The organism is Ruminococcus champanellensis 18P13 = JCM 17042, assembly GCF_000210095.1.
GTDB classification, from domain to species: domain Bacteria; phylum Bacillota; class Clostridia; order Oscillospirales; family Ruminococcaceae; genus Ruminococcus_F; species Ruminococcus_F champanellensis.
The window spans coordinates 1,902,025-1,952,657 of sequence record NC_021039.1 but is presented as its reverse complement, the minus strand read 5'-3'; the positions used below and the strand labels follow the sequence as shown (position 1 = coordinate 1,952,657).

The following is a 50,633-nucleotide window of genomic DNA, read 5'->3' as shown; positions in this document are numbered from 1 at the left end:
TATAATCTGCACGCCATCTGCTTTCGGAGTCGTTCCCGGATCAGTTCTGCAAAGCTGTCCGGCTCCGTGACCCTGACAAAAGGTCCAAAGGACAGTACCCGGATCACCAGTTCGGTTTCATCCTCTTTCTGGTACCGGATCCGGATCCGATACTGTCTGCCCTCTATGTGCTCCGCTTCCTTTTCAAAGTGGGAAAAATGCAGCATCACCCGTTCCAGCGCATTTCTGCCGTCCTGCACCTCCAGCACCACCGTCCGGTCTGCACGGGACTGGCAACCAGGCTTCCGGCGTATGCTTTTGTGCAGCAACTCACACTGGATGATGCGGGCAAGATTCACAATGGTCACATACCGGCAGCCACTGGTCATCAGCCGGAACTTATCGTCTTTTTCCGAATATTCCAGATACTCCGGCATCACATTGCACTGCATACTGTTCCCGCGTCTGTCCAGCATACAAATAGACAGGGGCTGCCGATCTCGCACTGCGGCAAGGATCATACGGAACCGCTGTATGTAGCCTGCATCCTCATAGGGATCCCCGTCCCCATACCGGTCAAAGATCCGGTAATCCGCCGGGGTGAACAGGGGCTGCACATCCTCAAGACCGGGGATCTCCAGTTCAAACAGCCTGGCTCTCGGATCCAGCAGCAGGGACTTCAGCCATCGCTTTTCCAGGCATGTCAGCGGCAGCTCCGGTGCATGCTGCAACGGGGTGCTACCGTCCGGGTGCAGCAGCTGCCACCGTTCCTCCCGGATGGCTGATTCTATGGCAAGCGCACTTTCTCCAAATGCATGGGTTCGGATGATCCGGCGGATCTCCTCCTGTGTAACGGGATGACTGACCGCAGCGGACAGAATCCGACCCATGGTCCGATAATACGCCCCGTAGATCTCATGAAACAGCATCTGCATCCTCCAATCCGTACATCCGGTACATTCGGGCAAGATCACTCCGGAATTGATGCTCTAGCTGTTGATTGGAGCATTCCAGCCGGATGATCCGGCACAGGAACGTGCGGATCCAGGGCACCAGCTCGTAAGCGTCATACACATCAGCAGAAAACCGGCAGGTGTGATCGTCCAACCGTTCCACAGTACCGCATCGCTTTTCCCGTTCCAGTCGCTGTAAAATAAACGCCTCCCCGTCCCCATACCGCAGGGTGAAGGAAATATGCTCCGTCTGGGCGCTGGCACCCTGCATACTGACCCCCCACATATGCTGCTGCATGGTCTCTAGCTGTACCCGCCGCTGTGCAAAATCCGCCGCCGGTTCCAAGGGACAAACTGACAGGATATAATCCAGCCGATAGCTTTGCATCCGCCTGATGCCGGGGCAATAGGCAGCCAGGTACTGCCTGCCGCTTTGCACACTGATAAGGATCCGCAGTGGCAGTACCCGCAGCCGGGATGCCTGTCCCCGGTGCCGATTCAGATTTTCAATTCTCACTTCCCGATGCTCCTGCATGGCGCAGAACAGCTGATACAGGATCTCGCTGTCCAGTGCCTGGGTGATGTAGTGATGCTTGAAGGCAAACAGATCCCGGTGGGACGTCTGTTCCTCCAGCAGGTAGGAGCCGATGACCCCACAGGGCAAAACCTCTGAGAAATAATCCAGTGCCTCGCTGCATGCAGGAACCGGATCCGGAGTCCGGAAGTACAATACGACCCTGCCCTGCTTTTGGGTATGCAAAATTCCTGCCTCCGTGTATTCCTTCAGCTTCTTGCGGACAGTGGATTCATCAAACACCCGGGGCATTTCAAAGCCGGAAAGATAGTCCTGATCGATCCGCCGGGTGATCTCCCCCAGGGACAGGCCCTGTTCCGGGTCGTGGAGCAAATCCAACAGGATAAAATGCAGGGTCATATCCCCATCCGTAAAGCTCCGTGCCTTCCACGCCTTATACAGAGGATTGTGCCGGGACAGACGACTGTCAATGGATAAAAACACATTCTTCCCCTCCGGTGTCTGCCGAAAACCCATATAGTCCCCCAGCCAGCTTTCCACCCGGCGGCGCTCATCGTCATAGGAACGGGCGCTTTTTCGCTTGTACTCCTCCCGGCTTTTAAAGCCGTATACATAGAACTCCCGCATATAGTCCCGGATTCGGTTAAAGTTTTTGATCAACTCATTGTAAGCCATGCCTTCCTCCTGTCTAATGGGTCTTGTAACAAAAATACCGCCCGAGGATGGGCGGTATTTGCATGCATCAAACAGCTATGCTGCCTTCAAAAAATCATGCGGATTTTGCGGATCGCTGTCTGAATATTTTCCTGAAAAGGGGAATCGTGACCTCCAGCAGAGCGCAGTACTTGTCTGTCAGCACGATCACCATGGACTCCTTATAGCGAGGCACCCGTGTAGGGGTCATCGGCCACATATGCTTGAGAATGATGTCCTTTTCTCTGGTAGATAGTGTAAACAACTGAGACGCCTCACTGCACGCCATCTGGGGGTGGCGCTTGTTATGAAACGCCTCGCCGCTTTTGCGGATGTATTCCTTTCGGTTATAAAAGAACAGGTCGTGAAGCATACCTGCTCTGGCAGCCGACCGTGCATCCCACCCAAACCGCTTGCAGAAAATATAGTTATAGTATGCCACATTCAAGCTGTGCTGAAACCTGGTTGTCTGTACATGATGCCGGAATTGCTTCAGATTCTGTACCGTTTCATTTTCCAGAAGATCAGAGATCATGTCGTAAAACGGCAGCAGCTCCAGATCCTTTTTGGAACCGATCGCTTGAAGCATAGCCTCGCATCCTTTCTTTGTATATCAACTATACACAGTATACCGCAGCAAAACGGAAAAATCAATCCCCAATTCACGGAAATCGTGTTGTCTTACTTTTTCAGCATCTGCTTGAGCCGTTCCATAGCCTCGATGGTCTTGTCCTTGTCGCCAAAGGAGGTGAGCCGGAACCAGCCTGCGCCGTTCTTGCCGAAGCCCTCGCCGGGAGTACCCACTACCTCGATCTCGTGGAGCAGGCAGTCAAAGAATTCCCAGCTGCCCATGCCGTTGGGGCACTGGAGCCAGATATAGGGGGAATTGATGCCGCCGGTGTAGGGAATCCGCAGTTCGTCCAGAGTCTGTGCGATCACACGGGCATTTTCCTGATAGTAGCTCAGATTCTCCTTAATCTGCTGCAAACCAAGCTCCGAGAATACAGCAGCCGCTGCGCACTGTACCGGATAGGACACGCCGTTGAACTTGGTTGCCTCCCGTCGATACCACAGCTGATAGATATTCTTTCCGTCCCGCTCCAGCTCCTTGGGAATCACCGTGTAGCCGCAGCGTGTACCGGTAAATCCGGCAGTCTTGGAAAGGCTGCACATTTCGATGGCACAGGTGCGTGCCCCCTCAATGGCAAAAATACTCCGGGGCACATCGTCCTGGGTAATGAAAGCCTCATAGGCTGCATCGTAGAAGATAACAGCGTCATTTTCGTTGGCATAGTCCACCCAAGCCTTCAGCTGCTCCGTGGTGTATGCCGCACCGGTGGGATTATTGGGGGAGCAAAGGTAGATCATATCTGCATGCACAGAAGGATCCGGCAGGGCGCAGAATCCGTTTTCCGGAGTAGCGTCTGCGTAGATGATCTTTCTGCCGCTCATGATATTGGCGTCCACATAAACAGGGTAAACCGGATCTGTCACCAGAACAATGTTGTCCTTGGAGAAGATATCCCCCATATTGCCTGCATCGCTCTTGGCGCCATCGTTGACCATGATCTCATCCGGATCCACCGTCACGCCAAACCGCTTGTAATAGCCGGAAATTGCCTCTCGCAGGAATCCATAGCCCTCATAATCCGGATAGCCCTTGAAGGTCTCCTTGCAGCCCAGCTCATCGCAGCCTTTTTTCATAGCCTCAACCACAACCGGTGCCAGAGGCAGGGTCACATCCCCGATGCCAAGCCGGATCAGATGATTGTCCGGATGCTCTGCTACATACCGATTGACCCGTTTTGCGATTTCCGCAAACAGATAGTTGGGAACAAGATTGTCAAAATTCTGATTTACCTTTGCCATATTGGTACTCCTTTATTATAAATTGATTTCACCTTGAAATACTTCCTCCGCAGGCCCGGTCATCATAACTGTACCGTCTGCCTGATAGGTGATGGTCAGGTCGCCGCCCCGGAGCTTCACAAGAATGGGCTCTCCCTGGGGGCAATAGCCGTTCAGCACTGCTGCCACTGTAGTCGCACATGCTCCTGTTCCGCAGGCAAGCGTCTCGCCGCTGCCCCGCTCCCACACCCGCATTTGCAGCGTATGGTCGTCTATGACCCTTACAAATTCTGTATTGACCCGGTCTGGGAAAATAGCGTGATGCTCAAACAGTGGCCCCAGCTTCTCCAGATCCAGATCCTCCACCCGGTCACAGAACACAACGGCATGAGGATTCCCCACGGACACACAGGTCAGCCGCTCCAACCGATCTCCCACCTGCACCGGCTTTGCCACAAACGGCTCCTGGGAATCGCTCTCCACCGGAATCTCCCGGGGCGTCAGGATCGCCTTACCCATATCCACCGTCACAGAGGTCACTTGATCCCCTGTACAGTGCAGTTCCAGGTACTTGATACCGGAATTGGTTTCCAGGGTAATGTGGGTCTTGTTGGTCAGCCCGTGTTCATACACATACTTGCCGATGCAGCGTGTACCGTTGCCGCACATCATGGCTTCGGAGCCGTCCGCATTGAAAATGCGCATTTTAAAGTCTGCGATTTGGGAGGGCATAATGAGAATCAAGCCGTCTCCGCCAATGCCGAAGCGCCTGTCGCTGAGCCGGACAGAAAGCTGCTCCGGATTCACAACCTGCTCCTCAAAGCAGTTGACATATATATAGTCGTTGCCGATCCCCTGCATTTTCGTAAACTTCATAGCAGCCTCCTTGAAACAGGCAATACCCCGGTGTTGCCTTTATTATATAATAGATATGCGAAAAAAGCAAGCCATTTGCATCTTTCTTCAGACAATGCCGTTGTTCCAGCGCTTGATGGATGTGCCGCTGAAGGTGTAGCCGTCCACCTGGATGCTGTCTCCCTCCAGATCACTCCGGTAAAACCAGGGATCCTTCGGGCGCTTGGGGTTCCCCACAATGTGAAAATCCTGAGCAGGCATTGCGCCCCCTGCCAGCAGATAGCAGCACTCCCCCTCCGAATTCTCCGCCACGTCCACCACCATGACCACATGACCGGGAGTGCCGCCATTCAAAAGCAGATCCCCCGGTTGGAGCTTATCCAGCTGGATCGCACTGCATTCTCCGTCCAATGACTTGGTGCCTGCGTAGCGCATGACTGCATGCAGATAGGCACGGAAGCTGTCATAATTGTTGGTATCCGCTGACAGCTTCCACATAGAGGCATAGTTTCCGAACGCCACAAGCCGGTTCCCTGCCCGCCAGTCCGTATATTTTACCTCCAGCCCGTTGGTCAGATGAAAACTGATCTTCTGCTCCTGACCGGTCTGGTAGTAGTACTCGCTGATGACCCGGATCACGCTGTCTGCACATTGCTGCAGGTCTCCGCCGCCCAGATCAAAATCATATACAGTCTCATTCCCATCCGTGATGGTTTCCCCGTTGTACGCTTTCACCGGTGTGCCAGCAGGCTTCAACCGGATCCTGCGCAGAAAATCCAGAAATCCATCCTCCTTGGCATCCAACCGGTTAAATCCATCCGGAGGCAGAATCCGGGTGCGAACGCAGTTGCCGCTGCTGTCAATGAAGGGGTCCGGATTCGTGTCCGTGCCGGTGTATGCTTCCTGGCACAGGGCAATGGGCTGATACACCCCCTTGGGATACGTTACGCCGGTACGCTTCAAGAACCAGCGTGTGCCGACAAATAAACTGACAAGAATGGCTGTGGCAATCACTGCCGCCCGGATGCGTTTGTGTATCTTTCTTTTGTTCTCTTTGATCTCCATATTGTTCTCCTTCCGGAATCAGTTCCCGGAACCGCCTATGGTCGCCTGTACCGTTACCACAAAGCCGCCGATATTATCCCCGGAAACGGTGTAGGAGTCGCTTTTCGGCACAGGCACCTCTGTGGTATTGCCCTGCACCGCCGGTACATAATAAACCTCATAATAGGTTCCGTTCACTGTAATCGCCGCCGGATTGCCGGAGGGGGTATAATCCCGGATCCATTCCAGGTATTCCTCCAGGCAAAGGTTATTCTGCTTCATCAAGGCAGCATGCGGAGCACCCACAAAGCGGTAATGCCAGGTATTCTCCTCCACTCCGGTTTTGGATTTCTTGTCAGCAGGATAACGCTGTACAAAGCCATACTGGGCACAGTTGGAAACGATCCAGCTATACTTGTCCGTGCCGGTGAACCTGCCGATGCCGTCATCCTTCAGCAGGGACATATCCACGCAATAGCCGGTCTTTCGCTCCGGAATATCCGTATCATACATGCCGCCGGCATAGTTTTCATGGGTCGAATACAGCATGACATTTTTCAGTCCGGTGGCCTGGCTGAATGCGGCAAACATATCGTTCAGCGGTGTCAACAGATCGCTGTTTACCATCAAACCAAAGTTTTTCAGCCGGAAGCTGTCGTTCTTCGTGCCGCTGAAGGAGGACAGATCACTGCCGGAGCCGGTGTAGGGATGCTCCTGATTCACCAGGATCAGCGGTCCGGCACCCACTTCTGTATAGGGCTTGCTGACCGTGGTGTATCGTTCTGTATCATAGCTGCCTGCGGAGGAGCTGTCGTCCGTACCGGCAGGCTCTGTGGCATCTCCTGTCTGAACCGGATCCGTCACCGAATCCACCGTATCCAAAAAGGAACTGTTGTTTCCTTCCAGTTGGATATCCGGCTGCTTGTGAAACAGCTGCAACAGGGAGCGTCTTATAAAATCCACGCCAAAAATCAATAAAATAATCAGAGCCAGTGCGACTGCCAGTCGTCCGAAATCAAAATGTCTGTTCATAGCTTTTTCTCATCCACTCATTCATCATGATATGCTTTGTTCCTGGTTCCTTCTGTTCCGTGTCCCGGGGATCCGATTCTCTCTGTCCGGTCTGCTTGTCCGGGTCAATCCTGCTCCGGGTTTTGCTCCGAAGTGCCGCACAGCAGATCATAAAGCTTCTGGGTATCCTGTGTGGGTGCATTCTTTTCCTCGCCTCCGGCCACCACCACAATGTATGTGTCGCTTCCCTGCTCTGCAAAGGATGCCAGACAGTAGCCTGCCTGATCGGTGAACCCGGTTTTGCCGCCCTGGAATTTCACTTGCTCCGGTTGATAATCCTGCATCCGCAGCTCCACCACGCTTCGGATCTCCATACCGTTGGGATGCACAGAATTCCGGGAAGTTGTATATACAGAGGTGGACAGGATCTCCCGGCAGGTTGCATTCTCCAGCGTTTTCTCCAGCAACAGAGCAATGTCCCGGGCAGTGCTGTAATGCTCGTCATCATGCAGACCGCTGGCATTTACAAAATGGGTATCAAACATACCCAGATCCTGTGCCCTGCGGTTCATATGCTTTGCAAAGGATGCTTCGTCCCCGTCCACCACTTCTGCCAGTGCCGCTGTTGCATCTCCACCGGAGGACAGGATCGAGCCATACAGCAGATCCGCAAAGGTCACCGTTTCCTCCGGTTCAAAGCCCACCCGGGATGCTCCCTGCGCAATCAGGGGATCCAGCATGTCCTTATCAAACACATAGGGGGTATCCATCGCTATTCCGGACTCGCATGCCAGCAGCAGGGTCATCAGCTTGGTCATGGATGCGGGATACATTCTTTCCTGCCCGTTCTTTTCCGCCAGAACCCGATCCTCTGTCACATTCCACACATAAGCAAACCGGCTGTCGATTTCGTCCGTCAATTCCAATGGAACCGATTCCTCCGGCTCTGTGGAAGCAGCCTCAGTCTCTGCCATCCAAGTCTCCGTTGTCGCCGCAGCCGTACTGCTGAGGGATACCCCGGCAGGTATATCCTGCTGCCGCATGACGATCATATAGGCCGCTGCGCCGATCAGCAGCACATCCGCCAGCAAAAATGCCGCCAGACCGACCTTCCCACGCTTGTTCTTTTGTTCTTCCATACTGCACCTCATATATGTTCTATTTTATTATACTTCTGCCGAAATGTCAAGATTTCCGGCAGGATTCCTGCTATAAACAGTATACCGGAAGAAGGAGAAATTATTGCATGCAGTATGAAAAAACGTCCGGATCCTCCGCATTTTTCGACGGTCAGGCTACCAGGGTTCAAAACTGGTTATGATGCACCGGGAGCCAAGCACACAGACCGTACATTTCCTTGTCAAGATCCGCTGCGTATAGGCTGTGCTCCGGTACAGCGATCCATCCTCGATCCGCACGGTGTATTGCCAGTATAGACCCCGTTTCGTATATCTCTTTTCTGTTTCTGCGGCAAGGATCCCCCTGTGCATCGTGCCTTTGGAAAGCACGATCCTTCTGATACAGGCATACCACAGCCAATCAAGAAAAAACAGCATGGCAATAATCAATACAAACAGGAGCAGCACGATCCCAAAGCCGGACAGCCAGGATCGTTTGAAGCCGTCGGCAAGGGTGTCCCCCATAAACACGCCCCTGACGGTGTAGAACAGGAAGATCAGCAATGCAGCAGCACCCTGGAGCTTTGCAGCCAACAGGTTTTCATCATGAACCGTTTCGTACTGCTGCTTTTTCCGCTTTGTCATGCACCCAATCCCTCATTTCCGGCATTCCCATGCTCCACCCGAATCACAGACTGCTGAGAAAAGTCCGATACCGGAAGAATCTGCTCCCGAAGCAATGCCTGCATAGCAGCCGGCAGCTCGGAAACATGGATCGGATCGGTTGGTGCTGATCGCAAGGTATAATAGCTTTGCAGGACGCAGATGTTTTCCATTGACCGGGATCCGTCATCCGCATCGTAATAGAAAAAGCCCTTTCCGGAAAAGCCCTGTGCCACTCTGACCGGCAGCGGGTTCTTTTTTGACGGAACAAAATGCAACACCGTCTCCGAATTGGCAGGCAGTTCATCGGACAGCTCCACCAATCGCTCCTGCTTTTCCTGATCTGCACACACAAAATCCGGCACGATTCCCGTACCGCCGCTGCAGAACACAGCCACCTGACCCAGGGCGTCCAGCCCGTACCATTCTACATCCAGTGCACACAGAGCCTCCGGAGAAATTCCAGCCATGTCTCTACTTCCCTTTCATACAGCAAAAGCCGCCTTTGACACAGAACATCAAAAGCGGCTGAAGCCATTTTATTGTTGATTAGAATGCGAAACTGCCGGCAGAATCATTGATCACATAGTAAACCATGCTCTCCTCCGGCTTCAGGTATACAGCCACGCTCTTGATCTCGCTCTTCTTGCCGCCTGCGGCGATCCAGGCTTCCTTGGCGCGCTCAATGAGCAGAGCCGGGGTTGCTTCCTTCTGGTTGAACTGGATGAATACCTTTTCTTCGATCTTCTTTGCAGCCGGCTTCTTCGCAGCTGCCTTCTTTACGGTTTCCTTTACAGCAGCCTTTGCAGTTTCAGCAGCCTCTACTGCAACTGCCTTTGTATCTGCTGCCAGAACCTTTGCATCCTTCTTCAGTGTTTCCTTCTTGATAGTCATAACGATACCTCCAATTACTTATTTACAGCGTCTTTCAACGCTTTTCCCGCCTTAAACACAGGTGCCTTGCAAGCGGGTGCAGTCAGCTTCTCCTTGGTTCGGGGATTGATACAGGTTTTCTCCTTGCGTTCACGCACCTCAAAGGTACCAAAACCAATCAGAGAAATCTTCTCACCCGCAGCGAGCTTCTCGGTGATCGTGCTGAGGACAACCTGCAGCGCACGCTCCGCATCCTTCTTGCTGGAACCGGCTGATGCCGCAATGGCGTCAATCAAATCTGCCTTGGTCATGTGCAATTCCTCCTTGTGATGATTTTATACTGTCATTATAATACGAAAAACCTCAACTGTCAAATTATTTACAGCGATTTTGGGGCTTTCATCAAAAATTCCAGTTTCCAGGCTCCGGAATTGTCTGTTTTACCGATTCTGAGCCCAATTTTTTGGGCATTTTCACGCTTCCCACCCCTGCTGTCTTGACAGCAGAACCGGGAATCTGTATAATAGCAGTAACAGAAAGAGAAGGAGGATGCAGCATGCATCATAAGCAAATCCGAGCCCTCCTCATTGCCCTGACGGTACTCACCGCCGGGCTGACTGCCGTAAACGGTCTTACAGATCCTTTCCGATTGGCAGAACGCAAACACGCTTCTGTACAGCTGAATCAGACTGACGAGCTGCGGGCGCCCTTGTTCAGTATCCAGAGCGGATGCTACCCAACTGAGCAGAAGCTGATGATCCAGACAGAGACCAAAGGCGCCACGGTGCATTATACCCTGGATGGCAGCACTCCCACTCCCCAGTCTCCGGAATTCACCCAGGCGCTCACTCTGAAGGATCGATCCCAGGAACCCAATACCCTCTCAAAGATCGGCGACATTTCTCCAAACGGCAACTTTGTCCCGGAGGAGCTGGTGGACAAGGGTACCGTTGTCAAGGCGATTACGGTGGATCAGAACGGCAGCTGCAGCGACGTGATCACCCATTCCTATTTTATCGGTCTGGATTACGGCAGTCTGCCGGTGATCTCCCTGTCCACGGATCAGGCAAATCTGTTCGATGACGCCACCGGCATTTACCGTCTGGGAGACAGCTATAAAGCTTGGCGGCAGGATCCGGAAAACGCATCCGCAGAGATCTGGGAGGCGGAGGGAAACTACTCCCAGAAGGGCAGAGAGTGGGAGCGTCCCGTATGCTTTGAGCTGATTGAGCCGGACGGCGGCACCTTTACCCAGCAGCTGGGCATGCGGATCATGGGTGCCGCCTCCCGTTCCTATACCCAGAAAAGCTTCCGGCTGTATGCCCGGGAGGAATACGGGGAGAAGAAGCTGCATTATCAGTTAATCCCCGGAAACAACAAGGAAACGGACCCGACCGCACCGGTGGATACCTACAAGACCTTTTTGCTGCGCAACGGCGGCAATGACCTGGACTATGCGAAATTCCGGGACAATCTGATCCAGCAGCTGTTTGCAGACCGGGATATCGCCACACAAAGCGCCCGTCCTGCCATTGTATTCATCAACGGCGAATACTGGGGCATCTATGCCATCCAGGAGGACTACTCCGAGCATTATCTGGCAGAACATTTTGATGTGGACAAGGATCAGGTGATCCTGATCAAGCGTGGGGAGCTGGAGGAAGGAACAGAGGACGATCAGCAGATTTATGCATCCTTTGCCACCTGGATCCGGGATACGGACTTCTCTGATGCGGGCAATTATGAAAAGCTGTGTCAGCAGATGGATGTGCAAAGCTTTATTGATGAATACTGCGTTACCATTCTCACTGCCGGGGAGGATAGTCTGACGGAGGACAACAACTGGCGGATCTGGCGCACCCGGGATACGGATCCCTCCAACCCCTATGCAGACGGCAAGTGGCGCTGGATGCTGTATGACACCGAATATTCCCTGGGACTGTATGCCGGGGACAAGGGCGGAAACTTTGCGTTAGATACCCTGGCGGCAGCACTAAAGGCGGACAGCTTCAATGCCGGCCTGCTGCAAAAGCTGCTGGAGAACGAAGCCTTCCGGCAGCAGTTTGTGCTGACCCTACAAGACCTGGTCAATGAATCGTTCAATTCCGCCCGCACCACTGCCCTGCTGGCAGAGTATGAAACCCTGTATGCCCCCTACATGCCTGCGCAATTCAATCGGTTCGGTCCGGACTGGGTGGTACAGTGGATGAAGCCCTATGACAAATACTTTGGGGATCAGGTAAACCAGATCCGACAGTTTTTCAAGCTGCGCCCCTCTCAGATCCCCGATTTTCTGCAAAAGGATCTGAATCTGTCCCAGGAACGGGAGACGCTGACCCTGACTGTCAATGATGCAGCCCTGGGTACGGTACAGGTCAACGCACTGAAGCAGCTGGATCTTTCCGGAACCTGGTGCGGTACATACTTTGCAGACTACCCCATTACTCTGACCGCTGTACCGGCACCAGGCGCCTCCTTTACCGGCTGGAGCGGAGATGCATCCGAAACAGCGCCTACCATTACCCTCACCATGAACCAGGCAATGAACATTCAGGCGAATTTTGATTTAGGGTAGCACCAGCCAGTTGGCAAGCATCTGATACCCGTCCCGTATGCTCCATTCCCAGACAAACCGGGGGATGTACGCCTCCGCATAGGCAAGCAGCGGCGGAGACATGATCGATTCGTACCGGCGGTGAAAAGCTGCCTGCAAGGATGGGACATCCGGCTTTGGCATGCCAAGCAACTGATTTCGCTCCGTAAACAACACCTGCAAAGGAGCAGCCTCCAGCAGAATTCCCGTCAGCAGTTGATTGACCAGCAGTTCTGCTGCGCTGATGTGCAGATCCTCCGGCTCACAGTGATAGCTCCGGGCATATCCTGCAAACAATGCCGCCAACGCAGAAGCAGGAACCATCCGGCACAGCTGATTCTCCAGCAGCAGACAGGAATAATAGGTACCCACGAACCACACCCCCTCCTCCGGCAGTGCATACGCCTGCCGCCCAAGGAGGGGGTAATCGATACCCATGCAATCGTTTCGTGGATCAAACCGGGCGGAATATCCCTTGCAAAAACGATCAAAAGCATGCTCCATGGCATACTGATAGGCACCGATGGGCAGGCGGCACCGGATGGCATAGGCTTGCCGGAAAATCGCCTTGCAACGGGTAAAGGCATCCAGTATGCATTCCATGCCCCGATGACTGATTTCTTCCATGTTCCCCTGCTGCAGCAAATGGATCCCCTCCGAAAGGGGCAGTCGGCTCAGGTATGCATCACACCGGAACAAAACCGCATCGTACAATTGCCGGGCAGCGGTACGGGGTATGGTACTGCTTGCCCGCTTTGTGTATTCCGCCGCCGTTTCCGCAAATATCCGATCCAGCCCCAACCGGATTCTTCCGCACTGGGTATCATCCAGCAAGCCCTTTTCCCGGCATGCCTCCAGCAGGGAAAGCGTATAGTTCCTGGGATCCAGAGCATCCGGCTCCACCGGAACAGCACATTGCGGTTCAAGCATCCCGATCCGCCCCCATTCCCCCTGCTGCACGGTCATGCACCTGTCGGTAAAAATACTCCAGTTCCCGACTTTGCAGCAGCTCCAGACTGCCGCCGCAGCGATGCTCAAACCAGGCAAACAGCAGCTGCACCAGTTCCTCATCCCCGATCAGCTCCAGGCTTCCCTCCTTGGCAGTGTAGAAAATATCCAACAATTGGAGCAGCGTAGACGCATACTCCTGCTGAGACAGATAGCTGCTCTGGCAAAAAGCTTCCGCCAATAGTGCGGCTGCACTGCCCCCCAACCGGATCCGCTCCCCATCCCGGCACAGAACAGACTCCGCATGCACCAATTCCCCGGCCTGCTGTTCTGACAGCTGTAATCCGTACTGACGGGCTGTCTGGTTCGTATCCAGCAGCAGTTGCTTGTCAACATCGTCAGGATAAGCCTTTGGTAAAAATGCCTCTAAATTCATAAAACGTCTCCAAATCTTTATCTGTTTTTTCTATTGACAAAATTAAATAATTGTGGTATGATAATAATATATTACATAATTATCATACCACATAGGTTCAGATACGTCAATCGGCTCCGGCAAATTTCTGCCGGAGCCGATTTATTGTTATGATGCTTTAGGGAATTTAAGCATCCTTTTCATCATAGCATGCAAACACTGCATCCACCGCCTTCTGGTCACAGGGCTTTGTAAACATGCTGACGATGGGTACGAGCACGATGGACAGAACCATCAGAATCGCACCTACGTTAATGGGAGATGCCAGGTTGAACGGGCAGGATGCCGCCGCCTTGACAAGACCCGGGAAGGATTTTGAAAAGAAAGAGAACACACACATATGGAACACGGTACCGCCGATGCCCACCACAAAACTGGTCCAGACTGCCGCTTTGGTCACCTTCTTGGAGAACAAGCCCCACATGAACGGGCCAAGGAATGCACCTGCCAGAGCACCCCAGGAGTAGGACATGAGGGTGGAGATGGAAGTGGTCTTGTTAAATGCGATCAGCACAGAAATCAGCAGGAATCCGCCGATCAGCACACGCATGATGGTCACTTCCTTCTTATCGGTCATGGATTTCTTCATTGCCGGCTTGATCATGTCGATCGTCAAGGTAGAACTGGAGGTCAACACCAGGGAGGACAGGGTGGACATGGATGCGGAAAGCACCAGAACCACCACCAGACCGATCAGCAAATCCGGCAGTGCAGTTTGCAGCACCGCAGGGATCATTGCGTCAAACTCCGGCTTACCGTTGGAAAGGGTTGCGATCAACGTCTTGCCGCTGGTATCCGCTGCATCCGTGGTGCAGAACAAGCGATCAAAGCCCCCCAGCAGGTAGGATCCCCCTGCTACGATCAAAGCAAAGACAGTGGAGATCACGGTACCCTTTTTCACAGCGTCCTGATCCTTGATTGCGTAGAACTTATGTACCATCTGGGGCAGTCCCCAGGTACCCAGAGAAGTCAGAATCACCACGCCCAGCAGATTGATGGGATCCGGACCGAACAGAGTGTTCAGCGTACCAGCCTTGGCACCGTTGGTGTCGATCTGCTTCAATCCATCCAGTGCAGCAGAAAAACCACCCTGGTTGTGAATCACACAGTATACCACGACTGCAATGCCCACCAGCATGACAATGCCCTGTACAAAGTCATTGATGGCAGTTGCAGCATAGCCCCCCAGGATCACATAGATTGCTGTCAGCACAGCCATTGCCACGATAATCAGCATATAGGAAGCATCGGAGGTCATGTTGAACGCCATGGCGAACAAACGGGACAAACCATTGTAGACGGATGCCGTATAGGGAATCAGGAACACGAACACGATGGCTGCTGATGCCAGCTTCAGGCTTTTGGACTGAAACCGGTTTTCAAAGAATTCCGGCATGGTCTTGGAGCCAAGGTGCTTGGTCATGATCCGGGTACGCTTCCCCAGGACGATCCAGGCAAGCAGACTGCCAATGACAGCATTGCCCACTCCGATCCAGGCAGCGGACACACCGTAATTCCAGCCAAACTGACCGGCATAGCCGATGAATACCACTGCGGAAAAATAGGAAGTACCGTATGCAAAAGCGGTGAGCCAGGAGCCGGCTGTTCTGCCGCCCAAAACAAAGTCGCTGACGGATTTGGTTTTTCGGCTGGTGTAAAAACCGATTCCGAGCATGATAATGATGTAAACAACAATCATCCCGATTGTACAAGCGAGTGTCATGAAAAGAACCTCCTTTTTTGCTTTAAACAGTTGCGCTTTAAATTACGAAAGTTATTATAGCAGAATCCATCGAATTTGTCAATAACTTTTTCAAGGGCGAAATTATTTTTATTTTTTGCATTTTTCCCATAGAAAAGCCGTGCAAAGCATACTCTGCACGGTTGAAATTTCTTATCCATTGTCCGGCGCACTGATCATGCAGGTGGGCACATAAGAAAACCTCTCTTTCAGACGGTTGATCGTATCCCGGGTAAAATTCTTCCCCTCCAGGATCAAATTCTGCAAATGATTCAGCTGCGTCAGAGATTCCGCATGATACAACTCCCCCTCTGAGCATACATACAGATTCCGCAGCTGGGTCAGAGGTGCCAGCAGGGACAGATCCGTCAGCCCCATGCCGTCCAGATCCAATGCATGAAGCTGCTTGAGGGCTGCCAGATCCCGAAAATCAAAGGGGGCAGGATCCTCCGTTGCGCAAATGGACAGCATCCGCAGCTGTTCACAATCCCGGAGCAGATACAAATCAAATGCCGCTGTGTCGATCAAGGATAATGTATCCAGATGATCCATCCCTCCCAGTACGGAAAGATCCCCGAACTGCCGGATATCACACAAACTCAGCATGGTCACGTTGGGAAAAGCATACAAGAAGGACGGATCCGGCAGGGTTTCGCCGGCAATAGTCAGATCCGCAAGCTGGACATAAGAACCGGTATCCTGTACCTGAGTCAGATCGCATCGTCCCAATTCCAATTCCTTCAGATTTGGGCAGAGCCGTAAAAATGCAAAGGACTTGATCTGTAAACCCGTCAGAGACAATTCCGTCAGCCCCTTCAGCCATGCCGGATCCAGCTCCCGCTTTCCAAACAGGCGGCGGAGTACCCCTTGCTCCTGTGCCTGTATTTTGTAAAGCTGTCGAAACAACTCTTTGTCCTGTATATCCGGGTGCTCCCAAGTGATCATAGTCCGCTCCTTAATCCCGCCAGCGTTTCCGGAACGCCAGACAGGTCATATTCTCTGCCTTTTTGAATTGCTTTGTGAAATAGCTTTGATCATGGAAACCGCAAAGCTCCGCAATCTCGTCAATGGACTTATCCGTAAACCGCAGCAGCCGCTTGGCATAGTTGATGCGCATCGCAATAATATGCTGAAAGATGGTTTCCCCGTAAGCCTTTTTAAATTCCCGGGTCAGGTAATACTTACTGATGTAGAATTTCTGAGACAGCTCATCCAGGGTGATATCCGTGCAGAATCGTTCATTGAGATATGTAAGAATGGTATGCAGCTTGGCGCGCAGAGCATTGTCCTCTGACCGGATGCTCCGGAAGGTCAGCAGCTGGGTCAGCAGATTCACCAGCAGTTCGGAAGTCAGAATCTCCGTTTCCGCCGTTTTTTCCTCATTGATGCGCATCAACTCCTGTAACACATCAATGAATTTGGCTGTGGAGGCGGGGCAGAATACCACATCGTTCTGGGCGGAAAACAGCTCAAAATAAGGCTCTGAGGAGCAGCCATTAAAGTGAACCCACATGACCTCCCAGGGGGTGTCGCCGCTACTATGATAGGAATGGGACTGGCGGCAGTCGATAAAAAAACATTCGCCCTTTGTCAGCGTGTAATTGGCTTCCCCATAATGCAGCACACCCTTGCCGCCCAGCACGATTACAAACAAAAAGGACTGGAGGTTCGTCCGTTTTGTATTATGCTTCTGACAGGTTTTCAGATAACCGGTCTCCTGCAGATAGAAAAAGCATTTCTTTGCCATAGTACTTGGAGTGCTGATGATCCGCACATCCTCCTCGGCAAATCCATGCGCCTCGGTGTTTTCCTGTAGCATGCTGTTTCACCCCGTCCATCAATCCCGGCGAATCCGGGTACCCTTTTTGCGCTTGTCCCGTACCAGTCCCCGGATTGGCTTTGTCCGCTTGGGATAGATCCGGATAAAGTAAACGCAAACGCCCAGATACAGCACCGTCAGCACAATGGAAAGAATCAGCGCAGTTTTCATCCATTTGGAATGCCTGAATTCCCGGGCAGCAGACAAATTGAACCGGACAAAGGATTGCTCCACATCACTGGTGGCGATCAGATCCACCTTTTTCAGAGTTTCTCCCCCGAACCGAAGCTCAATACTGCCCAGTACCTGTCCCTTCTGTACCGGAGCCTTTACGCTGTCCTCCTTGACCACGATCCGCTGCACCACGCTGCGATCCACCGTATCCGGCCAGAGCATCACCAGTTCCTCCCGGGGCTTGAGAATCACATAGTTGTTTTCGTTCTTGGCATTTTCCACTGGGATCTCGGCAATCTCCTCGTTAAGGCTCAGAATCTCCTCATAATTAAAATGACCGAACGCCCAATCCAGCACCGCTGCTGCATCCTGCAGGTGATAATAGGTATTCTCCTTGTTCTCATTATAGATCGGGGACTGCATCAGAATCACCAGATAGTGATGTCCATCCCGTGCAGCATCCACCATAATATTCCTGCCGTATTCCTGTAAGGTGGCAGTTTTCAACCCAGCGGCACCCTTATAGTAAAACCGGCTTTCCTCATCCATCATAATATTGGCATGGCTCCAGGTCAGCGTGCCGTTCTGGTGATTTTCCTGGGTGCGGATCTGGGGCGAATAGCTTGCCGTCCGGGCGATCTCCAGCACCTTGGAGGCATGCTCCTGGATATACTGCATCATCAGCAGCATGTCTCCGGCTGTGGTTACCTGGTATTCATTATATCTGCCGTCCGGGTTGGTAAAATGAGTATTTTTCATGCCGATCTCTTCTGCCTTCAGATTCATCATCGCTACAAAACCCGGCACGCTGCCGTGCCCGATTTCATCTGCGATCACGACGGACGCCTCGCAGGAGGAGGTCAGCAGCATGGCATATAGCAATTCCTCCAGGGTAAACACATCCCCCCGGTAGATCTCCCCATACCGCAGGTCGCTTGGATAGCTGTAATCCACAAAGGCATCAAACAGGGAGCCCTTGACCGTCACCTGGGTACCTGCAAGATCCTGGTTATTCTCCACGCAGATCAGCGCAGTCATCAGATTCACAAGAGCGCCGGGCATCATTTTCTCGTCTTGATTTTTGGCGTACAGTACCTCCCTGGTATCCGTACTGTACAAAATCGCCGCCTTGCTCTGCAGATCGAAGGTGGGTGTAAACATAGCGGATGCACGCAGACCCGGCAGGCATATATGCAATGCTGTCACACAGCAGATCAACAAGATGGCTGTCTTTTTTATTGGATTGATCCAACGCATATTGGTTCCCTCACTCTATTTCAAATCCGGTTTCAGGTGTTGTCTTTTTATTATACCAAATTTTTAAGCGTTCGACTAGTGTTTTTCGAGAAAATTTCAAAAAATATATTTACCCCGGACAAAAAATATGCTATACTGTCCAATGAAACAAAAACTGATCGAATCAGCAGGTAGGAGGCACATATCCGTGATCTATGTAACCGGTGATATGCACGGCGATTTTTCCCGTTTTAAGGATTCCCCGCTAAAAAAGCTGAAAGCAGGCGACACGCTGCTGGTATGCGGAGACTTTGGCTTTATCTGGGACGGCTCCCGGCAGGAGCAGAAGCTTTTAAAGAAAATCGGCAATCTGAAATACAATGTAGCATTTGTGGACGGCTGTCATGAAAATTTCGATCTGCTGGAGGAATACGACGTTACCGAATGGAACGGAGGGCAGGTGCATCACATCTGCGGCAATCTGTATCATCTGATGCGGGGCGAAATCTACGAGATCGAAGGCGAACGGATCTTTGCCTTTGGCGGCGGACACAGCGGCGATTTCGACATCCGCCGGGATACGGACAACTGGTGGGAACGGGAACAGCCCAGCTATGATGAAATCATGCATGCGGTGGAAACACTGGGCAATGCGGACAATGCGGTGGATTTTATCATCACCCATGAGCCTCCCGCATCCTTAAAGGACTGCTTGAACGTGGACACCTCCCAAAGACTGGAAGTACATGCATTTTTCGAGGACATTATCAAGGTCTGCACCTTCCGCAAATGGTATTTCGGCAAATGCCACATGAACAAGCGGATTCCCTTGAAGTTTTATGCCATCTTTGATGAGGTACACTGTCTGAACGAACCGGATTAGTCTGGTAAAATCCACAGCATGGCTTGACGAACAGCCAAATTTATGGTATAATGAAAAGAGGCGGGGAATGCACTCCCCGCCTGTTCATTTTTCAGGCGATACCGTGCAGAGCTTGTACGGTACTGTCAGCAGCAATCCCCAAAACGAAAGGACACAACATGCAATTTAACGAACTCGCACTTTCCCAGCCCCTATTGGACGCAGTCGCACAAATGGGTTTTACAGAAATGACAGAGATCCAGGAAAAAAGCATTCCGCTGATGATGCAGGGAATAGATCTGATCGGCAGATCCAACACCGGCACCGGCAAGACCGCCGCATTCGGCATTCCGGCAGTGGAATCCATCTCCCAGGAGGATCCCCGCTCGGTTCAGGTTCTGATCCTCTGCCCCACCCGCGAGCTTGCCATGCAGGCCTGTGAGGAACTGAAAAAGCTCTCCCGGTTCATGCCCTGGGTACGACCCTGTGCCGTATACGGAGGTGCCAGCATGGATCGGCAGATCGGCGATCTGAAACGGGGCGCAAACATTGTAGTGGGCACACCGGGACGGGTTATGGATCACATGAACCGGCGCACCCTCAAGCTGCAGAATCTGAAAACCGTGATCCTGGACGAGGCAGATGAAATGCTCAACATGGGCTTCCGGGAAGACATTGAGACCATCCTGTCCGGAGTGCCGGAGGAACGGCAGACCGTACTGTTTTCCGCTACCATGCCCCCGGAGATCATGGCAATTACAAAACAGTTCCAGAAGGATCCGACGGTCATCAAAATCGCTGCAAAGCACCGGACTGTGGATACCATTGAGCAATACTACTATGAGACTGCCATGGGCAGAAAGACGGATGCACTCCGGCTGCTGCTGCTGGCATATGAACCAAAGTCCGCTATGGTGTTCTGCAACACCAAGCGCACGGTGGATGAGCTGACAGAGGCACTTTGCGACAAGGGCATCCAGGCGGCAGGACTTCACGGAGATATGAAGCAGATGCAGCGCACCCAGGTGATGAACGCATTCAAAAGCGGCAGGATCGGCGTTCTGGTGGCAACGGATGTGGCTGCCCGGGGCATTGACGTAAACGGCATCGACCTGGTGTTCAACTACGATCTGCCCCAGGACAACGAGTACTATATCCACCGCATCGGCAGAACCGGCAGAGCAGGCAAATCCGGCACCGCCCTGACCCTGGTCAGCGGCAGGCGGCAGGTGTTCGCCCTGCGGGATATTGCAAAGTATACCAAAGCGGAAATCATCCAGAAGGCACTGCCCACCCGGGCGGATCTTGCAGCAAAGAAAACACAGCAGCTGCATGACGCAGTGGCACAGGCATGCGCCGAACAACCGTCTTCCAGAGCAGAGGAACTGCTGAACCGGCTGACGGAGGAGGGATATACCGCACAGCAGATCGCCCAGGTACTGCTGGAGGAAAAGCTGTCCGCATCCTTACAGAGCATTCCCGAATTTGACGCACCCCAGCCCATCCGCCGGGAAGGCAAGCGTGGCAGAAGCGCCGTTACCACTGCAAAGGTGGATATCAACATTGGCAGACAGCAGCGCATTGCGCCCAATTTCATCCTGGGCGCTCTGGTAGATGCCACCGGTCTTTCCGGCAAGGACTTCGGCAAAATTGATATCTTCGACCAGCACACTACTGTGGAAGTGCCGGAAGCGGAAATGGATTTTGTCATTGATTCTCTGAACGCCGGCAAGATCAACGGGCACAAGGTCACCGTCAAGCGCTACGAGGGCAAGGAAACCGGCAGCCGCAGCGACTTCCGGGGCAAGTCCCGGAATGACGGCTTCAACCGCCGTCCCCGGGGCAGGAATACAGACCGGCGAAACGAGCATAAAAAGCAATCCAGACGATTCTACGGATAATGCGAAAGGAAGAGCGTATGAAAGCCAAGAAAAATCAGCAGCCGCCCAAGAAGTCCATGGGAATGCGCATTTTTATTCTTGTACTGGCAGGGATTCTCCTGCTGTCTTTTGTGATTTTCCCGTTGATCAATATGTTCTGATCCGCAAAGCAAATACCCCACAAAGCGTTTCCGCATGCTCCGTGGGGTATCTTATTTTTCACTACGGTTCAAAGTAATACCGCACAAAGGCACGCTCCAGATCATCCCGGAACCCCAGAGAACGGTAAAAGCCCTGTGCGGACGCATTTTCCTGCAGGCAGGTGAACACGATTTCCAGGCACTGCTCTGCTTCACAGATCCGGCATAGCTCTGCAAAAAGCGCTTTTCCAATACCCCGGCTCCGGTATGCCGGATCCACGCACACATACCAGATGGTCGCCATGGGCCGCATGCCGTCAAACACCGTGTGAAAGAAATGCAGGGTGGCATAGGTCACGACCCTGCCGTCCACCTTTCCCACTACCAGTCGGTAACTGGGATCCCGGCTGCACAGAGCGAAGGTCTGCTCCACCTCCTCCAGTGGCACGGACTCGAAAAAGCTCTGCATGCACAGCGCATAGCAGGCGGCAAGATCCTCTCGCTGCAAAGGTTCAAAGGTCAGTTCCATTCAAAAAGCTCCTCTCCTTTAGCAGTGTAGCATGCGGGCATCCATTTGTCAAGAATCTGTAAAAAGTTTGCCCTAGCAGGCTTTCCCACTTGAAAAGCCAGGCGACGTATGTTATACTACATATGTATTGGTCTCAGAAACAGGAGGTTATCACTATGAGCCGAATCAAACAGATTTTATGTGTATCCGCTGTCCTGGGTGCCGCATGCTTTGCGGTGGCAGCAGGCAGTCTTTCCGCTTCCGCCGCAACAAAAGAAGACGTAATCGCCGCCGCACGGGCTGCCGGCTTTCCGGAAGTCTATGTGCAGGCAGGCATCAACAAGCTGAACGAGGAGGAGTATACCTCAGAGGATTATGACTCCTTCATCGCCGCACTGCACACCTATGAGGATGAGATCTGGGAAAAGATCAACCAGCAGTTCGGCACTGTCACCACTACCCCAGAAAACGGAGGACCTTCCACCACCGTCACCACCACTGCTCCCGTGCAAACCGAGGAATCCGGCAGTGTCGTCACCACCACAAAGCAAAAGCCCTTTATCAATATGACGCTGGAGGAAAAGGTGGCATACGTCCAGTCCCTGCCGGAGGAAGAACGGGCAAAGTTCATGGCATCCCTGTCCAACACCGAAAAGAACAGCATCATCAAGCAGCTGAGCCTGAACGATAAAACCGACATCATCAACAAGCTGATTGAAACCGGCAAGACCATGGGCTTTTACTTTACTGTGGATGATCTGGAGGATGACAAGCTGACCATTTCCGCCCGGGATGAGGAGGGCAAGCTGATCGATGTCTCCTCCATGGGCGTTGTGGTGGACGATACCGGCATCTCCCATACAGGGCTGATCTCCGGCTTGCTGACCGGAGTTGCCGCAGCCGGTGCCGGACTCTATCTGATCGGCAGAAAGCTTGGAAAGGAACAGCATGAATAAGACAGAACAACCGGAGCATCCGGCAAGGAAATCCAGAACAGGACTGATCGCTGATCTCTGCACCCCCCTGCTGCTTCTGGTGCTGTGCGGTGCCATTACGGCAGTAGCAGCCATCAAGCCCTACGAAAAGCTCCAGACCTATCTGAACATTGCCTTTATGGACAATTTCAAAAATTCCGATCCCCAGGCAGGGCTGCTCATCAAGAATAATCAGATCAATACGGAGCATCAGGGGCAGACCTATACTGAGGGCAAAATTCTGGTGCCTGCATTCGGCGAACAGTACGCCACTCTGAGCTGCGACTCCATTTCCCTGAATGTGCCCGTATACTGGGGTACCACCGCCGCTCTGCTGGAGCGGGGCGCCTGCCAGGCAACCAGCTCCGTTGTCCTGGGCAATCCCGGCAATGTGGTTATTGATGCACACGTCAACACCTTTTTTGCACACCTGGATCAGATGTCTGTCGGGGATACGGTGGTGCTGTATACCCAGTACGGCAGATTCACCTATGAGGTTTCCGAAACCGTCACCTTTCAAAAGACGGACAAGCGGTATGTAATCCCCACAGAGGATGACAGGCTGACCCTGTATACCTGTATCAACAACGTATTCGGCTCCTCGGACGACCGGTATGCGGTGATCTGCAAGCTGACGGAACGTGCATTCTATCAGGAAACGGAGGGGCAGAATCCATGAAGGCATCCGGCAAATACTTCGCAAACATTGTTATAACCATTCTGCTGGTGTTCAGCCTGCTGGCAGCGGAGGGCACTTTGTTTGTCCGGCTGTATGCAAGTAAGGCGGACACCTGCCTGTCGGTCATGGAGGAACAGAGCCTCAGCGACCGGATCTACACGTCCCTGGAGGCACGGTTTACGGAACAGGTTTCCACCAGCGGCATCCCCGCTCAGGTATACATGGATGCCCTCACCCGGGAGCAGCTGGACTCCGGCGTCCGGGCAAGCGTCACCTCCGCATATGCTTATCTGCACGGCACCTCCGACAGCTACGCCTTTGAAATGGATCTATCCTCCCTGGAAGCAAGTATCCGTCAGTTTTTCAGCGATTATGCTGACCAGATCCAGTACCCCAAGGATGAGACCTATGAAAAAAAAGTCAATGCGGCTGTGGACAACGCCAAAAAGCAGGTGCTCCAGACCGTGGATGTGTTCCGGTTTTCCACGCTGGAATCCGCCGGTCTGCTGTCCAAAATCCGACGGGTCATGCCCTGGCTGAATCCGGCTATGGCTGCATCTGCTGCCGTGGTATGCGTTCTGTTGGGGCTGCTGGCATGGATCAACCGGAAACGCCCCCTCCGGATCCTGTACTGGAGTGGATGCAGTCTGACGGTTGCCAGCTGCATTGCGCTGATCCCCTTGATCTACGTCAAGGCAACGGATTATTTTGCTGCATTCACCATTAAGACCACTCAGATTTATGCGGCAGTGACCGGCATGCTGAACCGAATGACCGATGCCTGCCTGCTGCTGGAGGGCATCATGCTGGGCTGCGGCATCCTCTGTCTGGCGGCATATACGATTGGAGCCTGCCGCACATCCAGGCAATAAGATAACCCAGAAGATCCTGTGGAAGCAGGATCTTCTTTTTTTGCCGCAAATCACTTGTTATTCCAGCCGGATTATGCTATAATAATATGTATATAGGTAACACCGCACAATGATTGCGTGGTGCAGCCTATAAGATCTGCCCGTGTGAATCGGGGGAACGGAGCGTATTATGAGAGAGTTCATTATTTCCGCAGAAGCCTTCTGCGATATGGATCCGGCATACATGCAGCAGCAGCATGTGAATCTGATGGGAGCGGTATACGCTCTGTCCGATGACGAGTATCAGGAAAATACCCCCAACTGTCTGGATCCCAAAACCTTTTATGACCGGCTGCGCAAGGGAGAAATGCCCCGCACTTCCCAGGTCAGCGTGGAACAAGCCAGAGCCTCCTTCGAGGAGATCGTCCGCAGCGGCAAGGATGTGCTGCACATTTCCTTTTCCTCTGCGTTGAGCGGCACCTGCCAGTCCTGCACCATTGCAGCCAACGACGTGATGGAACGCTACCCGGACAGCAAGGTGCTGGTGGTGGATTCCCTGTCCGCTTCCATGGGGCATGGTCTGCTGGTGGAGTATGCTCTGCGGCTCAAGGCGGCTGGAAAAACCATCGAAGAGACTGCCGCCCTCGTCACCCAGAATCGACTAAAATTCTGTCACTACTTTACAGTAGATGATCTGAACCATCTGCACAGGGGCGGTAGAGTGTCCAAGGTTTCCGCAGTGGTGGGCGGCATGCTGGGCATCAAGCCCATTCTGAATGTCAATGAAGAAGGCAAGCTGATCCCCTTCGCAAAGGTGCGTGGCAGAAAGCAATCCCTGCTTGCACTTGTGGAAAACATGAAAAAGAAATATCACAACGATCTGGATCTGCCTGTATTCATCAGTCACGGAGATGCCCCGGAGGATGCAAACTTTGTTGCCGACCAGGTTCGGGAACACTTCGGCATCCAGGATATCCGCATCGGCACCATCGGCCCGGTCATCGGCGCCCACGCAGGGCCCGGAACCGTTGCCCTGTTCTTTATCGGCAAGGACAGAAGCATCTGACCGAAAACAGAAAGGATGTACCCCAATGTCAAAGCTTTTTCCGCTGCTTACCTGCGGCGCACTGTTGCTGGCGCTGACCGGCTGCAATCAGTCCGGCTCATCCCAGAGCAATTCCGCAGCCACTTCTACGGTGGATTCCAATGCCGTATCCCCGGATCGGCAAGCCACCGATTACGACAGCCTGGTCAAGGCATTCTCCCCCCTGCTGGATCAATACTACGAGGGTCTGCGCACCCAGAGCTTCGATACTGCATTCAATGTGTTTCCCAGCTTTTATGTAGATCAGATCAAAAAAGAATGCCAAAAGGAAGGCATCACCACCGACCAGTACGTACAACAGGCGCACACTTATTTTTCGGATAAATACGGTGCGGATTACACTGTCACCTACACCATCAACCAGATTTTCCAGCTGACGGACGATTCCCTTGCCAGCTACAACGACATCATTCACGAAAAGTTTGATGACGGCGTTCAGATCACTGACGCCTATTCCGTGAAAATCACGGAAACAGACGATGGCAGTGCCGGCAGTGAGACCTGCGACCTGGAATGGTATGTATTCGTCATTGGCGGTCAGAATTACCTATATGAATCCTATTACGAAACCACATAAAACAGCGCCTGAGCAGCAGCATCGCTACTCGGGCGCTTTCTGTTTTCCAGGCTATTTTGTTTTATCAATGTGTATGGAGGATATCACGGCATAGAGCAATGTGACTCCGGCTGTCAGCAATACAAACCAGATCATCCATCGAATCTGCCCGAACACAGCGATACAATTGAGCAGGAAGATCACACCCACCAACAGCAGGACAACACCCGACTGACGGTAGTAGGGGGACTTGTTCATCTCCGCCCGTTCCTTTTCGGATGCATAGAAATACGAGTTGTTCAGCAAAGGTCCTTTTTCCGCCAATTGCAAGCCACCCACTACAAATGCCGTTGTCGCAATTGCACCCAACAGGATGCCTAGAATGATTGTTCCCATCATACCACCGCCTTTCTGCTATCATAATAGCACATTGTGAATAGATTGTCAACGCTTATCAGCCGGTCATCCGCCGCATCAGCAATACCCCCTGCTCCTTGAGCCAGCGGCTGCACCGATCATAGTCTGGAAACAACTTGTATAACTCCGCATAGAACGCCTTGGAATGATCCATATGCTTTCTGTGGCAAAGCTCATGGGCAACCACCGAGTCCAGCACCTCCGCCGGAGCAGCCATCAACAGGCAGTTGAAATTCAGATTTCCCTTGCTGGAGCAGCTACCCCAGCGGCTTTTCTGGTTCCGGATGGTAATGCGCCCATAGGTCACACCCAGCAGTCGGGCATAGTATGCCACACGCTGGGGGATCACCTGCACTGCCTGCTGTGCCATATGCTCCAACTCCGCCGCAGCAAACCGTCCTGCATCCTCCGACTGCCTGGCAGCCATTCTGCTTCGCTGCACATACTGTTCGATCCGATCGGCATGCTGACTGAGAAACGCCAGAATATCCGCTTCCTTTGCCAGGTAAGGTGCCTGTGCAGTGACAACGCCCTTCTGATCCACCTTCACCCCGATGGTTTTCCTGCCGCTGCGGATCAGCTGTACCGGCACAGAAATACTCTCCACCCGAAACGTGCCTGCAAACACCACCTTACCCTTGGTCATACCTGCTCCCCTTTCTCCCGTTCCCGGATCTGCAATCCATCCTCCTGCACCTGGCAGGGCAGATACAGCACCCGGACGCCTGCCCGCCTTGCTTCCTCTAAAGCAGTTCCAAATTCCGGATGCATTTCCAAATTGGGATGCACCATGTTCACTCCCGGAATGGCGATCACAAACGCCAGGTAACACTCAAATCCTGCCTCGCATGCTGCTGCCAGCTCGTGAAGATGCTTGACCCCACGCTCCGTGGGCGCATCCGGAAAGTAGCCCTCTCCGCCCACCTCCAGGGTACAACCCTTCACCTCGATCAAAATCCGCCGACTGCCGCATTCCAGATAAAAATCCACTCTGGATGCGCCGTACCGATACTCCGGTCTGCACAGAGTCATGTCCGCAAAGATCCCCGGCTTTGTGCGCAGCCACTCCTGTACAACCGCATTCGGTGCCTGGCTGTCGATATTGATCCAGCCCACCCCCGGCTTGTACACACTAATCAGATCATATCGTGTCTTTCTGCCAGGGCGATCCGACTCCGCCAGGATCACCTCCCTGCCCGGCAGCAGCAGTTCCCTGCACCGTCCCGTATTCTTTACATGCACCGTTTCTTCTCTGCCGTTCCGTGCCGTCACCGCCACAAACCGGTTGGGACGCCGGAGAAAGACTGCATGCGCTGTGCGCTCATAATGCATCCGGAAATACCTCCCCCTGCATGTCATAAACCGTGTCCAGTGAGATCACGGTACCGTCCCGGAACAGCAGTTGCCTTGCTACTTCATCAATACGGCGCAGCACACCGGTATAGGGCAGATACACGCCCCCCTGCTTTTGCGGATCCGGATGGAATGCAAGCACCCGGATCTGTACATCGCACCCTGCATCCCGAAGGATCTGTAAACAGGCATCCAGCCTGTTCCGGCGATCCTCTGTCAGTTCCAGCTTGTGTTCCACATACCGTGCCGCCTCATCAATGCCGTCCTCGTACCCGGTCAGCGCCTTGAAGGAAGCAAACTGAGCCGCCCGTTCGTGCATGGACATGGGCTGTCGCCGGGTGGAAACGTGATGAGGATGGTACAGAATATCCGCATATTCATTCATGCCCGATGCCCTCCTACCTGCCCATTCCGGGCAATGGCAGTTGCGCCCTCCTGCAAATTCATGCCCTTGAGGACAGCGTTTTTGCCGTAACGCTGCTGCATCGCCAGGATGGTTTTTTGCAGGGACTTTTCCTGCTGCTCTGCTTGCTGCTGTGCTGCATGCCGCTCCGCCTGTTCCGCAGGATCCGTAAACAAATCCAGCTGCATGCAGGTATCCCGGGGCAAATCCTGTTCCCGGATCACATGATTTGCCACCACATACATCCGCCGCACCAGCAGCCGCTTGTCCACGATCTCCTCATACAGCCGCACTACCGCCGGCACCATCGTCCGGGCAGAAGCAGTAAACCGCCCCAGATTCGTGGAGCCATGTGCCATTTTGGGCACTGTCTTGCCATAATGGTTCCGCTCCAGAGTGCCGGCATAATCCTCCGGGATACCCGTGTAATCATATCCCACTGTCAGCACCATCTGATCCGCTACCACGCCCTTTCGCACCAGATCCAGCACCAACTGCTCCGCCATTTCCCGGACAATCAGCCTGCCCTTTGCAAAGGAATAAGGCTCCGGCAGCACCTGCCCCTGACTCAAGCTGTGCGTCTCCGGCTGGTATGCCTTGATATCCCGGATCCGGCAAGGCTCCCAGCCCCAGGCATGATCGATCAGCAGCTCCGCATTGACCCCGAACATCTGATACAGCTTCTTTTCGTTGCACTCCGATGCCCGTGCCACATCCCCCATGGTATACAGATACGCTGCCTCCAGTTTTTTGGCGATGCCCTTCCCCACCCGCCAGAAATCCGTAATGGGACGGTGGGACCAAAGCTGCTGCCGATAGGCCATCTCGTCCAGCTCGGCGATCCGCACGCCATTTTCGTCCGCCGGCATATGCTTTGCCACAATATCCATCGCAATCTTTGCCAGATACAGATTCGTACCAATACCGGCGGTTGCCGTAATACCGGTTTCCCGCAGTACATCCCGGATCATACGCATAGCAAGCTCTCTGGCGGTACAGCGGTAGGTTTTCAGATACCCGGCAGCGTCAATGAATACCTCGTCAATAGAGTATACATGGATATCCTCCGGGGCGATGTAGCGCATATAGATGTTGAAAATCTTGGTGGAGATCTCCATGTACTTTGCCATCCTGGGCGGAGCCGTCAGAAAGGACAGCTTCAGCCCCGGATCCCGGTTCAGCGCATCCGCCAGATAGGACTCCCCTGTAAAGGTGCCCACACGCCGCAGCCGGGCACGGTTCACCTCCTTTACCTTCTGGATCACTTCAAACAGGCGGGCTCTGCCGGGAATGCCATATGCCTTCAGGGAAGGAGTCACCGCCAGGCAGATGGTTTTCTCCGTGCGGCTCTCGTCCGCCACCACCAGGTTCGTGTTCAGCGGATCCAATCCTCGGTCCACGCATTCCACCGAAGCGTAAAAACTTTTCAGATCAATTGCAATATAGACTCCCACAGGATCACCTCCAACACCTGTTATTCCCGAACGTTTCTGAAAAAAGCACCATCCGGTGCATAGGGCAGCTTTAAGGGCACACCCAGCTTCTGCATTTGCTGTACTTTGATCAGCAGCAGGTTCACATCCACGCAAAGCATACTGGCAGCCGCTTCTGCATCATAGCCTTCCCGGACAAGCTCTGCCAATTCCCCATCATCGATCAGCAGATGGGCGGCAAATGCATTGGCCTCATACTCCGTCCGACCTGCCATCCGGAACAGCTGAAATTCCTGCAGCCCCTCTCCCCCGGCAAGCTGACGATGCAGCTGATCATGCCCCAGCTCATGGGCAAGCACCATCCGGTACAGATCCTCACTGACGTTGGGATTCATCAGTACGATCCGATGCTTCCAACGGTAAGTATACATACCCAGCAGGTCACGGAAATCCGGGCAGTCATACACCCGGATCCCCATATCCGCCGCAAGCCGCACCGGATCGCTGGTACCCCAGTGCCGGATCAGCGCCTGCACCTGCCGATAAACTGTACTGGGATCCATACTACTCCTCTTTCTTGCGACGACTGCTGGACACATACTTCTGATTGTCCTCCTTACAGTCAAAATACGCCTTCTGCAGGGCGATCATCACCGCATCCCGGTCATTTTCCGACAGCTCTCCCCCTGCAAACAAACCGGTCAGTTCCGCCACCAGTGCCTCTGCCTGCTGCTTGCCCCGGCTTCCGAATTGCTCCGATGCCTGGGTCACAAAGGATTCATCCTCCGCCATCAGATAATTTTTCTCCACTCCGAAATACGCTGCCATTCTGTCGTAGATCTCCCGATTCCGTGGGTACCGTCCTTCCTGCTCATAGGAAACATAGGTGCGCAGGGATACATGGATCCCGTCCGCAACAGCCTGCTGGGTTTTCCCCTGCTGGATCCGCAGGATTCTGATTTTTTCTGCAAATTTCATGGAGCCCTCCATCCCTGCAATACGCAATTCAATTGCATATTCATTATACCTCATTCTCCTATGAAAGTCAAGGCAATACCCTAAAAACTTTGTATGGAAAATTCATCTAGTGCGAAAAAACACCGCACAAAGCCCTGGACAAGCCTTGTACGGTGCTGTTCTGATTGATGCAGAGATTGTTACCTATCGCTTGATTTTAAGGCGACACTACATATCGGCACACGATTCCCATGGGTTTTTTGCAAAATATAATAGGTGAACGCTCCTGCATTCAGAGTCAGTGCCCCGACCCATGCAGCGATTTCCGCATACACCGTTGCATCAAATCCGATTTTGCCGATAAACAGGGCAATCACGAGGATTCTGAACGCCATTTCTACCACACCGGACACCATGGGCAGCATAGGCTTCCCCATCCCCTGGCAGCCACTGCGGAATACAAACAGAAAGTCCACTGTAAAAATCATGAAACCGCATTTTACAAGGAATCCGGCTGCAAGCTCTATCTGTTCACTGCCGTTGAGCATCAGGGACGCAAGCAGTCTTGGGAACAGTACCATGAAGGATCCCAGCAGAATATAGGATAAGGCTGCAATGGACAGACATACCTTCAAGCCGCTGAGGATTCTATCGTATTGTTTTGCGCCGTAATTCTGACTGGTAAAGGCGGACATGGTGTACCCGGCAGTGCATGCCGGCTGCATAAACAGATTGATATACTTGCTGCATGCAGAGTATGCGGAGGTGTACACCACGCCCATACCGTTTACAAAATACTGGACGGTCATGCATCCCACTGCGGTAATGGAATTCATAATAGCCATAGGGATTCCGTTTTTCAGAAGATTCAGGATCATGCTTCCGATGTTCCGGAAATCCTCCCGTGTAACCCGGATCAATTCAATGTGGCGCAGCTTCTGGAAACAGATCGCCGCAGAAACCACCTGTGCCAGCACGGTCACTGCCGCCGGACCGCCCACGCCCGTCTTGAACACAAATACGCACAGGGAGTCCAGTATGATATTCAGAACGGTGGAAACAACGATGGCATAAAACGGCGTCTTGCTGTCCCCCAGGGCACGGAGGATGCTTGCGCACAGATTGTAGGCGATGCTGGCTGCAAGTCCTCCGAAAATGACGTAGCCATAAGTCAGACTGTCCTGCATGATCTTTTCCGGAGTTTGCAGCAGAAGAAGCACCTGCCGGAGAAAGAGCATGCTGACGATCGTAAGCAAAGCCGTCATGCCAAACGCCAACAGAATGGCGGATGCCACAGAGCGGCGCAGATTCTTCTGATTGCCTGCCCCATAATATTGAGCAGTAAGGATCGAAAAGCCATTGGTCAGTCCGATGGAAAAGCCAATCACCAGGAATGTCAAGGACGACATATTTCCCACAGCCGCCAGCGCATCATCCCCAAGTCCCTTTCCTACGATGGCGGTATCGGCAATGGAGTATATTTGCTGTAGCATATTGGTAAAAAGCATAGGAAAGAAAAACGTTAAAATCAGTTTTGTGGGATTTCCTCTTGTCAAATCATAGGTTTGTGCCATAGCCATGCCTCCTTTCTATGAACAACACCATTATATAAATCTGTCCGATATTTTTATATCAGAACTGTGGTATTTTTATCAGAAGTATGGTATAATCGCAGAAGAAACATAAAGTTCAGGAGGATGTAGTTATGAACACCAATCGGGATTTGAATTATCGTCTTTATTTGCAGCGTGAGGAGGGCTTTCACCGGATCTCCTTCAGCAGTGAATTTGAAAAATACAAGATCATCAGCTCCGGAGATGTAAAAAAAGTCCGAGAGAATATCGCCGGGATCAAACAGAATTTCTACCAGGGTCAGGGCACCCTTTCAAAAGATCCGGTCAAGAATGTGCGCTATCACCTTATCGTTGCGGTGGCGCTGATCTCACGGGTCTGCGTGGAAAACGGCATGAGCCACGATCTTGCCTACACCCTCAGTGATATTTACATTCAGCGGGCGGATGAATGTGAGCGCATTGACAGGATGATCGATATGCTGGGAGAAATGCAGCTGGACTATGCGGAACGGATGCGGGAGATCAAAAAAGAACATGTGGGGTCTATTCATGTGAGAAAATGCATGGACTATATTTATGAGCATTTGCAGGAAAAGATGACCATTGAGGGGGCGGCAGCCTATTTACAGATCCACCCCACATATCTTTCCAAGCTATTTTCCAAAGAGGTGGGCATGCCCTTTCGGCAGTTCATCATCCACGCCAGAGTCAATGCCGCAAAAAACATGCTGGCATATTCCGATTTTTCCTATCTGGAAATCTCGCTGTCCCTGGGCTTTTCCTCCCAAAGCGCTTTCACCAGTACATTTCGCCGGCTGACCGGCATGACGCCCGGCAAGTACCGGGAAGCGTTCGGGAACAGCACTGCGGAACAGATTTAAATACTTGCGACCCGCAAACGTGTTGACAAATCCAGTATGGTGTATCATAACAATCAGACAAGCAATGCGTAATATAGCATGCGTAAACAGCGAAAACATTTACACGATAGAAAGCAATGCAGAGAACACTCCCGGCGGATACGGTGGAAAGTGGAAGTTGTTTGAGTGCAAACGAGCGGATGTCGAAAAGATCAGCACCCCCTAGGGGTGCTTTTCGTATGCCATAAACCGTATTTAAACTTCCTTGCAAGGGCGTTTTATTTATGCCAAAAAATTTCAACTCACACGCCCGTGTAGGGCGTGACCGGTGGGCAGGATATGCTGTACAGCCGTCAGCGAATTTCAACTCACACGCCCGTGTAGGGCGTGACGCGATGCAGTCAGCCGGATCATGCAGAATACCCGGAGGAGCTGAAAGGCAGTGAGCATGCGTCCTATCGCTGGATCGGGGGTGTCCGGCATGGCTGACTGGATACACATCGGCGGCAAATCCACCACCCTGACCCCGGGAGAACGGCGGATCCTGGACAAGCTGCGCAGCGGTCAGACGGAAGCGCAGATCCGGCACGATCTGCAAATCGCAATCGGGGAACTGGTGGACGCCATCGCATCCATCAAGTCCAAAGGATACAGCACCGAGCAGGTGCACGAAAGGAGAACAAGGAAGATGACTGAAGAAAAAATCGCAAGAGCAAAGGAGCTGCGGGCACAGGGCTGCACCCTGTCCCACATTGGCAGGGAGCTGGGAGTATCCGCTGTCACCGTTAAGAATGTGCTGGACAAGGCAAAGGAGGAGCAGGAAGTCCCGCCTGCTCCCGCTCCGAAAGCGCCGGAGGAACAGGTGCCCGGATCAGTCCTGCGCTGCATCCAGGATGCCATTGACGACAAGCTGCGGCTAATTGAAGTCTATGAGGCAAGAAAGGAGGAGGCAAAGGCGGAGCTGGCAGAGCTGCAAGGCTATGTCCGAGCCTACCAGCGGGGTTAATCCCCGCATCGGTAATGCGGCCAAAGGCGGTGGCAAGCCCGCAAGAACGCAGAGCCACGATAAAAAATAAGGAGGATCATGAAATGGACAAAATCAATATGGACGCAGTTCTGGAGGACATCCTGGCGGTCAAGTCCCTGGAGCAGGACATCCGTGCGGTCAAGGAGGCACAGGATGCCGCCAAGGCACGGATCAAGGACACCATGACCCAGTTCGGGCTGGAGGAGCTGACGGTGGATGTATTTACCGTGCGGTACAGGGACGTTACCACCTCCCGGTTTGACAGCAAGCGGTTCAGCCAGCAGCATAAGGCGCTGTATGAGGACTACCTGACCAGCAGCACATCCAAGAAGCTGACCATCAGCTGAGGTGGCGCATGACGAAGGAACAATGGGCGGCGGTAGAGCAGAAGATCCTGAACTACCCCTACACGATTGCAAAGATCCGGGCGGACGGTCATGTTCTGAGCCTGAGCATGCAGCGGGATATGGTGGATTTTAAAAGCAACGAAGAAGCAATGGCAACATTCTGCAGTACGAGCATAGCTATTTTGCAAACGTGTGGGCTGGAGGAGGCCACCGTCTCATTCACAGACGCTTCCGGGGAGCACTATGAAGTGGTGATCCGGAGAGCCGGCAGCGCAGCTGACGAGGAGGACGACACATGATCTACCGCATTTGGCGCATCAAGAACCGGATCACCGGTAGGTATCTTGCCGCCCAGCGAGAAGGCGGCGCAATCGTCTATCTGGTTTTTCTGGCTGAACAGGCGGCAATGCAGTACATCACAGACAGAGGGTTGAACGCCCGGATCTTCCAGCCCTGTGCATCGTACAAACAGGGCACGAGATAAGGAGGAATGCAGAATGGCACTATTTCTGATTGGCCTGATCCTGGGCGGCATCACCGGCGCCCTGATCATGGCAGTATTGATCGGAGGTAACAGCGATGACGACGATATCAGCTAGCCAGATATCCAGGATCTACGCTGCAGCCCGGGATCTGGGCATGTCCACCAAGGGCGAGAGCGACGACCTGCACACCCTGGTGTATGCCGTCACCGGCAAGGACAGCATCCGGCAGCTGACCGCCGCAGAAGCCAGGGAGGTGATCCGGGAGCTGGACAAACGGAGCGTCCCGGCAGACACCCATCGGCGCAGGCCTGCCCCGAACCCCAGCGTATACCCACCGGGACAGATGACCCCGTCCCAGATCAATAAATGCTGGCGGCTGATCTACAGTGTGTGTGCTTCGGATCCGTCAGACGTGCCGCCGGCGGATCGGCTGGCAGGTGCAGCGGAGCGATTCATCGGTCAGCGGCCCAACATGATGGCGAAAAACCCGTTCCGGTTTTTCACCCAGGAACAGGGGTCCAAGCTGATCGAGTCCCTGAAGCGGCTGGAATATTCGGCGGAGGTCAAGAAGCTGAAGCGGGACAGAAAGGAGTGAGCATATGACAGATCAGGAGCTGATCCGTGCCATGCGCCGGTTAATGGTGGAAACCGGCAGTCTGGCGTGCTTGGACTGCGGACATGAGCATAGTTGCGGAATTCATGGCTGTGCCGTCATCCGGCAGGCTGCGGAACGGCTGGCGGAGCTGACACAGGAAAAGAGCTAATCGGTGTGTAGATGGGAGGCAGCGCATGGATCACAATGACATTGAAATGACGGATCTGGAGGGTGAGCAGCGGGAGCTGGCGGAAACGGTGGGGATCACCGCGTATAGAAAGCTGGTGCAGGTCTATGCAGGACAGTTTGTCTATATTTCCAAAGCAGAAACTGTCCTGCTGAAAAAACGAAATCAGCGAATCCGAGCAGAATACACCGGGCAAAATGTCCGGGAGCTGGCAATCAAATACAATCTGTCCGAAAGCACGATCCGGGTGCTGACCTCCACGGAAAAGAAACGCATCGACAACGAGCCAACAGAAGGGCAGATGCCCCTGTTGTAGTATTATTTTCAGACTGTTATAGCCTTTTTTACGGCGCATTTATTATATGGTATAGTTTGATCAGAGAGATCGAGCTATACCATTTTTGTTTGGAGGATAGATCATGGACATCAACGTAATCGTGGCTGTGGTGGAGGGCATCATCAGCCTGGCAGTGGGGGCGCTGACATTCTTCCTGCGGCGCACCATCACGGAGCTGGACAAATGCCGGGAGGATATCGCCAAGGTCAAGGAGGACTACATCACCAAGGAGGATTTTTTCCGGGAGCAGGCGGATACCCGCCGGAAGCTGGATCGGATCATGGACATCCTGCTGGAGATCCGGGGAGGTAAGTAAGATGGACGAAAAAGAACAGATCCGCCGGCGGATCGCAGCCGGCAATTTCGTGGCTAACAACGGCAGGGTGCTGCGTACCATCAATATCCTGCGATATGACTACAAAAAGCTGCGTGAGATCGAATACGCCCTGCCGGATATGGAGCATGGAGAGATCGTGGACAGCGTCAACTACCTGGCGGAATGCGGCTACATCAAGCTGCGGCATGTGGTGTCCCAGCAGCCTGCTGCCCTGTCGGACACCAGGTGGGAGGAGATCGAAGCCAAACTGACCGCTGACGGCATCCGGCTGCTGGCAGGCTGCAAGCAGGACGCATGCGTGGAGGTGTAGGCCATGGCCAATCGCCGACACGCCATCATTGACCAGTTAGAGCCGCAGATTCAGGAAACCGTCAAAGAAATGCTCCGGGCGAATTTCACATACAAGGATATCGTGGATTACCTGGCATCCAACGGCACCCAGGTGTCCCAATCGGCAGTTTGTCGGTATGCGGCAAGGTTTGCGGAGACCACCGAGGCGCTGCGGATGGCACAGGAAAATTTCCGTGGTATCATGGAGGAAACCGCCAAGTACCCCAACCTGGATCCTACGGACGGTATCCTGCGCCTGATCAGTCACCAGCTGCTGGACGCCATCAACGGCATGCCAGAGGAGCAGCGGCAGGCCAAGAATTTCGATGAATTGATCAAATCTGCTGTAGCCCTGACCCGGGCAGTGGCATACAAGAAGCAGGTGGATGTGCGCAGCAAGGAACTGCTGGAGAACGGGGCTGACCAGTTTGCTGGAGCATTGTTTGACGCCATGGCAACGGAGCGTCCGGAGCTGTACAAGCAGCTACGGGCATTCCTGGACGAAAAGAAGGAGAAATCGCCATGATGTACGTGCTGCAGACCAAACCCGGCCAGGATGACAATGCGGTTCGTGACCTGGAGCGGCTGGGCTACCGATCCTATGCCCCAAGGCGGATCGCACTGCACCGCAGGGGCGGCACCTGGTGGGAGGCGGAATACCCGGTATTCCCGGGGTATGTGTTTCTGGATGACCTAGAACTGACAGACGTGGACTATCATCGGATCATGCCCTGTGTGGGGGTCATTCGGTTCCTGGGGCACGGCGCCCCGGAGCCGCTGCCGGAACACGAAGCAGAATACATCCGATGGCTGCACAACGGCGGAAAGCCCATCGCCCCCTCCGAGGTCCGGATCCGGCCGGACGGCAGCATGCAGTATGTGTCCGGGCTGATCAGCAGCTACGCCGGGCGGGTGGAACACAATTCACGGCAGCGGCGGGCAACGATCCGGATCAGCATTGCAGGCAAACTGCACCGCATTACATTGGCGGTGCGATACGTCCAACAAACCGACCTGATGGCAGACCCCGGGGTTGATACGTCCCCCGGTGTCGCACAGGATTGCATGATGCCAGTCACCTGATTTCAACCTGGAATCAGGAATGGCGGAGCATGCCTGTTTAAAATCGAATTTACGCTGTTTAAAATCGTTTAAACGATTCCGCCCATGAAATGATACCCTCAGAAACAGACACGCCTTACAGCGCATTGTAGGGCGTGTTTTTACGCGTGAAAGGAGATGCCCTGCATGGGAGCATTGAAGGACGCAGGGATCCGATCCCTGCAGGACAATCTGGCAGCCTACGACGCTGCCAGAAAACAGGAGGAAAAACAGGATGCAAACAGCCTGAAATCCCTGTTTGATGCCTATTTAAACACAAAAAGCAAAGCGAAACGGGAACGTATGCTGAAAGAGTTTTCCGAGCGAAGACTGGAGTTTGCAGCCTATCTGCAGGCACATCCGGAATTGGTAGCCGCAGAAACCAAGCGTGCCTTGATCACGGCAGCCCTGGGCGGCGAATATGTGGAGACAGAGACTGGCGTGGATTCCGCCGGCAAACGGCACAAGCGCCGCCGGGTGCGGCAGGTTGCACCCAACCTGCAGGCAATTCTGCAGCTGCTGGAATCGGACGTGGCGCCGAAGCCGGAAAATAATCTGCTGGAGATCATCCGAGAGGGACTGGAGGCAGAAGATGAGGTATAAAACCATGTCCCCCAAGCAGCGAAAAGCCATGCTGTGGTGGGCGGATCCCAAGACGACATCCTACAATGCGATCATCTGTGATGGCTCTGTCCGAAGTGGAAAGACCATGTCCATGTCCGTAGGCTTCCTGATCTGGTCCCTGTCCCGGTTTGACCATCAGACCTTTGCATTGTGTGGCAAAACCATCGACAGCCTGAAACGCAACGTGATCACGCCGCTGCAAACCTGGGTGGAAGGGATCTTCGAGATCCGCCAGTACGTCAGCCGCAACTATCTGGAAATAACGGACGGCAGCCATACCAACCGGTATTATCTGTTCGGCGGAAAGGACGAATCCTCTGCTGCCCTGATCCAGGGCATTACCCTGGCAGGAGCCTTTCTGGATGAGGTTGCCTTGATGCCCCGGTCATTTGTGGAACAGGCAGCAGCCAGATGCTCCGTCAGCGGATCCCGGCTGTGGTTCAACTGCAATCCAGACAGCGCCGAGCATTGGTTCTACAAAGAATGGATCTGCAAAAAAACGGAAAAGAACGCCTTGCATCTGCATTTTACCATGCAGGACAACTACGCCCTGGACAAGAAGATCCGGGAACGCTATGAGCGCCTGTACACCGGCGTATTCTATGACCGGTACATCAAGGGACTGTGGTGCATGGCGGAGGGGTTGGTCTATCCCAACTGGTCGGACAGATATGTGCTGCACGGAGATATCCGTCTGTCCCAGAACGTGGAGTGGTACATTGCCATCGACTACGGCACCATCAACCCGTTTTCAGCCGGGTTATGGGCGGTCAGCCCACGGAACGCCATCCGGGTAGCAGAGTACTATTATAACAGCAAAGAGGAACGTACCATGCGGACGGATGAGGAGCACTACGCCGCCCTGGAGCAGCTGGCAGGCGACCGACCGATCCAGCATGTGATCGTAGACCCTTCCGCTGCCAGCTTCATTGAATGCATCCGCCGGCACGGCAGGTTTACCGTGCGGAAAGCCCACAACGAGGTGTTGCCGGGCATCAGCCGGACGGCGACCCTGATCCAGAACGGCAGGATTCTGATCCATGAAAGCTGCCGGGGCATTCTACGGGAATTCGCCCTGTATCGGTGGGACGACAAGGCTACGGACAAGGTAATCAAGGAAAACGACCACTGTATGGACGAGCTGCGGTACCTGGTGAACACGGTGCTGCGGCGCACGATCCTGGCGGACATAGGAGGTGATGTGCATGATTAACAAATCGGAAATCGAAAAGGCCACCGGCATCCGGATCGCTATGAGCGGCGAGATGCGGGACAGGATCCGGCTGTGGCGAAGCATGCTGTGCAACGAGCAGTCCTGGGTCAGCAACCGTGTCCGTGGGCTGCGATTGCCGGTGAAGATCGTGGACGAATTTGCACGGCTGACCCTGTTCGGCGCATCCATTTCCGTCAGCGGATCCCAACGCGGGGCATACATCGACCGGGTCTTACAGCAGACCATGACGGACGCAAAGAAATGGGTGCGCTTGATGTGTGCCACCGGCGGTGTGGTGCTGCGACCGGTGTATGACGGGCACCAGATCCGGGTCAACTACATTACGGCTGACAAGATCTACCCCATTTCCTACGATGATGACGGCAGACTGATTTCTGCCGTATTTCTGGACACCTACCGGAACGGAGACCGATTCTACCACAAGCTGGAGATTCACGAATTTCACCCGGACGGCACCGGCAGGATCCGCAACCTGGTATTCCAATCCCCCAGCGTGGACATGCTGGGAGATCCATGCTCCCTGCGGCAGACAGGGCTGTGGGCAGATCTGGAGCCGGAACGCAGCTACGTGGATCTGGGCGGTCCCCTGTTTGCCTACATGTCCATCCCGGCGATCAACACGGTGGATCCGGACAGCCCCATGGGCATGTCCGTGTATGCCGAGGCGGTTGACCTGATCCGGGATGCGGATCAACACTGGGAAAAAATCAAGTGGGAATTTGAAGCGACCCAGACCGCCATTGATGCGCCGGCAGATTTCCTGAAGCCCACCCCTTCCGGGCTGATCCTGCCGGATACTGCAAATCGCCTGTACCGGCGGTACAACGCAGATCCGTCGGACGCCCAGCTGGGGCTGCAGATTTTCAGCCCCCAGATCCGGGACACATCCCTGTTCCACGGGTTGGACGGCATTTTCAAGCGGATCGAATTCAACTGCAACCTGGCATATGGGATGCTGTCTGATCCGCAAAATGTGGAAAAGACTGCCGAGGAGGTGCGGGCATCCAGGCAGCGCTGCTACAGTGCTATTTCTGATATTCAGGGAAACATCCGTGCCGGACTGCGGCAGCTGACCAGTGCCATCAATGACTGCTGCGCTGTGTATCAGCTGACACCCCAAGGCAGATACCATGAATGCTATGAATTCGGCGATGGGGTTATGGAGGACCCGGACAAGGAGTTTGCACGCCGGATGCAGATGCACACTGCCGGGCTGCTGTCGGATACAAAATTCATAGCATGGTATTTCGACTGCGACGAATCCAAGGCAGCGGAATACAAGGCAGCTGCATCCACCCTGTTTGCAGGCGGTGATATCTGATGCTGACGCCGGACTACCTGCTGCACTGCACGGACTCCCTGACGGAGCTGCTGGATGCATACGACAATGCGGTTGTATCGGACATCGCCCGGCGCATTGTCAAAACCGGATACGTCACCGAAACCGCCAAGCACCAGCTTAGGCAGGCACAGCAAATGGGGCTGCTGTATGAGGACATCATCCGGGAGATTGCCCAGCGGGCGAACGCCACGGACAGCATGGTGCGGACGCTGTTTGAGAATGCAGGCGTGGAGACGGTGGAAACGGACAACAGGCTGTACACCGCTGCCGGGCTGCAGACCACCGATCTGCGTGCATCCCCGGCCATGCTGCAGATGCTGCAGGCTGGCTACGAAAACACCCTGGGCACCATGCACAATCTGACCCTGACCACCGCCAACACGGCACAGCAAGCCTACATATCCGCCTGTGACCTGGCCATGCTGCAGGTACAGTCTGGGGCAATGTCCTACCAGCAGGCTATCCGGGCTGCCATCCAGTCCGCTGCATCTGACGGCACCCGGGTGCTGTATCCATCCGGCAGGACGGATCGCATTGAGGTGGCGGTGCGCCGGGCGGTGCTGACGGGGGTGGCAAAAACCTGCCGCACCATCGGGGAATACAATGCCGCATCCTGCGGCTGTGATCTGATGGAGCTGTCCGCCCATGCCGGAGCAAGACCATCCCACGCCAGATGGCAGGGGCAGCTGGTCAGCCTGTCCGGGAAACGGGGGTATCTGTCCAAGGACGATATCGGCTACGGATCCGGGGACGGGTTCGGCGGCTACAACTGCCGGCATGACTGGTATCCATTCTTTCCGGGCATCTCCCAGAGAAACTACACCCCGGAAAAACTGACCCAGCTGGAAACCATGACGGTCAACTACAACGGGCAGGAGATCCCCTACTACGATGCCACCCAGGAGCAGCGGCGGCTGGAACGCCGGGTGCGGGACTGCAAGCTGCGGCTGTCTGCCACAGATGCCGCCAGGCAGGAAACCACGGACCCAAAGCTGCGTGCCCAGCTGGATGAGGATTTTGCAAAACAGTCCAAAGCCTTGCGGGATGCACGGGACAAGCTGGCTGACTTCCAGAACGGCACCGGACTGCTGCCGGATACATCCCGTACCCAGGTGTACGGCTTCGGCCGTAGCATTGCCCAAAAGGCTGTTACCGCCCGAAAACGGGTTGACAAATCCGGTAAGGGTGGTATAATAGTGAATAAGGAGAAGCTATCCAAGTACATCGGAAAACCCATCGTGGAAACGGACAATCAGCACATCCGGGAATGGTACTACGCAAATGTCGGGGACATTCCAAATCAGATTGATCGTTCCAAATCACGTGAAGAACAAGCACGGCAGGCTTATACATTGAGAAATCAATACAAACACCAAGCACGTGCAGCCATGTCGGATGAGGAAACTGCTAAAATGTTGGAGGAAACCCGCCCAGTCATTCCATTTGATGAACTTCTGGAAAGCAAAATGCGCCGGAAAGGGTTATCCAAAGAAGAAGCAATGGAAGACATCATTCAGACAGCATCAAAAACCAATGCTGATGTCAACAAGGAATTCGGACTGTAAGGAGGAATGAAGCATGACACAATACGATTACACAATTTACAAAGACAACAGCCCTCAAAAATTCAAAGAAGCATGCACCAAAATCAGCAGAGCATTCCCCCAGGCAAAGAAAAGCAAACTTTTAGTTGACGTTGACGGATCAACCATCCAAGCATTTACCGCAGATGGGCATTCAATCCGGGTCTACGATGACTATGAAATTGGCGCAGTGTTTGTCACATCAGATGTAAATCTTGATTCAATCTTCAGCTGACAGACCTGCGAAAAGCACCCCCTAGGGGTGCTTTTCTTATGCCATAACCCGCATTGAAACGTCCTTGCAAGGGCGTTTTCTTTATGCCCAAGGAGGTTACCATGATCCACAACCGCAGTCCCTCTTGCGCCTGACAGCAGGCGCTATTTTTATACCCAAACACAGAAAGGATGAACAGAATGGAAAAACAGTTTCTGACGGATCTGGGCATTGCAGATGACATTGCCGACCAGATCATCACCCAGGCAGCGACAGAGGTCAAGGCTGCCGCAGACGAAACCGCCGGGATCCAGGCGCAGCTGGAGGAAGCCAACAAGCAGATCGCCGGGTTCAGGGAAATGGACATCGACAGCATCAAGGCTGCTGCGGAGGACTGGAAAACTAAGTACGAAGCCGCAGAAGCGGACAAGACCGCCATGCAGCACAAGCACAAGCTGGAGGGCTATGTGAAGGGGCTGGGTCTCCGGGACGACGTGTACGAGGCACATGTCACCAAGCAGCTGACGGATGCAGGGCTGCAGTTCGATGACGCGGGCAAGCTCATCGGCGGCGACGATATCGTCAGCAAGTTCCGGGAGAGCCACCCGGGCGCATTCCTGGATACCAAGCCGGAAGCCCGTGTGGTGGCATCCACCATGCACCATGAACCGGCTGCCAACAGCGTGGAGGCAGCATTTTACGCCAAGAACCCCGGCCTTGCGCCGAGAGAGTGATAAGGAGGAATCAATATGGCACACGAACAGCAGGAACGCTACTCTGACCTGGTTCTCGCCAAGCTGCGGGACAGCCTGGTGCTGAAGGACGGCGTGGTTTTCAACAACGACTACGAGGGCAAGCCCAGCGCCGGATCCGTCAAGATCCCCGTCCGGGATGCAGAGGTGCAGGTGTCGGATTACGACAAGGCTGCCGGCATCACCGCCACCAACGGTACCACCACCTATCAGACCCTGACCATCAACAAGGACAAGGCTGTGGGAGAAATCATTGACGGCTATGACGCCGAAGCCGTACCTGCCAATCTGGTGGCGGATCGGCTGGACAGTGCAGGCTATTCCCTCGCCAAAACTGTTGATACCGACGGCGCAACCGTGCTGCTGGCAGAGGGAACTGCATACAACGCAGCCAGCGTGGATGCATCCAGCGCCTACGACCTGATCGTGGACGTGCGGCGGGCAATGAGCAAGGCCAACGTACCTACTGAGGGCAGATATCTGCTTGCCACGCCGGACTTTTATGCCATGCTGCTGAAGGACAAGGATCATTTTGTGGGGGCTTCCGGTCTGGGAGATCAGATCAAGCAGACCGGCGCTGTGGGCAAGATCGCTGGATTTACCGTCTACGAATTCAACGATGACACCGCCGGGTTGATGTTTATCGCCGGGCATCCCCGGTTTGCGGCCCGGGTCAAGGAATTTTCCGTTCCGGTCAAGCTGGAGGATCTGAAGGACGGCAAGCACATCGGCGCAAGCTGGGTCAACGGCCGCATGGTTTATGCCCACAAGGTGCTGCGCCCCAAGGCAATCCAGAATGTATATGCACCGGGCAGTCTGACCGCCACCCTGGCAAAGGGCAGCGCCGAGGGCACCACCATCGCCACCATCAGCGCAGGCAACACCGGCACGACCTACGCCTACAAGGTAAACCCCACTGCCCGGGCAACCTACAACCAGACATCCAGCAGCTACAGCGGCACTGCCCTGACCTCCGGCACGACTGAAATTGCCGTCAGCGTGGGCGACGTGATCGAGATCGTCAACCTGTCCAGTTCCAAGGTGGTGGCTGTGACCTATGTCACGGCAGCGGCGGACAAGATCAAGTAATCGGAGGTGACAGACATGTACGCTGATTACGACTACTACCGCACCCTGTACGGAGGCAGACTGTCCGAGCAGGAGTACACCTTCGCGGCCGCCCGGGCGTCGGAATACCTGGCGTCTGTGACCCACGACCGCATTACGGAGGATATTCTGGCGGACGATACCACCGGCAGGGCGGTAAAAATGTGCTGCTGTGCCATGGCGGATCTGATTCAGAAGCAGGAACAGCGGGACGGCAAGACCGCCGAAAAGGTGGGCGACTATTCCGTATCCTATGCCGACAGCGACACCAACCAGACTGCCCGGCAGAAGCGGCGGTACGAATTGGCGTACATGTATCTGTCTCGGTACGGACTGATGTTCCGGGGGGTGGAATGATGTATACCAATGCAGACTGTACAGTCTACAACCGGCAGTTAGATCGGAAAAACCGCCGGGATACCTGGGTACGCACCCAGATCCACGGAGTGTTCTGGGACGGCAGCCATGCCCACCGGCACGGGGACAAGGGGGATATCACGGCGAACAACGTGACTGTATACATCCCGGCGGATGCCTGCGACAAGACCTACAAACCGCCCAAAGACTATGCGTCGGATCCAACCGGCGCATACACCCTTGCGCCCGGTGACCTGATCATCCGGGGACTGATCCGGGAGGACATCGATGCCAACACCACTGTGGCTGCACTGCTGCAAAAATATGACGATGCCTACACCATCCTGTCCTGCGAGGACAACCGGTACGGCAGTTCAGATCTGCAGCATTTCTGCGTAAAGGGGTGACGGCATGGCAATGGAGATCAAGACCCCCAGAGGGGTGGTGTCTGTTTCAAAATCCGGAAAGGCAAAGCTGACCTGGAGCGAGGATTTTTCCAAGCGCCGGGGTGAGCAGTTTGACGCCGTACAGAAGATGGTGGACAGCGAGGTGCTGCGCCAATCGGATCCCTATGTGCCCATGCGCACCGGTATGCTGAAAAAATCCGGCATCCTGGGCACCGTCATCGGGGAAGGCATTGTAAAATACATCGCCCCCTATGCCCGACAAAACTACTATACAAACGCCGGGCGTGGCCAGGAGGGCACCCAGAACGGCGGGCAGCGGGGCAAGTACTGGTTCGAGAGGATGAAAGCAGACCACAAGGATGAGATCCGGGAGAAATCGGGAGGCAAGCTGAAATGAAGTCCATTATTGAAGCCATCGTTGACTATGTGGCGGGCTGCCCCCTGTTGGAGGATGGACGACTGAACCTGGATTATCTGGGGGCGGACCCCATTGAATATGTGGTGGAATCCGTCCCCTGTGACCCGGTATACACCCAGTACACGGACGGCGGCTGCCTGTGGCAGTACCTGTTTGTGTTTGCATCCCGGGAGGCATACGGCACGGACACGGTGCAGAACCTGGCGAACAGCCAGTTTTACGAGCGGTTCGCAGAATGGCTGCGCCAGAACAATGATGCAGACATCCTGCCACGGCTGCCGGCGGGCTGCACTGCACAGAGCATCGAACCTACAACCGGCGGCTATGTGCTGCTGGAGGACACCAACCACAATGCACGGTATCAGATTCAGTGCAGATTACTGTACACAAAGGAGGAATAACCATGGGAAAACTGGTGAAACGTTCCCAGCGGCGGGCATACTACGGGGTACCCGCTGCGGAATCCGGGACAACCACATATACCCGGATGACCAAATTCACGTCACTGAGCAAATCCAAAAACCCGAAAACCTACAGCCGCCAGTATGTGGATGAGGACGCCGCCATCGAGGATGTGGTGGGGTATGCAGAATCCATCTCCTACGCATTCGACGAGGAAGTCGGCAACACCGTGCATGCGGACATTGCCAACATCGCCGATGAGGAGCAGCTGGGAGAGGACGCTGTCCGGGAGATCATCGTGGTATTCCTGGATCAGGAGGGAGAAACCAGCGGATCCAAGCGGGCGGTCAAGCGTTCCTATGCCGTCATCCCCAACGGAGAGGGCGACAAGGTGGAAGCATACACACGAGCCGGCGATTTCAAATGCCGGGGGCCACAGGTATTCGGTGAGGTCACATCCACCGATGATTGGAAAACCGTCACATTCACTGCGGACACGTAATGTGCCCGCAGTTTTTTTAAGGAGGAGAGCCAATGATCCAGGAAGATCTGACAAAGTGGGAAATCAACGGCACCACCCTGGTGCTGGACATTGACGATATCGGCGATCTGGAACGCTATGAGCGGGCGTTCCAGCAAATGGGGGAGGCGGCAAAGCAGATCCCCAAGGACGGAACTGCATCCGAGATCACCAGGGCATACTGCACCACGTTCTACAGCATGTATGACTGCATCTTCGGGGACGGCACCGCCGAAAAGATCCATCAAAAGAAATACAGCGCTGCGGAATGTGAAACAGTCTATGCGTCATTCCTGGCGTTTGTATCCGCCCAGCGAACCGCCCGGGATGCGGCCAGGGCACAGATTGCCCGGTATCTGCCCCAGAACCGTGCCCAGCGGAGGCGGCAGAAATGATCAATTTACTGTTTGATCCATTGCCCGAATGTGTGCAGGTGGATGGGGCGGACTATCCGGTGGCCACGGATTTCCGGGACTGGATCGCATTTGCGGATCTGATTCTGGATCCGGGCATATCCCAGCAGGACAAGGTGGCAGCAGCCATGCAGTGGTATCCGGACGCCAGACCGCCGGATGCCACCAAGGCGCTGCGTGCCCTGAAATGGTTCTTCACCGCAGAACCCCTGCTGACCGGGCGGCAGCAGCGGCGCATGGGCGGCAGGCCGACCCGGCCGGTGTTGTCCTACAGCCAGGACGCAGCCTACATTCTGGGGGCATTCCGCCAGTGCTACGGCATAGATCTGATCCGGATCGACCACCTACACTATTGGGAATTCCGCAGTCTGATGCAGGCGCTGCCCGAGGACTGTCCGCTGAAAAAACGCATGGCATACCGGGCGGCGGATCCCACCCGGATCCGGAATGATGCGGAACGGGATCGGGTACGACGGATTCAGGCGGAGATCGCCATTGAATATGAATGTGACGACGAGGAAATCGCAGATGCGTTTCTGTAGGAGGTGATTGTGTGGCGTTTGATGGTTCATTAAAATTTGACACCGCCGTGGACAGCAAGGGGTTCCACAGCGGCATTGAGAAAATCGGTTCCCTGGCGGCGGATGGCTGTAAGGCAGTTGCCGGCGCATTTGCAGCAGCCTATGCAGCCGCCGGAGCTGCGGTGGCCGGGCTGACCAAAACAGCCGTGGAAAACTATGCAGACTATGAGCAGCTGGTGGGCGGCGTGGAGACCCTGTTCAAGGACAGCGCTGACACAGTCATGGACTATGCCAACGCAGCCTTTGAAACCGCCGGGCTGTCCGCCAACGCCTACATGGAAACGGTCACATCATTCTCTGCGTCCCTGCTCCAGTCCCTGGGCGGCGACACGGTGGAAGCGGCGGACAAAGCCAACATGGCAATCGTGGACATGTCCGACAACGCCAACAAAATGGGCACGGACATGGCGTCCATTCAGAACGCCTACCAGGGGTTCGCAAAACAGAATTACACCATGCTGGACAACCTGAAGCTGGGCTACGGCGGCACCAAAAAGGAAATGGAGCGGCTGCTGGCGGATGCGCAGAAGATCTCCGGCGTGAAGTACAACGTGGAATCGTTCTCGGACATCGTGGACGCCATCCATGTGATCCAGACGGAAATGGACATCACCGGCACCACTGCAAAAGAGGCGTCCACCACCATTCAGGGTTCGGTGAATGCCGCCAAATCCGCCTGGACAAACTGGGTGACCGGTCTTGCCGACAACAGTCAGGATTTCGGGCAGCTGACGGAAAAATCTGATCAACAGCGTGGTGACCGCCGGGGAAAATATCATCCCCCGGATCGAGGAGACTCTGCCCAACGTGGTCAACGGAATCAACGTGCTGATCAACACTGCGGTGGACATGCTGCCGGATCTGCTGCCCCAGTTCGCCCAGATGGGCGCAGATGCCATCGGTGCAGTCACATCCGCACTCAGCAACGCAGACGGACTGGCGGATGCAGTCGCCCAGATGGGGATCATTATCATCGATTCTGCCGTGGAGCTGCTGCCGGAATTCGTGAATGTGGGCATCAGCCTGCTGGAATCCCTGATCGGGGCATTGTTGGACAACATCGGCGCAGTCGTGGACGCTGCCATTGAAATCGGCATGGCGCTGATTTCGTCATTCATCCAGGTGATCCCGGAGCTGATCGTTGCCGGGATCGAGATCATCGCCGCCCTGATCGATGGCATTGCCCAGTCCCTGCCGGAACTGATCCCGGCAGCTAAGGAGGGCATCATGACCATCCTGCAGGCGATCCAGGACAATATCCAGACGATCCTGGCAGCCGGCATTGAGATCCTGATCGCCCTGATCGACGGCATCACTGAAATGATCCCGGAGCTGATTCCGGTGGCAGTGGAATGCATTCTGGCTATTGTAGATGGTCTGCTGGAAAATCTGTCAGAGCTGCTGACTGCTGCCATCCAGATCATTCTGGCACTGGCGCTGGGGCTGATCGATGCGATTCCGGATCTGATCGGATACATCCCGGAAATTGTAAGCGCCATTGTGGAGGCTATCATTGATAACCTTCCCCTGTTAATCACTGCATGCTTTGAGATCATGCTGGCTATCGGGACGGGATTGCTGGATTGTATCGGACAACTGACGCAGAATATTCCGGAAATATTGACGAAATTAAAGGATGAATTTCTGGAGCATGACTGGTCAGAAATCGGATCCAATATTATTAATGGTATCAAAAACGGGCTAGTCAACGCCGGGAAAAACCTGTGGGAGGGCGCAAAGGAGACGGTCACCGGACTGGTGGACGGCATTACAGATTTTTTCGGGATTCACTCCCCTTCCCGCCTGATGCGTGACCGGGTGGGCGTTAACATTGCCGCCGGCATCGGGGTAGGGTTCGAGGAGGAAATGGGCACAGTGACAGACGATGCAGTAGCAGCCATGGACGATATGGTGGCCACTGTGAACAGCGATGTTTCTGCCGCATACCGCCCCCAGTACGGGGACGTGATCCACGATGACCACAGTCACAGCAGCTCTGTGACGCAAACAGATAACACCTTCAACATTTACACCCAGGCCAGCAACGCACAGGACGCCCGGGAAATCGCAGAGGAATTGGCACGAATCAAAGACCAGGAGGACGCTGCGAAGGGAGGATAACATGGCAGCCTATTTCATTTTTAATGAGAAAAACAGCGCAGAGCAAGGGGTGCAGATCCTGTCCATGGATCTGCCGTCCCGGCAGGCAGATCCCTACGAGGCGCTGCAAGTCCCGGGACGACCGGAGCCGATGATGCACCTGCAGACCGGACGGTCCTTCCTGCCCATCACGGTAAAAATGGAGATCAGCAGGAATGCGGACGTGCGATCCATCTTGGCATGGCTGACCGGATCCGGCGACCTGATCACCAGCGATGACCCGGCCAAACGGTACACCGCCTACGCCTGTGATACGGTTTCTGTATCCCGTTTAAACGGCGTTTACAGAGCCATTACAGTGCGTTTCCAGTGCGCCCCCTTCGCCTATGCCATCGCCAACGACCCAGTGGAGCTGACATCCTCCCCGGCACAGCTGCAAACGGTGGGTACCATGTATTCGGAGCCGCTCATCGAATTGACTGGCACCGGAGACCTGAGCCTGACAGTGAACGGCGTGACCCTGGAGATCAAGGATGTGTCCGGAACCGTTTTCATTGATGTGCACACCTGCCAGGTGTACAAGCTGGAATATGGCGCAAAAACATCCATTATCAGCTCCACCACCGGCTGGATCGAGCAGATGGTGCTGGTGCCGGATACAGAAGCAGTCAACGTCATCACCTGGACCGGAGACGTGTCCGGCGTGAAAATCACAAAGAATGC

General features: G+C 54.1%; 64 protein-coding genes. 37 read left to right on the top strand and 27 right to left on the bottom strand.

From position 1 onward, the window contains the following. The 12 genes from RUM_RS08940 to RUM_RS08885 form a co-directional block, all read right to left on the bottom strand. The coding region (locus RUM_RS08940; RefSeq protein ID WP_049775538.1) for a WCX domain-containing protein at positions 1–908 on the bottom strand (908 nt) is incomplete at its 3' end. Beyond that, positions 895–2,142, bottom strand: a complete 1,248-nt coding sequence (locus RUM_RS08935) for a WYL domain-containing protein (protein WP_015558801.1) — start codon at positions 2,140–2,142, stop codon at positions 895–897. The genes RUM_RS08940 and RUM_RS08935, both read right to left, overlap by 14 nt. Before the next feature lie 94 nt (positions 2,143–2,236). Next, the gene (locus RUM_RS08930; protein WP_015558800.1) at positions 2,237–2,749 is read right to left on the bottom strand and encodes an HD domain-containing protein; all 513 of its coding nucleotides are present in this window, start codon (positions 2,747–2,749) and stop codon (positions 2,237–2,239) included. A gap of 92 nt (positions 2,750–2,841) precedes the next feature. Beyond that, positions 2,842–4,029 carry an LL-diaminopimelate aminotransferase gene (locus tag RUM_RS08925; protein WP_015558799.1) on the bottom strand — a complete coding sequence of 396 codons (1,188 nt, stop codon included), beginning with the start codon at positions 4,027–4,029 and terminating at the stop codon, positions 2,842–2,844. A 15-nt stretch (positions 4,030–4,044) separates the two neighbouring features. Next, the gene (gene dapF, locus RUM_RS08920; RefSeq protein WP_015558798.1) at positions 4,045–4,884 is read right to left on the bottom strand and encodes a diaminopimelate epimerase; all 840 of its coding nucleotides are present in this window, start codon (positions 4,882–4,884) and stop codon (positions 4,045–4,047) included. Positions 4,885–4,971: 87 nt separating this feature from the next. Continuing rightward, positions 4,972–5,928 carry a DUF4846 domain-containing protein gene (locus RUM_RS08915; RefSeq protein WP_015558797.1) on the bottom strand — a complete coding sequence of 319 codons (957 nt, stop codon included), beginning with the start codon at positions 5,926–5,928 and terminating at the stop codon, positions 4,972–4,974. Between the two features lie 18 nt (positions 5,929–5,946). Beyond that, positions 5,947–6,939 (bottom strand): M15 family metallopeptidase, encoded by a 993-nt coding sequence (locus RUM_RS12195; RefSeq protein ID WP_015558796.1) that lies wholly within the window; start codon positions 6,937–6,939, stop codon positions 5,947–5,949. 104 nt (positions 6,940–7,043) lie between these two features. Then, on the bottom strand, positions 7,044–8,057 hold the full coding sequence (locus tag RUM_RS08905; RefSeq protein ID WP_015558795.1) for a D-alanyl-D-alanine carboxypeptidase family protein: 1,014 nt from the start codon (positions 8,055–8,057) through the stop codon (positions 7,044–7,046). 156 nt (positions 8,058–8,213) lie between these two features. After that, positions 8,214–8,681 carry a hypothetical protein gene (locus RUM_RS08900; RefSeq protein ID WP_015558794.1) on the bottom strand — a complete coding sequence of 156 codons (468 nt, stop codon included), beginning with the start codon at positions 8,679–8,681 and terminating at the stop codon, positions 8,214–8,216. Next, entirely contained in the window at positions 8,678–9,169 is a 492-nt protein-coding gene (locus tag RUM_RS08895) for a hypothetical protein (RefSeq protein WP_015558793.1), read from the bottom strand. Before RUM_RS08895 ends, RUM_RS08900 begins: the two co-directional genes overlap by 4 nt. Positions 9,170–9,248: 79 nt before the next feature. Next, positions 9,249–9,593, bottom strand: a complete 345-nt coding sequence (locus tag RUM_RS08890) for a DUF6465 family protein (protein ID WP_015558792.1) — start codon at positions 9,591–9,593, stop codon at positions 9,249–9,251. A gap of 14 nt (positions 9,594–9,607) precedes the next feature. After that, positions 9,608–9,883 (bottom strand): HU family DNA-binding protein, encoded by a 276-nt coding sequence (locus RUM_RS08885; RefSeq protein WP_015558791.1) that lies wholly within the window; start codon positions 9,881–9,883, stop codon positions 9,608–9,610. 245 nt (positions 9,884–10,128) lie between these two features. Here RUM_RS08885 and RUM_RS08875 point away from each other — a divergent pair, with 245 nt between their 5' ends. Beyond that, positions 10,129–12,147: a CotH kinase family protein gene (locus RUM_RS08875; RefSeq protein ID WP_015558789.1), complete on the top strand. Its 2,019-nt coding sequence runs from the start codon at positions 10,129–10,131 to the stop codon at positions 12,145–12,147. Here the strand turns inward: RUM_RS08875 and RUM_RS08870 are convergent. From RUM_RS08870 to RUM_RS08845, 6 genes are all read right to left on the bottom strand, one after another. After that, positions 12,139–13,095, bottom strand: a complete 957-nt coding sequence (locus tag RUM_RS08870) for a DUF6179 domain-containing protein (protein WP_015558788.1) — start codon at positions 13,093–13,095, stop codon at positions 12,139–12,141. The genes RUM_RS08875 and RUM_RS08870 overlap by 9 nt on opposite strands. Continuing rightward, a complete protein-coding gene (locus RUM_RS08865; RefSeq protein ID WP_015558787.1) occupies positions 13,088–13,549 on the bottom strand; it encodes a DUF6323 family protein in 462 nt (153 codons plus the stop codon). Before RUM_RS08865 ends, RUM_RS08870 begins: the two co-directional genes overlap by 8 nt. Before the next feature lie 166 nt (positions 13,550–13,715). Beyond that, positions 13,716–15,311: a sodium:solute symporter family protein gene (locus tag RUM_RS08860; RefSeq protein WP_015558786.1), complete on the bottom strand. Its 1,596-nt coding sequence runs from the start codon at positions 15,309–15,311 to the stop codon at positions 13,716–13,718. Between the two features lie 171 nt (positions 15,312–15,482). After that, positions 15,483–16,274 (bottom strand): leucine-rich repeat domain-containing protein, encoded by a 792-nt coding sequence (locus tag RUM_RS08855; protein WP_015558785.1) that lies wholly within the window; start codon positions 16,272–16,274, stop codon positions 15,483–15,485. 10 nt (positions 16,275–16,284) lie between these two features. After that, the gene (locus RUM_RS08850) at positions 16,285–17,148 is read right to left on the bottom strand and encodes a helix-turn-helix transcriptional regulator (protein ID WP_015558784.1); all 864 of its coding nucleotides are present in this window, start codon (positions 17,146–17,148) and stop codon (positions 16,285–16,287) included. An 18-nt stretch (positions 17,149–17,166) separates the two neighbouring features. After that, entirely contained in the window at positions 17,167–18,579 is a 1,413-nt protein-coding gene (locus RUM_RS08845) for a D-alanyl-D-alanine carboxypeptidase family protein (protein ID WP_015558783.1), read from the bottom strand. A 187-nt stretch (positions 18,580–18,766) separates the two neighbouring features. Here RUM_RS08845 and RUM_RS08840 point away from each other — a divergent pair, with 187 nt between their 5' ends. From RUM_RS08840 to RUM_RS13180, 3 genes are all read left to right on the top strand, one after another. Next, positions 18,767–19,441 carry a metallophosphoesterase family protein gene (locus RUM_RS08840; protein ID WP_041326379.1) on the top strand — a complete coding sequence of 225 codons (675 nt, stop codon included), beginning with the start codon at positions 18,767–18,769 and terminating at the stop codon, positions 19,439–19,441. A 212-nt stretch (positions 19,442–19,653) separates the two neighbouring features. Then, complete coding sequence (locus tag RUM_RS08835) at positions 19,654–21,321, top strand: DEAD/DEAH box helicase (RefSeq protein ID WP_015558782.1); 1,668 nt, start codon at positions 19,654–19,656, stop codon at positions 21,319–21,321. Positions 21,322–21,338: 17 nt separating this feature from the next. Continuing rightward, positions 21,339–21,461, top strand: a complete 123-nt coding sequence (locus RUM_RS13180) for a hypothetical protein (protein ID WP_015558781.1) — start codon at positions 21,339–21,341, stop codon at positions 21,459–21,461. 61 nt (positions 21,462–21,522) lie between these two features. Here RUM_RS13180 and RUM_RS08830 read toward each other — a convergent pair whose 3' ends face one another. Next, positions 21,523–21,969, bottom strand: coding sequence for a GNAT family N-acetyltransferase (locus RUM_RS08830; RefSeq protein WP_015558780.1), 447 nt, complete (start codon positions 21,967–21,969; stop codon positions 21,523–21,525). Between the two features lie 155 nt (positions 21,970–22,124). Here RUM_RS08830 and RUM_RS08825 point away from each other — a divergent pair, with 155 nt between their 5' ends. The 5 genes from RUM_RS08825 (at position 22,125) to RUM_RS08805 (ending at position 26,134) form a co-directional block, all read left to right on the top strand. Further along, the gene (locus tag RUM_RS08825) at positions 22,125–22,904 is read left to right on the top strand and encodes a hypothetical protein (protein ID WP_015558779.1); all 780 of its coding nucleotides are present in this window, start codon (positions 22,125–22,127) and stop codon (positions 22,902–22,904) included. Then, positions 22,897–23,601: a class D sortase gene (locus RUM_RS08820; RefSeq protein ID WP_015558778.1), complete on the top strand. Its 705-nt coding sequence runs from the start codon at positions 22,897–22,899 to the stop codon at positions 23,599–23,601. Before RUM_RS08825 ends, RUM_RS08820 begins: the two co-directional genes overlap by 8 nt. Beyond that, a complete protein-coding gene (locus RUM_RS08815) occupies positions 23,598–24,473 on the top strand; it encodes a hypothetical protein (RefSeq protein ID WP_015558777.1) in 876 nt (291 codons plus the stop codon). Before RUM_RS08820 ends, RUM_RS08815 begins: the two co-directional genes overlap by 4 nt. Before the next feature lie 169 nt (positions 24,474–24,642). Beyond that, positions 24,643–25,518 carry a DegV family protein gene (locus tag RUM_RS08810; protein WP_015558776.1) on the top strand — a complete coding sequence of 292 codons (876 nt, stop codon included), beginning with the start codon at positions 24,643–24,645 and terminating at the stop codon, positions 25,516–25,518. Between the two features lie 25 nt (positions 25,519–25,543). Next, positions 25,544–26,134, top strand: coding sequence for a hypothetical protein (locus tag RUM_RS08805; protein ID WP_015558775.1), 591 nt, complete (start codon positions 25,544–25,546; stop codon positions 26,132–26,134). Positions 26,135–26,185: 51 nt separating this feature from the next. Here the strand turns inward: RUM_RS08805 and RUM_RS08800 are convergent, their stop codons facing one another. The 8 genes from RUM_RS08800 to RUM_RS08765 form a co-directional block, all read right to left on the bottom strand. Next, positions 26,186–26,512 carry a DUF3784 domain-containing protein gene (locus tag RUM_RS08800; RefSeq protein WP_015558774.1) on the bottom strand — a complete coding sequence of 109 codons (327 nt, stop codon included), beginning with the start codon at positions 26,510–26,512 and terminating at the stop codon, positions 26,186–26,188. Between the two features lie 55 nt (positions 26,513–26,567). Next, complete coding sequence (locus RUM_RS08795) at positions 26,568–27,176, bottom strand: M48 family metallopeptidase (protein WP_015558773.1); 609 nt, start codon at positions 27,174–27,176, stop codon at positions 26,568–26,570. Next, positions 27,173–27,862 carry a DNA/RNA nuclease SfsA gene (gene sfsA / locus RUM_RS08790; RefSeq protein ID WP_015558772.1) on the bottom strand — a complete coding sequence of 230 codons (690 nt, stop codon included), beginning with the start codon at positions 27,860–27,862 and terminating at the stop codon, positions 27,173–27,175. The genes RUM_RS08795 and sfsA overlap by 4 nt, the downstream gene beginning before the upstream one ends. Beyond that, complete coding sequence (locus RUM_RS08785) at positions 27,852–28,268, bottom strand: hypothetical protein (protein ID WP_015558771.1); 417 nt, start codon at positions 28,266–28,268, stop codon at positions 27,852–27,854. The genes sfsA and RUM_RS08785 overlap by 11 nt, the downstream gene beginning before the upstream one ends. After that, a complete protein-coding gene (locus RUM_RS08780) occupies positions 28,265–29,740 on the bottom strand; it encodes a Y-family DNA polymerase (protein ID WP_041326378.1) in 1,476 nt (491 codons plus the stop codon). The genes RUM_RS08785 and RUM_RS08780 overlap by 4 nt, the downstream gene beginning before the upstream one ends. A 20-nt stretch (positions 29,741–29,760) precedes the next feature. Further along, positions 29,761–30,282, bottom strand: coding sequence for an ImmA/IrrE family metallo-endopeptidase (locus RUM_RS08775; protein ID WP_015558770.1), 522 nt, complete (start codon positions 30,280–30,282; stop codon positions 29,761–29,763). A 1-nt stretch (position 30,283) separates the two neighbouring features. Further along, positions 30,284–30,697 (bottom strand): helix-turn-helix transcriptional regulator, encoded by a 414-nt coding sequence (locus tag RUM_RS08770; protein WP_015558769.1) that lies wholly within the window; start codon positions 30,695–30,697, stop codon positions 30,284–30,286. 179 nt (positions 30,698–30,876) lie between these two features. Next, a complete protein-coding gene (locus RUM_RS08765) occupies positions 30,877–32,250 on the bottom strand; it encodes an MATE family efflux transporter (RefSeq protein ID WP_015558768.1) in 1,374 nt (457 codons plus the stop codon). A 131-nt stretch (positions 32,251–32,381) separates the two neighbouring features. On the opposite strand from RUM_RS08765, the gene RUM_RS08760 reads away from it, so the two are divergent. The 28 genes from RUM_RS08760 to RUM_RS12860 all read left to right on the top strand — a co-directional run. After that, positions 32,382–33,131, top strand: coding sequence for a helix-turn-helix transcriptional regulator (locus tag RUM_RS08760; protein ID WP_015558767.1), 750 nt, complete (start codon positions 32,382–32,384; stop codon positions 33,129–33,131). A gap of 460 nt (positions 33,132–33,591) precedes the next feature. Continuing rightward, the gene (locus RUM_RS08755; RefSeq protein ID WP_041326377.1) at positions 33,592–34,116 is read left to right on the top strand and encodes a helix-turn-helix domain-containing protein; all 525 of its coding nucleotides are present in this window, start codon (positions 33,592–33,594) and stop codon (positions 34,114–34,116) included. 83 nt (positions 34,117–34,199) lie between these two features. Beyond that, positions 34,200–34,484, top strand: coding sequence for a hypothetical protein (locus RUM_RS08750; protein WP_015558766.1), 285 nt, complete (start codon positions 34,200–34,202; stop codon positions 34,482–34,484). Between the two features lie 8 nt (positions 34,485–34,492). Continuing rightward, on the top strand, positions 34,493–34,783 hold the full coding sequence (locus RUM_RS08745; RefSeq protein WP_015558765.1) for a hypothetical protein: 291 nt from the start codon (positions 34,493–34,495) through the stop codon (positions 34,781–34,783). Then, on the top strand, positions 34,780–34,968 hold the full coding sequence (locus RUM_RS08740) for a hypothetical protein (protein WP_015558764.1): 189 nt from the start codon (positions 34,780–34,782) through the stop codon (positions 34,966–34,968). The genes RUM_RS08745 and RUM_RS08740 overlap by 4 nt, the downstream gene beginning before the upstream one ends. Positions 34,969–35,063: 95 nt before the next feature. Beyond that, the gene (locus RUM_RS12190; protein WP_015558762.1) at positions 35,064–35,564 is read left to right on the top strand and encodes a regulatory protein GemA; all 501 of its coding nucleotides are present in this window, start codon (positions 35,064–35,066) and stop codon (positions 35,562–35,564) included. Positions 35,565–35,568: 4 nt separating this feature from the next. Beyond that, positions 35,569–35,733, top strand: a complete 165-nt coding sequence (locus RUM_RS12695; RefSeq protein ID WP_015558761.1) for a hypothetical protein — start codon at positions 35,569–35,571, stop codon at positions 35,731–35,733. Positions 35,734–35,758: 25 nt separating this feature from the next. After that, positions 35,759–36,067 carry a Mor transcription activator family protein gene (locus RUM_RS08730; RefSeq protein ID WP_015558760.1) on the top strand — a complete coding sequence of 103 codons (309 nt, stop codon included), beginning with the start codon at positions 35,759–35,761 and terminating at the stop codon, positions 36,065–36,067. Positions 36,068–36,170: 103 nt separating this feature from the next. Then, positions 36,171–36,404 carry a hypothetical protein gene (locus RUM_RS08725; RefSeq protein ID WP_015558759.1) on the top strand — a complete coding sequence of 78 codons (234 nt, stop codon included), beginning with the start codon at positions 36,171–36,173 and terminating at the stop codon, positions 36,402–36,404. 1 nt (position 36,405) lies between these two features. After that, positions 36,406–36,735 (top strand): hypothetical protein, encoded by a 330-nt coding sequence (locus tag RUM_RS08720; protein WP_015558758.1) that lies wholly within the window; start codon positions 36,406–36,408, stop codon positions 36,733–36,735. Between the two features lie 3 nt (positions 36,736–36,738). Further along, the gene (locus tag RUM_RS08715) at positions 36,739–37,281 is read left to right on the top strand and encodes a phage protein Gp27 family protein (RefSeq protein WP_015558757.1); all 543 of its coding nucleotides are present in this window, start codon (positions 36,739–36,741) and stop codon (positions 37,279–37,281) included. Further along, positions 37,278–37,838 carry a transcription termination/antitermination NusG family protein gene (locus tag RUM_RS08710; RefSeq protein ID WP_015558756.1) on the top strand — a complete coding sequence of 187 codons (561 nt, stop codon included), beginning with the start codon at positions 37,278–37,280 and terminating at the stop codon, positions 37,836–37,838. Before RUM_RS08715 ends, RUM_RS08710 begins: the two co-directional genes overlap by 4 nt. Positions 37,839–38,003: 165 nt before the next feature. Then, a complete protein-coding gene (locus RUM_RS08705) occupies positions 38,004–38,459 on the top strand; it encodes a hypothetical protein (RefSeq protein WP_015558755.1) in 456 nt (151 codons plus the stop codon). Beyond that, complete coding sequence (locus tag RUM_RS08700) at positions 38,449–39,693, top strand: PBSX family phage terminase large subunit (protein WP_015558754.1); 1,245 nt, start codon at positions 38,449–38,451, stop codon at positions 39,691–39,693. Before RUM_RS08705 ends, RUM_RS08700 begins: the two co-directional genes overlap by 11 nt. Continuing rightward, positions 39,686–41,035 (top strand): phage portal protein, encoded by a 1,350-nt coding sequence (locus RUM_RS08695; RefSeq protein WP_015558753.1) that lies wholly within the window; start codon positions 39,686–39,688, stop codon positions 41,033–41,035. Before RUM_RS08700 ends, RUM_RS08695 begins: the two co-directional genes overlap by 8 nt. Continuing rightward, positions 41,035–42,621, top strand: coding sequence for a phage minor capsid protein (locus RUM_RS08690; protein WP_015558752.1), 1,587 nt, complete (start codon positions 41,035–41,037; stop codon positions 42,619–42,621). Before RUM_RS08695 ends, RUM_RS08690 begins: the two co-directional genes overlap by 1 nt. Before the next feature lie 13 nt (positions 42,622–42,634). Continuing rightward, positions 42,635–42,874 (top strand): hypothetical protein, encoded by a 240-nt coding sequence (locus tag RUM_RS08685; RefSeq protein ID WP_015558751.1) that lies wholly within the window; start codon positions 42,635–42,637, stop codon positions 42,872–42,874. A gap of 179 nt (positions 42,875–43,053) precedes the next feature. Continuing rightward, positions 43,054–43,587, top strand: a complete 534-nt coding sequence (locus RUM_RS08680; protein WP_015558750.1) for a phage scaffolding protein — start codon at positions 43,054–43,056, stop codon at positions 43,585–43,587. A gap of 15 nt (positions 43,588–43,602) precedes the next feature. Continuing rightward, positions 43,603–44,694, top strand: a complete 1,092-nt coding sequence (locus RUM_RS08675) for a P22 coat protein-gene protein 5 (protein WP_015558749.1) — start codon at positions 43,603–43,605, stop codon at positions 44,692–44,694. A gap of 15 nt (positions 44,695–44,709) precedes the next feature. Continuing rightward, a complete protein-coding gene (locus RUM_RS12185) occupies positions 44,710–45,069 on the top strand; it encodes a head-tail connector protein (protein ID WP_015558748.1) in 360 nt (119 codons plus the stop codon). Continuing rightward, complete coding sequence (locus tag RUM_RS08665; protein ID WP_147645602.1) at positions 45,066–45,476, top strand: DUF6751 family protein; 411 nt, start codon at positions 45,066–45,068, stop codon at positions 45,474–45,476. Before RUM_RS12185 ends, RUM_RS08665 begins: the two co-directional genes overlap by 4 nt. A gap of 4 nt (positions 45,477–45,480) precedes the next feature. Beyond that, on the top strand, positions 45,481–45,873 hold the full coding sequence (locus RUM_RS08660; RefSeq protein WP_015558746.1) for a minor capsid protein: 393 nt from the start codon (positions 45,481–45,483) through the stop codon (positions 45,871–45,873). Continuing rightward, positions 45,870–46,295, top strand: coding sequence for a hypothetical protein (locus RUM_RS08655; RefSeq protein ID WP_015558745.1), 426 nt, complete (start codon positions 45,870–45,872; stop codon positions 46,293–46,295). The genes RUM_RS08660 and RUM_RS08655 overlap by 4 nt, the downstream gene beginning before the upstream one ends. A 2-nt stretch (positions 46,296–46,297) precedes the next feature. Next, a complete protein-coding gene (locus RUM_RS08650) occupies positions 46,298–46,798 on the top strand; it encodes a hypothetical protein (RefSeq protein WP_015558744.1) in 501 nt (166 codons plus the stop codon). A 32-nt stretch (positions 46,799–46,830) separates the two neighbouring features. After that, the gene (locus RUM_RS08645) at positions 46,831–47,211 is read left to right on the top strand and encodes a DUF6673 family protein (RefSeq protein ID WP_015558743.1); all 381 of its coding nucleotides are present in this window, start codon (positions 46,831–46,833) and stop codon (positions 47,209–47,211) included. After that, positions 47,208–47,771: a bacteriophage Gp15 family protein gene (locus RUM_RS08640; RefSeq protein WP_015558742.1), complete on the top strand. Its 564-nt coding sequence runs from the start codon at positions 47,208–47,210 to the stop codon at positions 47,769–47,771. Before RUM_RS08645 ends, RUM_RS08640 begins: the two co-directional genes overlap by 4 nt. A gap of 846 nt (positions 47,772–48,617) precedes the next feature. Next, complete coding sequence (locus tag RUM_RS12180) at positions 48,618–49,931, top strand: phage tail protein (RefSeq protein ID WP_162094101.1); 1,314 nt, start codon at positions 48,618–48,620, stop codon at positions 49,929–49,931. Position 49,932: 1 nt separating this feature from the next. Beyond that, positions 49,933–50,633: hypothetical protein (locus RUM_RS12860; RefSeq protein ID WP_041326376.1), on the top strand; the 701-nt coding region annotated here is incomplete at its 3' end.

Excerpts from the sequence above, each read along its gene's own strand:
- RUM_RS08935 (WP_015558801.1), bottom strand. The coding sequence starts at position 2,142 with ATGGCTTACAATGAGTTGATCAAAAACTTTAACCGAATCCGGGACTAT.
- RUM_RS08930 (WP_015558800.1), bottom strand. The coding sequence starts at position 2,749 with ATGCTTCAAGCGATCGGTTCCAAAAAGGATCTGGAGCTGCTGCCGTTT.
- RUM_RS08925 (WP_015558799.1), bottom strand. The coding sequence starts at position 4,029 with ATGGCAAAGGTAAATCAGAATTTTGACAATCTTGTTCCCAACTATCTG.
- dapF (WP_015558798.1), bottom strand. The coding sequence starts at position 4,884 with ATGAAGTTTACGAAAATGCAGGGGATCGGCAACGACTATATATATGTC.
- RUM_RS08915 (WP_015558797.1), bottom strand. The coding sequence starts at position 5,928 with ATGGAGATCAAAGAGAACAAAAGAAAGATACACAAACGCATCCGGGCG.
- RUM_RS12195 (WP_015558796.1), bottom strand. The coding sequence starts at position 6,939 with ATGAACAGACATTTTGATTTCGGACGACTGGCAGTCGCACTGGCTCTG.
- RUM_RS08905 (WP_015558795.1), bottom strand. The coding sequence starts at position 8,057 with ATGGAAGAACAAAAGAACAAGCGTGGGAAGGTCGGTCTGGCGGCATTT.
- RUM_RS08900 (WP_015558794.1), bottom strand. The coding sequence starts at position 8,681 with ATGACAAAGCGGAAAAAGCAGCAGTACGAAACGGTTCATGATGAAAAC.
- RUM_RS08895 (WP_015558793.1), bottom strand. The coding sequence starts at position 9,169 with ATGGCTGGAATTTCTCCGGAGGCTCTGTGTGCACTGGATGTAGAATGG.
- RUM_RS08890 (WP_015558792.1), bottom strand. The coding sequence starts at position 9,593 with ATGACTATCAAGAAGGAAACACTGAAGAAGGATGCAAAGGTTCTGGCA.
- RUM_RS08885 (WP_015558791.1), bottom strand. The coding sequence starts at position 9,883 with ATGACCAAGGCAGATTTGATTGACGCCATTGCGGCATCAGCCGGTTCC.
- RUM_RS08875 (WP_015558789.1), top strand. The coding sequence starts at position 10,129 with ATGCATCATAAGCAAATCCGAGCCCTCCTCATTGCCCTGACGGTACTC.
- RUM_RS08870 (WP_015558788.1), bottom strand. The coding sequence starts at position 13,095 with ATGCTTGAACCGCAATGTGCTGTTCCGGTGGAGCCGGATGCTCTGGAT.
- RUM_RS08865 (WP_015558787.1), bottom strand. The coding sequence starts at position 13,549 with ATGAATTTAGAGGCATTTTTACCAAAGGCTTATCCTGACGATGTTGAC.
- RUM_RS08860 (WP_015558786.1), bottom strand. The coding sequence starts at position 15,311 with ATGACACTCGCTTGTACAATCGGGATGATTGTTGTTTACATCATTATC.
- RUM_RS08855 (WP_015558785.1), bottom strand. The coding sequence starts at position 16,274 with ATGATCACTTGGGAGCACCCGGATATACAGGACAAAGAGTTGTTTCGA.
- RUM_RS08850 (WP_015558784.1), bottom strand. The coding sequence starts at position 17,148 with ATGCTACAGGAAAACACCGAGGCGCATGGATTTGCCGAGGAGGATGTG.
- RUM_RS08845 (WP_015558783.1), bottom strand. The coding sequence starts at position 18,579 with ATGCGTTGGATCAATCCAATAAAAAAGACAGCCATCTTGTTGATCTGC.
- RUM_RS08835 (WP_015558782.1), top strand. The coding sequence starts at position 19,654 with ATGGGTTTTACAGAAATGACAGAGATCCAGGAAAAAAGCATTCCGCTG.
- RUM_RS13180 (WP_015558781.1), top strand. The coding sequence starts at position 21,339 with ATGAAAGCCAAGAAAAATCAGCAGCCGCCCAAGAAGTCCATGGGAATG.
- RUM_RS08830 (WP_015558780.1), bottom strand. The coding sequence starts at position 21,969 with ATGGAACTGACCTTTGAACCTTTGCAGCGAGAGGATCTTGCCGCCTGC.
- RUM_RS08825 (WP_015558779.1), top strand. The coding sequence starts at position 22,125 with ATGAGCCGAATCAAACAGATTTTATGTGTATCCGCTGTCCTGGGTGCC.
- RUM_RS08820 (WP_015558778.1), top strand. The coding sequence starts at position 22,897 with ATGAATAAGACAGAACAACCGGAGCATCCGGCAAGGAAATCCAGAACA.
- RUM_RS08815 (WP_015558777.1), top strand. The coding sequence starts at position 23,598 with ATGAAGGCATCCGGCAAATACTTCGCAAACATTGTTATAACCATTCTG.
- RUM_RS08810 (WP_015558776.1), top strand. The coding sequence starts at position 24,643 with ATGAGAGAGTTCATTATTTCCGCAGAAGCCTTCTGCGATATGGATCCG.
- RUM_RS08805 (WP_015558775.1), top strand. The coding sequence starts at position 25,544 with ATGTCAAAGCTTTTTCCGCTGCTTACCTGCGGCGCACTGTTGCTGGCG.
- RUM_RS08800 (WP_015558774.1), bottom strand. The coding sequence starts at position 26,512 with ATGATGGGAACAATCATTCTAGGCATCCTGTTGGGTGCAATTGCGACA.
- RUM_RS08795 (WP_015558773.1), bottom strand. The coding sequence starts at position 27,176 with ATGACCAAGGGTAAGGTGGTGTTTGCAGGCACGTTTCGGGTGGAGAGT.
- sfsA (WP_015558772.1), bottom strand. The coding sequence starts at position 27,862 with ATGCATTATGAGCGCACAGCGCATGCAGTCTTTCTCCGGCGTCCCAAC.
- RUM_RS08785 (WP_015558771.1), bottom strand. The coding sequence starts at position 28,268 with ATGAATGAATATGCGGATATTCTGTACCATCCTCATCACGTTTCCACC.
- RUM_RS08775 (WP_015558770.1), bottom strand. The coding sequence starts at position 30,282 with ATGGATCCCAGTACAGTTTATCGGCAGGTGCAGGCGCTGATCCGGCAC.
- RUM_RS08770 (WP_015558769.1), bottom strand. The coding sequence starts at position 30,697 with ATGAAATTTGCAGAAAAAATCAGAATCCTGCGGATCCAGCAGGGGAAA.
- RUM_RS08765 (WP_015558768.1), bottom strand. The coding sequence starts at position 32,250 with ATGGCACAAACCTATGATTTGACAAGAGGAAATCCCACAAAACTGATT.
- RUM_RS08760 (WP_015558767.1), top strand. The coding sequence starts at position 32,382 with ATGAACACCAATCGGGATTTGAATTATCGTCTTTATTTGCAGCGTGAG.
- RUM_RS08755 (WP_041326377.1), top strand. The coding sequence starts at position 33,592 with ATGGCTGACTGGATACACATCGGCGGCAAATCCACCACCCTGACCCCG.
- RUM_RS08750 (WP_015558766.1), top strand. The coding sequence starts at position 34,200 with ATGGACAAAATCAATATGGACGCAGTTCTGGAGGACATCCTGGCGGTC.
- RUM_RS08745 (WP_015558765.1), top strand. The coding sequence starts at position 34,493 with ATGACGAAGGAACAATGGGCGGCGGTAGAGCAGAAGATCCTGAACTAC.
- RUM_RS08740 (WP_015558764.1), top strand. The coding sequence starts at position 34,780 with ATGATCTACCGCATTTGGCGCATCAAGAACCGGATCACCGGTAGGTAT.
- RUM_RS12190 (WP_015558762.1), top strand. The coding sequence starts at position 35,064 with ATGACGACGATATCAGCTAGCCAGATATCCAGGATCTACGCTGCAGCC.
- RUM_RS12695 (WP_015558761.1), top strand. The coding sequence starts at position 35,569 with ATGACAGATCAGGAGCTGATCCGTGCCATGCGCCGGTTAATGGTGGAA.
- RUM_RS08730 (WP_015558760.1), top strand. The coding sequence starts at position 35,759 with ATGGATCACAATGACATTGAAATGACGGATCTGGAGGGTGAGCAGCGG.
- RUM_RS08725 (WP_015558759.1), top strand. The coding sequence starts at position 36,171 with ATGGACATCAACGTAATCGTGGCTGTGGTGGAGGGCATCATCAGCCTG.
- RUM_RS08720 (WP_015558758.1), top strand. The coding sequence starts at position 36,406 with ATGGACGAAAAAGAACAGATCCGCCGGCGGATCGCAGCCGGCAATTTC.
- RUM_RS08715 (WP_015558757.1), top strand. The coding sequence starts at position 36,739 with ATGGCCAATCGCCGACACGCCATCATTGACCAGTTAGAGCCGCAGATT.
- RUM_RS08710 (WP_015558756.1), top strand. The coding sequence starts at position 37,278 with ATGATGTACGTGCTGCAGACCAAACCCGGCCAGGATGACAATGCGGTT.
- RUM_RS08705 (WP_015558755.1), top strand. The coding sequence starts at position 38,004 with ATGGGAGCATTGAAGGACGCAGGGATCCGATCCCTGCAGGACAATCTG.
- RUM_RS08700 (WP_015558754.1), top strand. The coding sequence starts at position 38,449 with ATGAGGTATAAAACCATGTCCCCCAAGCAGCGAAAAGCCATGCTGTGG.
- RUM_RS08695 (WP_015558753.1), top strand. The coding sequence starts at position 39,686 with ATGATTAACAAATCGGAAATCGAAAAGGCCACCGGCATCCGGATCGCT.
- RUM_RS08690 (WP_015558752.1), top strand. The coding sequence starts at position 41,035 with ATGCTGACGCCGGACTACCTGCTGCACTGCACGGACTCCCTGACGGAG.
- RUM_RS08685 (WP_015558751.1), top strand. The coding sequence starts at position 42,635 with ATGACACAATACGATTACACAATTTACAAAGACAACAGCCCTCAAAAA.
- RUM_RS08680 (WP_015558750.1), top strand. The coding sequence starts at position 43,054 with ATGGAAAAACAGTTTCTGACGGATCTGGGCATTGCAGATGACATTGCC.
- RUM_RS08675 (WP_015558749.1), top strand. The coding sequence starts at position 43,603 with ATGGCACACGAACAGCAGGAACGCTACTCTGACCTGGTTCTCGCCAAG.
- RUM_RS12185 (WP_015558748.1), top strand. The coding sequence starts at position 44,710 with ATGTACGCTGATTACGACTACTACCGCACCCTGTACGGAGGCAGACTG.
- RUM_RS08665 (WP_147645602.1), top strand. The coding sequence starts at position 45,066 with ATGATGTATACCAATGCAGACTGTACAGTCTACAACCGGCAGTTAGAT.
- RUM_RS08660 (WP_015558746.1), top strand. The coding sequence starts at position 45,481 with ATGGCAATGGAGATCAAGACCCCCAGAGGGGTGGTGTCTGTTTCAAAA.
- RUM_RS08655 (WP_015558745.1), top strand. The coding sequence starts at position 45,870 with ATGAAGTCCATTATTGAAGCCATCGTTGACTATGTGGCGGGCTGCCCC.
- RUM_RS08650 (WP_015558744.1), top strand. The coding sequence starts at position 46,298 with ATGGGAAAACTGGTGAAACGTTCCCAGCGGCGGGCATACTACGGGGTA.
- RUM_RS08645 (WP_015558743.1), top strand. The coding sequence starts at position 46,831 with ATGATCCAGGAAGATCTGACAAAGTGGGAAATCAACGGCACCACCCTG.
- RUM_RS08640 (WP_015558742.1), top strand. The coding sequence starts at position 47,208 with ATGATCAATTTACTGTTTGATCCATTGCCCGAATGTGTGCAGGTGGAT.